The sequence below is a fragment of the Jannaschia sp. R86511 genome, assembly GCF_042466345.1.
Lineage (GTDB): Bacteria > Actinomycetota > Actinomycetes > Actinomycetales > JBBAYJ01 > Aquipuribacter.
Window position 1 is genome coordinate 4,005,931 of the sequence record NZ_JAXHCD010000001.1, and the last position, 55,874, is coordinate 4,061,804.

Genomic DNA, 55,874 nt, shown 5'->3' on the forward strand with positions numbered 1-55,874 from the left:
GGCGGCTCGTGCGAGGTGCGCCCGCTGCTGCCCCCGCGTCGGTGACCCCCGCGGTGGCGGTCCCGCCCGGCGCGGCCCCGCACGGCTCGCCCACCCACGCGGCCGTGGCGGAGGTGGTGCGCGGCTCCTACGGCCGGCTGCTGGCCTACCTGGCGTCCGGCACCGGTGACATCGCGGCCGCCGAGGACGCCCTGGCCGACGCCCTGCTGGCCGCCCTGCGCACCTGGCCCGAGCGCGGTGTCCCCGCGCGGCCGGACAGCTGGCTGGTCACGGTGGCCCGGCGCAACCTCGTCGACGTGTCCCGGCGGCGCGCGACCGCCACGCGTGCCCTGCCGCAGCTGGCCCTGCTGGCCCCGCCCGGCGGCGACCCCTCGGTGGGCAGCGGCATCCCCGACGTGCGGCTGCAGCTGATGTTCGCCTGCACGCACCCGGCCGTCGCCGAGCCGGTCCGCAGCCCGCTGATGCTGCAGACGGTCCTGGGCCTGGACGCGGCGCGGATCGCGTCGGTGTTCCTGGTGCCGACCGCGACGATGGCGCAGCGGCTGGTGCGGGCCAAGACGAAGATCCGCACCGCCGGCATCCCGTTCGCCGTGCCACCCGACGAGGTGCTGCCGGCGCGGCTCGGGGCGGTGCTGGACGCCGTCTACGCCGCCTACACCGCCGGCTGGGACCCCCCCGTCGACCCGGCCACCGACCAGACCCCCGGGCCGGACCTGGCCGGGGAGGCGGTGCGCCTCGCGGGGTTGCTGGTCGACCTGGTCCCCGACCACGCCGAGGCGCACGGCCTGCTGGCCCTGCTGCTGCACTGCGAGGCCCGCCGGCCCGCACGGCGCACGCCGGCCGGGGCGTTCGTGCCGCTGGACCAGCAGGACACGCGGCTGTGGTCGCGCGGGTCGATGGCCCGGGCGGAGGAGCACCTGGCCCGCGCGCTGCCGCTGGGCGACGTCGGGCCCTACCAGCTGATGGCCGCGGTCCAGTCGGTGCACAACCGGCGGGCCGCGACCGGCCGCACCGACCACGCGGCGGTGGAGGCGCTGTACGAGGGCCTGGTCCACGTGTCGCCCACCACGGGCGTTCGGGTGGCCCACGCCGCCGCGGTGAGCGCCGCCGGCGACCCGGCCCGGGCGCTGCACCTGCTCGACGGGCTGGCGGACCGGGGGCAGGGCTACCAGCCGTACTGGGTGGCCCGCAGCAGCGTCCTGGACCGGCTCGACCGTCGGGTCGAGGCGGCCGGGGCCCGCGCGACGGCGGTCTCGCTGACCACCGACGACGCCGTGCGCGCCCACCTGACCGGTCGGTGACCGGCGCGGGCCCGGGGGCCGTGCCCGACGGGCCCCCGGGGCCCCGGTCGGTACGGTCGGGGCATGTCGGACACCGGTGAGGTCGTGGTCAGCGAGGCACCCGAGCGCAGCCGCTACGAGGCCCACGTGGGCGGCGAGCTGGCGGGCTGGTCGGAGTACACGCTGGCCGGCGAGATGCTCGTGTTCACGCACACCGAGGTGCAGCCGGCCTTCGAGGGCCGCGGGGTCGGCGGGGCGCTGACCCGCTACGCGCTGGACGACGTCCGCTGCCGCGGCCTGCGGGCCCTGGCCGTGTGCCCGTTCGTGCTCGGCTGGATCCGGCGCCACCCCGCCTACGCCGACCTGGAGTACCGCTCGCGCACGCGGCCCGACGTGGACTGACCGGCACGGGCTGCTGATCGGGCGAAACCGCCCGCCCCGGGGTCAAGTCCCGCGATGGGCCCGTCGATCCCGTCGGTGGGTGCCGCACCGGGCACCCCCGAGCAGGAGGAGGCACCGTGCCCGACCAGGGGGAGCACGTGGACGAGGCGACCGACGCGGACGAGGCGGTGATGGGGCTGCTGCACGAGCACGTGCCGCTGACGCTGCTCGTCGACCTGGTCGACGCGCCGGCCTCCGAGCAGGTGCTCCTCGAGGAGGGCATCCCCGACGAGCCGTGGTGGGAGGGCTCGACGCCCGCCGACCGGCCGGACGCGGACGACGCCGCCGCCGGCTGAGGGCCGCTCCCGGAACGGATTTCGACCGACCGCCGAGCGCTGGTAATCTCTGTCGCGCACCGCTAGCTCAATTGGCAGAGCAGCTGACTCTTAATCAGCGGGTTGCCGGTTCAAGTCCGGCGCGGTGCACCACGGGACCGGCTCGACCGGTCGGCGAGCGCAGCAGGAGGCCGCCCCCGGTCGGGGGTGGCCTCCTGGCGTTCCCGGACCCGACCCCGGCCCGCCCCCACGCCCGGCCGGACCCGCCCACCTCACCCGTCAGGGGTGAGACGACCCCGGTGCACGGCCCCGCCCGCCCCGGCGCGCAGGTCCTCCTCGACAGCGGTCCTCAGCAGGGTGACACTTACGCCGTGGGCGCCTGGCGAACGGCCGCGGGGGAACGGCCTGCTCCGACGACCGACGTCCCGCGGGTGGACCACCGGCTGCTGCCGCATCCCCGGCAGCAGGCGCTGCTGGCCGCGCCGGACGAGGTCACGGCCGGGCACACGGTCGTCGTGGCCCCGACCGGCTACGGCAAGACCGCGCTGCTGGCGCACCACGCCCGGGCCCTGGAGGCGGCCGGCGCGCCCGTCCTCTGGCTGACCGTCCACCCGGACCTGACCGCCGACCAGCTCTGGTCGACGCTCGCCGAGGGCGTGCAGCGGGTGCTGCCGAGCGCCGACGTCCCCGCCCCGCGCCCGAGCCCGGACGGCGTCACCGAGGCCCCCGCGGCCGAGCGCTGGGCCGCCCTGGCCGCCGACCTGGAACGGCTGCCGCGGCCGCTGACCCTGGTGCTGGACGACGTCGACCGCACCGGTGGGCCGCCGGTGCTGGCCGCCCTGTCCGCGCTGACGCAGCCGGCGGCGGTCCGGGTCGTCTGGGTGGCCCGTCACGAGCCCCCCGTAGGGCTGGCCCGGCTGCGGCTGCAGGGCCTGGTGCACGACGTCGACGCCACCGACCTGGCCCTGCGGCCCGACGAGGTCGCGGCGGTGCTCGCCCGCAGCGGCGTCGACCCGGCGGACCCGCTCGAGGACCGCGTGGCCGAGGTGATGGAACGGACCGGGGGCTGGCCCGCGGCGGTGTCGCTGCTGGGTGGTGCGCACCGGCTGGAGGACTGGGTCGGCTCCGACGTGCTGGGGGCGCTCGGCGCGCCGGAGGTCGACCTGCTGCGCCGCACCAGCATCGTCGACGACCTGCCCGTGGACCTGGCCGTCGAGCTGTCCGGCCGGCAGGACGCGGGGGCCGTCCTGCACGGTCTGCACCGCCGCACCGGCCTGCTCGAGCGCCTGCCCGGTCGCATCGGCACCGTCTACCGGGTGCACCCCCTGCTGCGGGGGGTGCTCCGGGAGCAGCTGCGGGACGAGGGCGCCGGACGCTGCGCCCAGGACCACGCCGTCGCCGTGGCCTGGTTCGAGGCGGCGGGCGACCCGTGGCACGCGGTGGAGCACGCGTCCGCCGCGGCCGACGGCAAGCTGTGGCAGCGCACGCTGCTGGCCCACGGCCTGGGCACCGTCCTGGCCGGCGGCGCCGCGCCGCTGCGCCGGCTGCTGGAGCGGCGCGGCGCGGGCGGACGGACCGCCGTCGAGGTGGTCCACCACGCGCTGGCGGCGCTGGCGATGGGTGACGTGGGGGCCGCGGACGCGCTGCTGGTGCACGCGCGCTCGCTGCGTCACGGCGGCGCCTGGGCCGGTCGGCTGGAGGACCTGTACCGCAGCCTGCTGCTGCAGCGGGGCCGCAGCGTGGCCGGACCGCTGCCCGGCGAGGTGGCCGACGTCGTGGCCGAGCTGGCCGACCCCGCGCGCCGCGAGCTGCTCGACCTCGACGTCGCGCTGCACGTCATGGTGTCCCTGGCCGGCTACGCCTCCCGGGAGGGCGACCACGAGGCGGCCTACGCCCACCTGGTGCAGGCCAGGTCGTTGGCCGAGCTGTACGGGTACGGCCAGCTGGCGCTGCAGTGCCGGGTCGGCCTGGCCGGTGTGCAGCTCGCCCGGGAGGGCCTGCAGTCCGCCCGCGCCCACGCCGAGCCCGCGGTGCGGGCCGCGGCCCGGACCGGGCGGACCGACGCGCCCGAGCTCGTCTTCGCGCACGTCGTCGTGGCCTGGTCGGCGCACCAGCAGATGGACGACGAGCAGGCGAGGGCGTCGGCCGCCCGGGCCCTGGCCGCCCTCGACGGCTCGGTGGACGAGACGACGGCGACGTCCGTGCGGGCCTGCGAGGCCATGATCGCGTTCGCGGGGGGCGAGCGGCACACCGCCCTGCTGCGCCTGCACCAGGTGGTGACCGGTTTCGCGCCCGGTCGCACCGACCGCTCCGTCGCGGCGCACACCCTGCCCCGGGCGCTGCGGATGTGCCTGGCCCAGGGCGAGTGGACCTGGGCGCAGGAGTGCCTGGAGCTGACCGACGCGATCCTGCCGGGCACGGGCGAGGCGGCCCTGGCCCACGCCCTGTGGGCCCGGGCCCGGCACCGGGGGGACCTGGCCCGCCGGACCGTCACGGACGCCGGCCGGCCGGGGACCCGATGCGAGGTGCCCGACACCCGGCTCGCCCTGCACCTGCTCCGCGCCGTGCTGCTGGCCGAGGTCGGCGACGCCGGCGGCACCCACGAGTCGCTGGTCCACGCCCTGGCGGCCTCCCGCACCGACCGGTCGCTGCGCCCGTTCGTCGAGGCCGCCCCCAGCCTGCTGCCGCACCTGGTGGCCGCCGCGGGCCGGGTCGGCGAGCTCGAGGCCTGGCGGGCCCAGGTCACCGAGGTCGTCCGGTCCCGGTCGGGGCCCGGCGCCGCCTCCCCCGAGACGCTCGGCCTGACCCCGCGCGAGATGGCCGTGCTCGTCGACCTGCCCTCGCTGCTGCCGCTGTCGGCCATCGCCGAGTCCCACCACGTGAGCCCGAACACCCTCAAGACCCAGGTCAAGGCCATCTACCGCAAGCTCGGCGCGTCCAGCCGCCACGAGGCCGTCACCTCGGCCCGGCTGCTCGGCCTGCTGCCCTCCTGAACCGGTGGGGCCGACCGGGACGGTCCGGCCACCGCCCGGCACCGCCGTGATCCCCTAGCGTTCCCCTCATGTCGTCGGAGCATCTCGACCGCGCGCGCAGCACGGGGGTGGCCGCCTGGGTGTGGCTGGCGGTCGGCGGGGCGGTGACCCTGACCCTGGGCCTGGTCTCGCTGCTGGCGCCCGGTGCCACCCTGACCGTGCTCGCCGTGGTCCTCAGCCTGTGGCTGATGGCCACCGGCCTGGGCCGGGTGGGCCTGGCCGTGGCCGTGCGGACCTGGCCGGGCGGGCGCCGGGTGGTGCAGGGCGTGCTGGGCGTCGCGCTGGCCCTGGGCGGCCTGACGGGCCTGCTCGGGCTGTGGAACTCGCTGACCCTGGTCACGCTGGTCGTGGCGGTCGGCTTCCTGGTCGCGGGCCTGGCCGACCTGGGCATGGCGCTGACCGGCCCGCGCGGGGTGGGCCGGGCGGCCACGGGCGCCCTCGGGACGCTGCACCTGGTCGTGGGGCTGGTGTTCCTGCTGCTGCCCGACGTCGGCCTGACGGTGCTGGCCCTGCTGGTCGGGGTGGTCCTGGTCGGCCTCGGCCTGGTCCAGCTGGCCGCCTCGGCCCTGGTCCGGGCGCTGGTGCGGCAGAGCGAGGCGCTGGCCCGGCGCGTGGACGGGCTCGGACGGCCGCGCGGCGGGCCCGACGGGGACGGCAGGGGGGACGACGGGGACGACCCCCGCGTCATCCGGGGCGAGGTGCTCTGATGGGGCTGCTGCGCCGCCGCGCCCGCCGGCCCGCCCCCGCCCAGGGCACCGCGCCCGCCGTCCCGCGCCCGGCCGGCGTCATGCTGCCCGCCCCCGTCGTCACCCTACTCGGCCTCGCCGCGGCCGTGGTGGTCCTCGGCGGGATGCGGACCGCACAGGGCGTCGTGGGCCCGATCCTGCTCGCGTTCGTGCTGGCCATCGCCGTGCACCCGGTGCAGGCCTGGCTGCGGACCCGGCTGCCGGGCTGGCTCGCGCTGACCATCACCGTCCTGGTCACCTACGCGGCGCTGACCGCGTTCGCCGCGGCCCTGCTGGTCTCCGTGCTTCGCTTCGCCGAGCAGGTGCCGCAGTACCAGAGCGAGCTCAACGCGCTGCTGGACGAGGGCGAGGCCCTGCTGCTGCAGGTGGGGGTCGACCAGTCGCAGGTCAACGAGTTCGTCCGGCAGTTCGACCTCAACCAGGTCTTCTCGCTGGCGCTCGACGTCATCCAGGGCGTGGCCAGCGTGCTGACCAACCTGGCGTTCATCCTGGCCCTGCTGTTCTTCGTCCTCATCGACGCCGGGTCCGTGCACACCAAGCTGTCCGCCATCGAGGCGATCCGGCCGCGGGTGGCCCGGTCGCTGCGGGAGTTCACCACCGGCGTGCGCCAGTACCTGGTGGTGACGGCCGTGTTCGGTGCGGTCGTCGCCGCCCTGGACGTCGTCCTGCTCATGGCGCTGGGCGTGCCGCTGCCGCTGCTGTGGGGGCTGCTGGCCTTCCTGGCCAGCTTCGTGCCGACCATCGGGCTGGTGGTCGGCCTGGTCCCGCCGGCCGTCATCGGCCTGCTGGACGGAGGACCGCTGACCGGCCTGTGGGTGGTCGTGGGCTACCTGCTCATCAACAACACCATCGACAACTTCGTCAAGCCCAAGTTCGTCGGCGACGCGGTCGGGCTCAGCATCACCATGGCGTTCCTGTCGCTGGTGGTGTGGGGCTTCGTGCTGGGCCCGCTGGGGGCGCTGCTCGCCATCCCGGCGTCGCTGCTGGTCCGGGCCCTGCTCACCGACGACGACCCCCGGCACGCCTGGGCGAACCTGCTGGTCAGCGACCGGGCCCCGGAGGGTGAGGAGCTGGAGCGGATCGCCCGCGAGGCCAGGGCCGCCGACGGCCGGGACTGACTGGGCTGCCGGGGCTGACCGGACTGACGGGGCCGCTGGTCCTTCTCAGGGGTAGGGCCACCCGTTGGGGGCGCAGCCCTGCAGGCCCAGGGTCTGCTGCAGCATGACCGGCGCGGCCTCGCCCTCGGCCGGGCACGGCACGTGGCCGCGGCCCAGGTAGTGGCCGAGCTCGTGGTTGACGAGGTACTCCCGGTAGCCGGCCACGTCGTCGCCCCAGGCGTTCGCCCCCTGGGTCCAGCGCAGCGCGTTCAGCACGACGTCGTCGCCGTTGCGGCACGACACCTGGCCGCGGGTGCGCAGCGGGGCGCACAGCCGGTCGGTGGTGTCCGGGGTGGTCACCCGGATGTGCACGTCCGGGTCGGCGTCGGTGCGCTGCAGCGACCACTCGCCCTCCGCCGTCCACGACCGCGGGTCGGCCAGCACCCCGTCGACGACCCCCGCGACCTCGACGGCGTCCAGGGGCAGGCCGTCCTCCACCTCCACGGTGTATCGCACCAGGGTCCCCTGCGAGCCGACGCGCTCGGTACCCCCGGGCGCCACGGCGAAGGTCCCTGCCCCGGCCTGCGGCACCTCGACCGGCTCGGGGGCGGCGGGGGCCGAGGCCTCCGGCGACGCGGCGGGCGGGGCTGACCCGGGCGCGGACGGCGCCGGCTCGCCGTCCGCCCGGGTCGCTTCGGCGGACGGGGCGGCGGACGGGGGTGCCGGGGCAGCCGCGTCGTCGCCGAACAGCTGCGCCTCGATACCGCCGGGCTCGGCCGGCTCGGCCGCCCCGTCCTCGCCGACCGTCCCGGGCCCGGCCTGCTGGGCGTCGGCCGCCGGGCTGCCGTCCACGGCGTCGTCCTCGCCGGGCGAGGGCACGAGCAGCCAGGCGAACCACAGCAGCAGCACCAGGCCGGCCGCGACCAGCGGCCGCCGCCGCACGGCCGGTGAGGGCGTGAGGGCGTGCCGGGCGCGACCGCCCGTGCCGTCCGGCCCGGACCGCCCGTGACCGACCTGCTGCTCCGTCACCGACATCACCACGACCCTACGACGTGGCGGGCCCGTCGCGTCGTGGGCGCGCGGTCAGGTGCATCCCGCCGCGCGGGCGCAGCGTCACCGAGGGCACGACCCCCGGGCGGGGGCCGGCCGGGGCGACGGTCCGGTCCCGCAGCAGCTCGGCCAGGACCATGACCGACTCCACCACGGCGAAGTCCCGCCCGATGCACAGCCGCGGCCCGGCCCCGAACGGGATGTACCCCTCGCGGCGGGACCCGGCGTCGGGGCCCAGCCAGCGGTCCACGTCGAAGCGCAGCGGGTCCGGCCACAGGTCGGCCCGGCGGTGGTGCAGCCACGGCGAGGTGATGACCAGCGTGCCCTCGGGGATCGCGACGCCGTCCACCACGTCGTCGGCCAGCGCCCGGCGGGTGATGACCCAGGCCGGCGGGTACAGCCGCAGCCCCTCGTCGACGACGGCCCGGGTGACCGGCAGGGCCGCCAGGTCCTCCCAGCGGACCTCGCGGGTGCCGCCGTCCCCGCTGCTCAGCGCGGTGTCCAGCTCGGCGTGGACCCGGGCCACGACCGCCGGCTTCTCGGCCAGCAGCCGCAGCGTCCAGGTCAGGCTGGCGGCCACCGTCTCGTGCCCGGCGATGACCAGGGTGACCAGCTCGTCGCGGACCTCGGTGTCGGTCATCCCCGAGGCCAGCAGCAGCCCGAGCACGTCGGCCCCGCCGGAGCCCGCGGCCCGGCGGGCGCCCACCATGGCCCGGCACGCCTCGTCCAGGGTGACCCGCGAGCGCGCCAGGCGGCGCGCGGTCGGGGTCGGGACGCCCGGCGGCGCCGTCCACGGCTGGGTGGCCCGGCGCATCACGACGGCCAGGGCCTCGTGGACCGCCGCCACCAGCCGGCGCCCCTCGGCGGCCCCGCCGTCGACCAGGTCGGCGCCGAACAGGGTCCGGCCCACCACGTGCAGCGTCGCGCGCATCAGCACGTCGTCGACGTCCACCACCCGGCCCGGGGCGGCGTCCCACTCGCTGCGCACGAACCGCGCCGCCCGCACCGACTCCGCGGCGACGTGGGACAGCGTGTCCCGGTGGAAGGCGGGCTGCACCACCCGGCGGTGGGCCCGCCACACCTCGCCGTCGCTGGTCAGCAGCCCGGCCCCGGTGACCAGCGCCAGGGAGGTGTACTGGATGGTGGCCTTGCCGTAGCCGCGGTGGTTGTCCTGCAGCACCCTGCGGACCCCGGCCGGGCCGTTGACCAGCACGGCGGGGCGGCCGTTCACCGGGAACGGCACCACGTCGCCGTACCGGGCGGCGGTCCGCTCCAGGAACGGCAGGGCGTTGCGCATGATGGCGGGCACCGCACGCACCATGTCCCACGGCAGCGGGCCGTCCGCCTCGACCGGCGTGAACCGCGCGTTGCGGCGGGCGGCCGACCCGGCGCCGGCGACGGGCGGGGCGTCCCGGCTCACAGGTACAGGCCGGTGCCGCCGTCCGGCACCCGCGGCGCCGCGACGGCGTGCAGGTCGCGCTCGCGCAGCACGACGTAGCTGGCCGCGTGCAGCTCGACCTCGGCCTTGTCCTCGGGGTCGAACAGGACGCGGTCTCCCACCTCGACCTGGCGCACGTGCTGGCCGACGGCCACCACCTCGGCCCAGCCGAGCCGACGGCCCATGGTGGCCGTGGCGGGGATGACGATGCCGGAACCCGAGCGCCGCTCGGAGTCGGCCTCGGCCCGGACCAGGATCCGGTCGTGCAGCATCCGCACGGGCAGGCGGCCGTCGGTGCCCGAACCGGGCACGGTGCCCGGGTCGGTCCCGGGTGGGGGGCTGGCGACGCTGCTCACCAGCCCATGCTCCCAGGTGCCCCCTTGAACGGACCCACCACGTCGTCGGTGACCCAGCCGCCGTAGAAGGTGCCCGGCTGCGCCCGGACCACCTCGCCGGCGACCGTCACCTCGTCCACCGCCCCGGGGTACAGCGCGACGTGGTCGGCCAGCGCGGCGAACGCGGCCGTGGGGGTGGGGTAGGTCCAGGCGGCCCGGGACGCCACCCGGCCGTCGGGGGACACGAGGTCCAGGTAGGACGCCTGCCCCTTCCACTCGCACAGCGAACGACCCTCGGCCGGGACGAGGACCCCGGCGGCGAAGGCGTCCCGCGGCAGGTACCAGGTCGGCGGGTGCGAGGTCTCGCAGACCCGGTAGGCCCGGTCGGTGCGGGCGACCTCTCCCCCGAAGGCCACCACGACGGTGCGGCGGTCGGCCAGCAGCGCGGGCGGACGCGGGTAGTCCCAGACGGACTCCTGGCCGGGGCCCGGGACCTCGGGGACGACGCCGGGCGGGAGCCGACGGCCGGACCGGTCGCCGGCCGCGGTCACCGCCGGGACCGGCGGCGCAGGACGACCACGGCGACCACCAGGGCCACGGCCGCGGCGCCGATGGCGACGATCCGCTCGTACAGCAGGTTGCCGTCCTCGTCGCTGACGGCGTCCCGGGCGCGGCTGACCGCCTCGTCCTTGGCGTCGTGGGCCAGGTTGGCGGGCTTGACCCGCTCGACCAGCTCGTCGAGGGTGCCGGCCAGGTGGGCCCGCCGGGCCAGGATCGCCGCCTCGATGGCCTCGGGGCTGGAGGGGGTGGTGCCGTCGGGGCCGGAGTCGTCGCTCATGCCCTCACGGTATCGACGCGGCGGGGTGCGCGCGCCCCCGCGGCACGACGGCGGCCGGGTCGAAGCCCACGGGCAGCTCCAGCCGGTGCCGGGCCAGCAGCTCCGGGTCCTGCAGGACCGACAGCGTGCCGGCGTCGTGCACGATGCGGCCGGCGTCCAGGACGACGCTGCGCTCGCACAGCTCGAGCGCGAACGGCAGGTCGTGCGTGACGACGACGACCGTGACGGCCAGCCCGGCGAGGACGTCCAGCAGCTCGCGCCGGCTGGCCGGGTCCAGGTTCGACGACGGCTCGTCCAGCACGAGCACCTCGCAGCGCATGGCCAGCACCGTGGCCACGGCGACCCGCCGGCGCTGGCCGAAGGACAGGTGGTGCGGCGGCCGGTCGGCCAGCTCCCGCATGCCCACGGCGTCCAGCGCCTCGTCGACGCGGGTCTGCAGCTCGGGCCCGCGCAGCCCCAGGTTGGTGGGGCCGAAGGCGACGTCGTCGCGCACGGTCGGCATGAACAGCTGGTCGTCGGGGTCCTGGAAGACCAGACCGACCCGACGGCGCACCTCGCCCAGCGTGGCCTTGGACACCTCCGTCCCGCCGACCCGGACCGAGCCGACGGCGTTGGAGCCGGCTGCGCGGCCCAGGATGCCGTTCAGGTGCAGCAGCAGGGTGGTCTTGCCCGCCCCGTTCGGGCCCAGCACCGCCACCCGCTCGCCGCGGCGGACGGCCAGGTCGACACCGAACAGGGCCTGGTGGCCGTCCGGGTAGGCGAAGGCGACCCCGGCCAGCTCGAGCGCGACGTCGTCCACGCCGCTCACCCTGCCACCACGAGCCACGCCGTCCGCTCACCGGCGGCCAGCGCGGTGACGGCGACCCCCGCCGCGAGCAGCCACACCGCGGCGACCGCCGCCCACTGCCCCGCGGTGGGCCGGGGGGCGGCCAGCTGCGGCATCGTCCCGGTGAACCCGCGCGACACCATCGCCAGGTGCACCCGCTCGCCGCGTTCGTAGGACCGGATGAACAACGCTCCGGCGGCCTTGGCCACCACGGGGACGTGGCCGAGGTGCCGGGCCTGGAAGCCCCGGGAGGCGCGCGCCAGCGCCATGCGTCGCATGTCGTCCACCACGACGTCCAGGTAGCGGACCATGAACGACAGGATCGTGACGAACAGCCCCGGCACCCGCAGCCGCTGCAGGCCGACGACAAGGTCACGCGGGGTGGTGGTCGCCGACAGCAGCACGGCCGCCACCACGCCGAGGGTGCCCTTGGCCAGGATGTTGAACCCGCCCAGCAGCCCGTCCGCCGACAGCTGCAGGCCGAGCACGTCCACCCGCTCGCCCAGCGCGACGAACGGCAGCAGGACCGCGAAGACCACGAAGGGCACCTCGATGACCATCCGCCGCAGCACCAGGCCCGGTCGCAGCCGGGTCAGCGCCAGCAGGACGAGCAGCAGCACGGCGTAGGCGCCGAACGCCCAGGCCTGCTCGCGCGGCGTGGCCACCACGGTGATCACGAACGCGAGCAGGCCGACCAGCTTGACCTCGGCGGGCAGCCGGTGCAGCGGGGTGTGCCCGTGCACGTAGAGCCCGTCGGAGACGCTCCGGGAGGCCCCGTGCGCGTGGCCTGCGCCCAACTCAGACCTTCTCGGTGTCGCGGGCGGTCTCGCCCGTGGCCCGCGGCCGGACCGCCCGGGCGATCAGGACGCCCACCGCGAGCGCGATCGCCACCCCGAGCACACCGGCGAGGCCGGTCGCGAGCACCGGGTTGTCGATGCCGGCGACGGCGTAGTCGCCGAACGGGCTGCCGGCCACCACGGAGTCACGGGCGGTCTCGAGGAACCCCACCTCGCCCGCGACGTACTCCAGGCCGTCCGGGTTGGCGGAGGCGAAGCTGGAGACCAGGCCGGCCAGGACCAGGCAGACGCCGAGCGCGGCCGCGACCCAGCCGGTCCCGATCCGCCGGACGCCGTCGGCCACCGGGGCGGCCGCGACCTCGCGGCTGGTGCCGTCGGCGTCGGTCAGCACCAGGGCGGTGCGGTAGCCGCGGGTCAGCCGGACCAGGTCGGGCCGCGTGGCCACCACCGCACCGACCGTCAGGCCGGTGATGACGGCCTCGCCGATGCCGATCAGGACGTGCCAGGTGAGCATGAAGCCGGTCAGCTGACCGAGGTCGAGCTCCGCCGCACCGCCCACGGCGTACAGGCCGACGAAGACCAGGGCGGTGGCTGGCACGGAGACCAGCGCGCCGACCGCGGCGGCGGGCACGGCGGAGGCCGGCCGCTTGGGCAGCACGGCCATCAGGCCGCGGGCGACGGCGTAGCCGACCACGACGGTGACGATGCCGATCAGGAACACGTTGGAGCCCAACGCCGACACCCCGCCGTCGGCGAACAGCAGCGCCTGCAGGGTGACGACCACGGCCAGGCAGATGATCGCCGTCCAGGGTCCGACGAGCACCGCGGCCAGCGCCCCGCCCATCAGGTGCCCGGAGGTGCCGACCCCTACGGGGAAGTTGAGCATCTGGACCGCGAAGACGAAGGCGGCCACCAGGCCGGCCATCGGCGCCGCTGCGGTGGACTCGGCCAGCTCGTCGCGGGCGCGGCGCAGCGACACCGCGACCACCCCGGCGGCCACGACGCCGGTCGCGATGGAGGTGGGGACGTCCAGGAAACCGTCGGGAACGTGCACGGGGGCTCCTCGGGTGCGTGGTGCGGGCGGGCGGCGCCGGACGGCACACCCGTGATCGTCGTCTGGCCCGGCCCTCGGCGCAATGCGAAACTGCAACGGTGTCGCAGCTGACGCCCGGAGACCGGGCCCCCGACCTCACCCTCCCCGCGCACGACGGGACGACGGTGACACTGAGCGACCTGCGCGGGGGGCCGGTGGTCGTGTACTTCTACCCCGCCGCCATGACTCCCGGATGCACCACGCAGGCGTGCGACTTCCGCGACAGCCTCGCGTCGCTGCAGCAGGCCGGCTACCGGGTGCTCGGGGTGTCGCCCGACCCGGTCGAGAAGCTCGCCCGGTTCGCGGCGCAGGAGGGGCTGACCTACCCCCTGCTCAGCGACCCCGACCGCGGCACGCTGACGGCGTGGGGGGCCTACGGCGAGAAGAAGCTGTACGGCAAGGTGGTGACCGGGGTCATCCGCTCCACCGTCGTCGTGGACGGCGACGGCGTGGTCACCCTGGCCCGGTACAACGTCAAGGCGACCGGCCACGTGGCCATGCTGCGCAAGCAGCTCGGCCTGGACGCCGCCTGACCGACCGCACGACCTGGGGGAAGCAGATGACGGACGAGCCCCGCCCCTCGCAGGCGGACGTCCGGGCCGACCGGCCGGCCACGGTCGTCCGCCTGGTGCAGCTGATGTGGGCCGGTGCCGTCCTGGCCGTGCTGACCGGGGTCTACGGGCTGCTGTCGATCGACCGCGCCGTCGCCCAGGTCATGCCCCAGCTCGAGGCCGACCTGGCCGCGGCCGGGGTGGACCCCGCGGCGGCGGTGGACGGCACGGGGTGGCTGGTGGCCGTGGGCCTGGTCGTCTCGACCGTCGTCGCGGCAGGGCTGTGGGCCCTGTTCGCGTGGCTCCTCGGCCGGGGCCAGGGACGGGTGGTGGGCACGGTGCTGGGGGCCGTCAACGGGGTGGGCTCGGTGTGGGGGCTGTTCCAGGCGCTCGACCTGCTCGAGCTGGTGCTGGGCCTGGCCACGCTCGCCGTCGTCGCGGCGGGCCTGGTCCTGCTGTGGCGGCCGACGACGTCGGCCTGGTTCCTGGCGGTCAAGGCCGCGGACCGCAGCATCCCCTGGACCTGACGCGCACCTGCCCCCGGCACCGCTCCTGGGTCCGGCACCGCTCCTAGGTCCGGCACCGCTCGCAGGTGCCGGACAGCGCGACGTGGGCGGCGTCCAGGACGAAGCCCTGGTCGCGCAGCAGCCGGCGCCGGACCGGGCCGAGCAGGGCGACCGGCGCGTCCAGGACGACGCCGCAGCCGTCGCACTGCAGGTGCAGGTGCTCGCCGGCGTCGTCGGTGAGGTGGTACGCCGTCGCGCCGTGGCCCAGGTGGACGTGCTGGACGATCCCGGCGTCGGTCAGCGCCTCGAGGCTGCGGTAGACGCTGGCGCGGTGCACGCCGGGGGCCATCAGCGCCACCTGGGCCACCACGTGCTCGGCCGACAGGTGCCCGCCCTGCTCGGCCAGGACCGCCAGCACGGCGCGCCGGGGTTCGGTCAGGTGCAGCCCGCAGGCCCGCAGCCGACGCCGGACGTCGGGGTCACCGGGCCGCGGCGTGGGGGCCGGAGCCGCTTCGCCCGGGGCCGTCACCACCCCAGGCTAGGGCAGCCGGCGTCCTAGGCTGGGGCGGACGCGGGAGTGGTGGAACTGGCAGACACGCAGGATTTAGGTTCCTGTGCCTCACGGCGTGCGGGTTCGAGTCCCGCCTTCCGCACCGCACGGCCGCGCGCGGGGTCGCACCGGGGTTGCACCCTTGCTCGCACGGAGGTCCCGCGCGGGCCGACGGTGGTGCCGGTGCGTCCGGCTCGTGTCCGGCCCGGCTGTGTCCGGTGCACCCCCTAGCGTGGCCGCATGTTCGTCCTGACCGCCGACCAGCGCGGCAGCCGGCAGGGCTCCGACCGCGTCGGGGCGGCCCTGCAGCTGCTCGCCCGGGTCGTGCCGCGGCCGCTGCGCGCGTTCGAGCGCACGGCGGGTGACGAGCTGCAGGGGGTGCTGACCGGTGGGGACGAGGTCGTCGCCGCGGTGCAGGCCCTGGTCGGCACGGGCCACTGGTCCGTCGGGGTGGGCGTCGGTCCCGTCGAGCAGCCGCTGCCCGGCTCCACGCGCGCCGGTCGGGGCCCCGCGTTCGCCGCGGCGCGCGAGGCCGTCGAGACGGCCAAGACGCGGCCGCACCGGGCGGCGCTCGTGCCGGCCGACCTGCCCGCGCCGGGGGCCGCCGTGGTGGCCGACGCCGACGCCGTCCTGGCCCTGGCCCTGGCCGTGCAGCTGCGCTGGAGCGACGAGGCCCGGGAGGCCGTCGCCCTCGTGGCCCACGGGGCCACCCAGACCGACGCCGCGCAGACGCTCGGCGTGACCCGGCAGGCCGTCGGCCAGCGGCTGGCGGCGGCGCTGTGGCGGCCGCAGGCGGCCGCCCTGGACGTGGTGGCCCGGCTGCTCGAGCAGGCGGACGCGGCCGCCCGGCCGGACGACGACGGCGGTCCCCCCGCCCCGGCGGGGGGCTGAGGCGGTGGGCGTCGTCGAGGTCGGGCTCGGCCTGGTCCTGCTGCTGCTGGCGGTCGGCTGCGTCGTGCTGCTGCCGTTCTCGCTGCGACCCGGGATCGTCACCGGCCCGCCGTGGCTGGGCGCCGTGGTGGTCGCCGGGCTGCTGGTGCCGTTGGTCGGGGGCGGGCTGCTGGCGCTGGCCGCCCCGGCCGCCGGCGGGGCGGGCCGGGTCCTCGCGGTCGGGGCGCTGCTGGTCGCGGCCGCCGCGGGCGGTTCCCCCATGGCCACCGGGGTGCTGCGGCTGGCCGACCCGGCCGCGGCCCGGGCGGCCGAGGGCGTCGACCTGCACCGCGGCACGTCGCCCCTCGACCCGGCCGCCGTCCGGACGCGCCCGGTGGCGGCCACCCTGTCCGCCCCGGGGCTGCTGCGCGGCGGGTCCACGCTGGGCGTGCTGGAGCGGCTGGCCACGTTCGGCACCCTGGCCATCGGCAGCCCCGAGGGCATCGCCGTGGTGCTGGCGGTCAAGGGCCTGGGCCGCTTCGGCGAGCTCAAGATCCCCGCGGCTCCCGAACGGTTCATGATCGGGACGTTCGCCAGCGTGCTGTGGGCCTGCGCCTGCTGGGCGGTCGCCCTGGCCGTCGTGACCTGAGCCGGTCGTCGGGGTCGCGCGCCCGGGCGCCGGGACGCGGCCGTCAGCCCTGGACCGTGACCGTGACGACGTCGTAGCCCTGCGCCCCGTCGGGGGCAGGCGCCGCGGGCTCCTCGGGCTGGACGGTGCCGTCGACGTCGACGGCGCGGACCTCGAGGTCGTGCGTGCCGGGCTCGGCGTCCCACTCCCAGCGCCACTGCCGCCAGGTGCTGCTGGTGCCCGCCTCGGCCAGCTCCGCGCTCGCCCAGTCGCCGCCGTCGACCCGCACCTGGACCTCACCGACGCCGACGTCCATGGCCCAGGCCACCCCGGCCACGGTCGTGGTCCCGGCCGGGACGGTGCCACCCGGCCGGTCGATCCGGGAGGCGATCTTGATCGGGCCCAGCGCCGACCAGCCGCGCGGGGTCCAGTAGCCCTGGTCGGCGTCGAACCGCGTCAGCCGGAGCTCGACGACCCACTTGGTGGCCGACACGTAGCCGTACAGCCCGGGCACGACCAGCCGGGCGGGGAAGCCGTGCTGGGTGGGCAGCGGCTCGCCGTTCATGCCGATCGCGAGCAGGGCCTCCCGGTCGTCGGTGAGGGCCTCCACCGGCGACCCGGCCGTGAACCCGTCGCTGCTGCGTGAGAGCAGCATGTCCGCCTCGGGCAGCGGCCGAGCCAGGGCCAGCAGGTCCCGGGTCAGCACCCCCGACCACAGCGCGTTGCCGATCAGGTCCCCCCCGACGGTGTTGGAGACGCACGACAGGGTCGCCCACTTCTCGACCTGGGTCATGGCCAGCACGGCGTCCCAGTCGAGCTCGACCTCCTCCTCGACCAGGCCGTTGATGCGCAGGGTCCAGTCGGCCGTGGTCAGCGACGGCACCACCAGCGCGGTGTCGATGCGGTAGAAGCTCGTGTTGGCGGTGCGGAACGGCTCGATGCCCTCGATGTCGTCGAAGGTGGCCGCCGCCGGCACCGTGGGGGCCACGCGGGCGGGCTCGGGCAGGACGACGGCCTGCCGGGACTCGACCGTGCCGGTCCCCGACGCCCCCAGGGCCCGGGCCCCCAGCCCCACCCCGAGGGCGGCGGCGCCCGTGCCGCCGAGCAGGACGGCGCGGCGTCCCGGCGCGGCGGTCGCGGGCGCCGGCCCCGAGCCCGCGACCCGGGGCACCAGCAGACGCAGCAGCAGGACCCCGACCACACCGGCCGTGAACGCCGGCAGCACGCCGAACAGCCCCAGGTCCGGCCGGGTCAGGGCCGCCGCCCCGCAGGCCACGGCCAGCAGCGCCGTCACGGGCGAGCCCCAGCCGGGGCGACGGGCCTCCAGCAGGCCCGCGGCCGCGGCGACCGCGACGGCGACCAGGGCGACGACCGTGAACAGGAACAGCTTGTCGTTGGTGCCGAACGCCGCGATGGCGGCGTCCTTGGCCCATGGCGGGGTCAGGTCGACCACCAGGTCGGAGACGGCCAGAACGGGCGTGGAGCCCGGGCCGGTGAGCACCCCCACGACCTCGGCCGCCGCGATGCCGGCGCCCGCCGAAACCACGCCGGCGGCCGCGGCCCAGGGCCGGGACGGTCGCGCGGTCGCAGGAGCCGGGGCGGAGGGCGTCGCAGTGGTGGTCACCCCACGAGCATGCGGCACGTCGGTCCGCTCGACCTCCTCGGCGGGGCGGGCGTCACCGGTTCGTCACCTGGGCGTCGCGTTCCGGCGGCCGACGTGGCCCCGGAACCGGCGCCTCAGCGGGCGAGCGCCGCTACCAGCCGGGGCCGCAGGGCGCGCATGGCCTGGCCCCGGTGGCTGATGGCGTCCTTCTCGGCCGGGCTGAGCTCGGCGCTGGTGCGGGTCCCGCCGTCCGGCACCAGCACGGGGTCGTAGCCGAAGCCGTTCCGCCCCCGGGGCTCGGTGGTCAGCGTGCCGGTCAGCCGTCCGACCGTGACGACCTCGCGCTCGGCGTCGGGGACGCCGGGACGGGGGTCCACGAACGCCGCGGCGCACTCGAACCAGGCGGCGCGGTGCGGTGCCGCCACGTCGGCCAGCTGGGCCAGCAGCAGCTGCAGGTTGGCCTCGTCGTCGCCGTGGCGACCGGCCCACCGGGCCGAGAACACGCCCGGCGCCCCACCCAGCACGGCCACGCACAGCCCGGAGTCGTCGGCCACCGCCGGCAGCCCGGTGGCCCCGGCCACGGCCCGGGCCTTGAGCAGCGCGTTCTCGGTGAAGGTCACCCCGGTCTCGGCCACCTCCCCGGGGTCGGGCAGACCGCGGCCGGCCAGGTGGGAGGCCGCGACCACGTCCTCGTCGCCCAGGTCGGGCACCGCGGGGCGCAGCAGCCGCACCAGCTCGGTCACCTTGTGCTCGTTGCGGGTGGCCAGCACCAGCCGGGGCGCGCTCACGAGGCCAGCGACTGCGCCTGCAGCTCGGTGAGCCGGGCGCAGCCGGCCACGGCCAGGTCCAGCAGCCCGTCGAGCTCGGCCCGGTCGAACGGGGCGCCCTCGGCGGTCCCCTGGACCTCGACGAAGCGGCCGTCGCCGGTGCAGACGACGTTCATGTCGGTCCCGGCGCTGACGTCCTCCGGGTAGTCCAGGTCCAGCACGGCCCGGCCGTCGACGACGCCCACGCTGATCGCGGCCACCGACCCGGTCAGGGCCGCGGCGCCGCGCTTGACGTGCCCCTGGCCCTTGGCCCAGGTGACGGCGTCGGCCAGCGCGACGTAGGCGCCGGTGATGGCGGCGGTGCGGGTGCCGCCGTCGGCCTGCAGCACGTCGCAGTCCAGCTGGATGGTGTTCTCGCCCAGCGCCGAGGTGTCCACCACCGCGCGCAGCGCCCGCCCGACCAGCCGGGAGATCTCGTGGGTGCGCCCACCGACCCGGCCCTTGACGGACTCGCGGTCGCTGCGGGTGTTGGTCGAGCGGGGCAGCATCGCGTACTCCGCGGTCACCCAGCCCTGGCCGGAGCCCTTGCGCCAGCGCGGCACCCCGGGGGTGAAGCTGGCCGTGCACAGCACCCGGGTCCGGCCGAACTCCACGAGGACGCTGCCCTCGGGGTGCTCGCTCCAGGCCCGGGTCAGCCGGACCTCGCGCAGCTGGTCGGGGGCCCGGCCGTCGTGGCGGGCGGGGCTGGTCTGGCTGGTGTCGGTCACCCCCCCATCCAAGCAGCCGCGACCGTGGCCTCAGACGTGGTGGACCTGGCCCGGGGCCGCGGTGACGGTCGGACCGCCGAACACCTCGCCGGCCTCGACCGCGGCGGCACCGGGGTCGTTCCAGGCCGGCACGTGGGTCAGCAGCAGGCGTGCGACCCCGGCCCGGGCGGCGACCTCGCCGGCGCGCCGCCCGGTCAGGTGGATGCCGCGGACCTCGTCCCGGCCATCGACGAACGCGGCCTCGCACAGCAGCAGGTCGGCTCCGGTCGCCGCGGCGTCGAGCCCGTCGCAGGTGTCGGTGTCGCCGGAGTAGACCAGCACGTGGTCGCCGCCGGCCGGGTCGGTCCACACCACCCGCACCGCGTAGGCCTCGACCGGGTGCCGGACGGCGAAGGGCGTCACCCGCAGCGCCCCGACGTCGACCGTCCGACCCGGTTGCCACTCGCGCACGTCGAGCTCGGCGGACATGGCGTCGGGCTCGGTCAGGTCGTAGCCGCGCGCCAGCCGGGCGGCCGTGCCCGTGGGCCCCCAGACCGGCACCCGGCGCCCGCTGGGCCCGTCCGGGTGGTGCCGCTGCAGCACGTACAGCCCCATCAGGTCCAGGCAGTGGTCCGCGTGCAGGTGCGACAGCAGCACCGCGTCCAGCGCGCGCGGGTCGACGTGGCGCTGCAGCGGGCCGATCGCGCCGCTACCCAGGTCGAGCACGACCCGCGTGGTGCCGCCGTGGCCGTCCGGGGCCTCGAGCAGGTAGCAGGAGGCGGCCGAGTCGGGTCCGGGGTAGGAGCCGGAGCAGCCGACCACCGTCAGCCGCAGCCCCGTCGGCCCGTCGGGGGCGCTCACCCGGCCTCCGCCCCGGCGCCCGGCAGTTCCACCGCCCCCACGACCGGGCCGAGGAACCGGCCGGCCAGGGCCCGGAACGCGCCCGCGTCGCCCGTGGCCTGGAACCGGTGCGTGGGCGGCGGCGCGTCGTCGGGCCGGTGCAGGTCGTGGCCGGCCAGCACCCGGTAGACGTCCTTGGCCGTCTCCTCGGCGCTGGAGACCAGGGTGACGTCCTCGCCCATCACGTAGCCGATGACGCCGGTCAGCAGCGGGTAGTGGGTGCAGCCCAGGACCAGCGTGTCGACGCCGGCCTCCCGCACCGGGGCGAGGTACTGCTCGGCGACGGCCAGCAGCTCCGGCCCGGACGTCACGCCGTCCTCGACGAACTCCACGAAGCGCGGGCAGGCGCGGGTGGTCAGGTCGAGGTGGACGGCGGCGGCGAAGGCGTCCTCGTAGGCGCGCGAGCTGATGGTCGCCCGCGTGCCGATCACCCCGACCCGGCCGCTGCGGGTGGCGGCGACCGCCCGGCGGACCGCGGGGGCGATCACCTCGACCACGGGCACGTCGTAGCGCTCGCGGGCGTCGCGCAGCATGGCCGCGCTGGCGGAGTTGCAGGCGATCACGAGCATCTTGACGCCGGAGTCGACCAGGGTGTCCAGGCAGTCCAGCGCGTAGCGGCGCACCTCGGCGATGGGCCGCGGGCCGTAGGGCGTGCGGGCGGTGTCGCCCAGGTAGCGGATCGGCTCGTGCGGCAGCTGGTCCAGCACCGCCCGGGCCACGGTCAGACCACCGACCCCGGAGTCGAAGATCCCGATGGGGGCGTCGAGCTCGTCCAGCACGGGCCCGAGGTTACCGGCGGGGCCGGACACGACGGTGCCGGCTCACGCCCAGAGCTGGCCGTCCAGGGCGTCCTCCGCGTCGTCCAGGTCGCCGTCGAAGGCCCCGGTGGACAGGTACTTCCAACCGCCGTCGCAGACGATGAACGCGATGTCGGCGCGCTCGCCGGCCTGCTCGGCCTGACGGGCCAGCCCCAGGGCCGCGTGGAGGATGGCCCCGCTGGACACGCCGGCCCAGATCCCCTCCACGTCGAGCAGCTCCCGCGTGCGCCGCACGGCGTCACGGGGGCCGACCGAGAACCGGCGGTTCAGGACCGACTCGTCGTACAGCTCGGGGACGAACCCCTCCCCCAGGTTCCGCAGGCCGTAGACCAGCTCGCCGTAGCGGGGCTCGGCCGCCACGACCTGCACGTCCGGCACCTTCTCGCGCAGGAACCGGCCCGCACCCATCAGCGTGCCGGTCGTGCCCAGCCCGGCCACGAAGTGCGTGATCTCCGGCAGGTCGGCGAGGATCTCCGGACCGGTGGACTCGTAGTGCGCCCGGGCGTTGGCCTCGTTGGAGTACTGGTCGAGCATGACCCAGTCGGGGTGCTCGGCCGCCAGGGCCCGCGCGACCCGGACGGCCTCGTTCGACCCGCCCGCGGCCGGCGAGAAGCGCACGTCGGCGCCGTACAGCCGGAGCAGGCGCACCCGCTCCTCCGACACGTTCTCCGGCACGACGACGACCAGGTGGTACCCGCCGCGCCGCGCGGCCATGGCCAGCGAGATGCCCGTGTTGCCACTGGTCGGCTCCAGCAGGGTCGCGCCCGGGCGCAGCCGGCCGTCGCCCTCGGCGGCCCGCACCATCCAGGTGGCGGCGCGGTCCTTGACCGAGCCGGTCGGGTTGCGGTCCTCGAGCTTGGCCCAGACGCGGACCCGGTCACCGGGGACGAGGCGGCCCAGCCGCACCAGCGGGGTGTCCCCGACGGTGTCCAGCACCGAGTCGACGCGCACGGTGGCTCAGCGGTCGCGGGCGCCGCCGGCGACCGCGGGCAGGATCGTGACCTGGTCCCCGTCGGCGACGGCGGTGTCCAGGCCGCCGGTGAACCGGACGTCCTCGTCGTTGACGTACACGTTGACGAACCGGCGCAGGGCGCCGTCGTCGACCACGCGGTCCTGCAGGCCCTGGTGGCGGGACTCCAGGTCGGCCAGCAGCTCGCGCAGGGTCGCGCCCTGCCCCTCGACGCGCTTCTCGCCCCCGGTCAGGGGACGCAGGATCGTGGGGATCCGGACCGTGATGGCCTGGGCGCTCATGCGGGGTTCTCCTCGGGTGCTCTCGGCTGGTCACCGGCGGGAACCGGCGGGCGCCGCGGTCGTATTCCCGCGACCGGGCCGACCAGGACGTTCGTCCTCTGGACACGGGCCCGCCGGGCGAGCAGCCTGGGTGGGTGGGGCAGCCGAGGATCGAGACGTTGGACCGGCGGCAGTGCGTGGGGCTGCTGCGCGGGGCGCAGGTGGGACGGGTGGCGTTCGTGGACCCGGACCTGCCGGTGGGGGCGACCGCGCCGCACGTGGTGCCGGTCGCGTTCGTGGTCGACGGCGGTGACGAGCACGAGGCCGTCGGTGGCGGCGGTGGTGGTGACGTCGTGGTGCGGACCACCCAGGGCTCGCGGCTGGGCGAGCTCGCCCCCGGCTGCCTCGTCACCTTCGAGGCCGACGAGGTGCGCCCCGGGGTGCGCGAGGGCTGGAGCGTCCTGGTGACCGGTCGGGCCACCCGGGAGACCGACGAGGTGCGCACGGCCCGGCTCGCCGGCCGGCTGCAGGCCTGGGCGCCCGGCTTCAAGACGTTGTGGCTGCGCATCCCGCTGGAGAACGTCTCGGGGCGCCGGCTGGTGTCCACCGACCGCGTCGTCGAGCTGCCGGACACCCCCGCGCCGCGCTGGCGCGAGCCCACCGGCTGGGCGCCCGCCACCCGCACCGCCGCGGAGTACACGACCGACTTCGACGGCCGCTGACCCGACGAGCCGACCGGGGCCCGGTCCGGCCCGTTCCGGCTGAGGTCTAGGCCTCGACGACCTCCACGGGCTCCTCGGTGGCCTCGCCGGCCACGATCCGGAAGCTGCGCACCTCGTCGTGCTCGGCCCGGGTCGACACCAGCAGGTAGTGCGCCCCGGGCTCGGAGGCCAGCGCGACGTCGGTGCGCGACGGCGCCGCCTCGGTGGCGGTGTGGGAGTGGTAGACCACCACGGGCTCCTCGTCGCGGTCGTCCAGGTCCCGGTACAGGGCCAGCAGCTCCGCGGAGTCGAACTCGTAGAACGTGGGCGACCGGGCCGCGTTCACCATCGGCACCAGGCGCTGCGGGTCGTCGCTGCCCGCGGGGCCGGCGATGACGCCGCAGGCCTCGTCGGGGTGGTCGCGGCGGGCGTGCGCGAGGACGGCGTCGAGCAGGTCACGGCGGATGCGGAGCACGGTCGGAGCCTACGCAGGACCGCCGGACCGTCACGCGTACCCCGTTCTCGACCGAACCAAACCGATTCATAGGTTGGTCAACTTGCGCGCGCTCGTTCCTGGGCGTCTCCTGGGAGTGCACTGCGGGCCACGAGGACGTGGACCACCCGCATCCGGTGTGTGCACCCGACAACCCCTGGAGGGACGACGCATGGTTGAAGAACTCAGCCAGGCTCAGTTCGACACGGTCTACAACTTCCTGTCGCTCGTCATCGCCGCCCAGCTGTTCACGGCGCTGTTCCTGCTGCTGAACCTGCGCAAGGTGCTGCCCAAGTACCGGATGGCGTTGATCATCTCCGCCACGGTCTGCGGCATCGCCGCCTACCACTACTTCCGGATCTTCGACTCCTTCGGCGACGCCTACGTCACCGACGCGATCGGCGGCATGGGCACGTACGTGCTGGCCGAGGGCACCTCGTTCAACGTGGCCTACCGCTACGTCGACTGGCTGCTCACGGTGCCGCTGCTGCTGCTGGAGGCCATCGCCGTCCTGGCCCTGGCCCGCAAGACGCAGACGTCGCTGCTGCTCAAGCTCATCCCGGCCTCGGCGCTCATGATCGCGCTCGGCTACCCGGGCGAGATCAGCACGGACATCGCGACCAAGATGATCTGGGGGGCGCTGTCCACGATCCCGTTCCTCTACATCCTGTACGTGCTCTTCGTCGAGCTCGGCCGGGTGCTCGAGGGGGCCCCGAAGGAGGTGTCGGTGACCGTGCGCAACCTGCGGCTGCTGCTCATCGCCACCTGGGGCGTCTACCCGATCGCGTACCTGTTCCCCGTCCTCGGCATCGACGGTGCCGACGCGTTCGTGGCCCGCGAGATCGGCTACTCCGTGGCCGACATCCTGGCCAAGGCGTTGTTCGCGATCGTCATCTTCCGGATCGCCCGGCTCAAGAGCGCCTACGACGACCCGGACTACGCCGAGGTGCACGACCCCGGCACCCTCATGCTCATCGAGGAGGTCGACGGCGTGCGCCCGACCGGGGTCGCCGACCCCCGGACCGCCCGGACCGGCGAGGCCGAGCGCGCCGCCGGCGCCAGGAGCTGAACCACCGGCACCAGACGCACGACCCGAGCCACCCGCACCGCCCGCACCGCCCGCACCAGGCGCGACCCCTGCGCGCAGCGACCCCGTCCGCGGCCCCGGCCGCGGGCGGGGTCCGCCGGGACCGGACCACGGTCCCAGGGCCCGACCGCCGGTCAGCGGTCGAGGACCCGGACCACCATGTCCAGCAGCGCCGACAGGAAGTCGTAGACGGCGATGCGGTAGGCGCGCAGGGCCTGATCGGCCGGCTCGTCGCCCTGCAGCCCGCCCTCGGCCAGCTGCTGCTCGTAGGCGTCGAGCTCGGAGTGCAGGTCGTCGTCCTCCCCCACCGCCAGCAGCGTCCCCAGCGCGAGCCGGGCGTCGTTCAGCGCGGTCAGCCAGGCCGCGGCCCGCTCCGGCGACACGGTCAGGGCACCGTCGGTGTCGCGCAGCAGCGCGAGGTCGGTCAGGACGGAGTCGATGGCCGACACCTTGGTCGTCCGGACCACGTCCCCGGACAGCCGCCGGAACTCCGCCGAGCCCGCCGCGTCGTCGAGGTAGACGTCGGGCAGCAGCCGGCGCACCACCGGGTCGTCCCGGCCGGCCTCGGCCGCGGCGCTGCGCCGGGCGGACTCCTCGTCGGCGACGTCGCCCAGCCCGGCGACGATGGCGTCGAACTCGTCCGGCACCGCCCTGCCGCCGTCGGACGCCGGGCCCGGCCCGGACGCGGTCTCGGCCCCGGCCCCGGCCCCCGCGCCGGTCGACCGGTCGCCCAGCAGGCCGTCGTCGTCCTGCGCCGGCGCGACGTCGTCCAGCAGCACGGCCCGGGTCTGCTCCAGCGCCTCGGCGACCACGCCCGCGTGCACGACGTCCAGGTCGAACACCACCCGGCCGTCGCGCCGCCGCCTCACCAGTGCCCGGAACCCGCTCACGCTCATCCCTCCCGCTGGACCGTGGCCCAGAGCCCGTAGGTGTGCATCGCGGTGACGTCGGTCTCCATCTTCTCGCGGCTGCCGCTGCTGACCACGGAGCGCCCGTCGGTGTGCACCTGCATCATGAGCTCCTCCGCCTTGGCGTGGCTGTAGCCGAAGTAGGAGCGGAACACGTACGACACGTACGACATCAGGTTGACCGGGTCGTTCCACACGACCGTCTGCCAGGCCCCCGGGACCTGCTCCACGGGCCGGTCGGCCAGCGCCGTGCCGGTGCCGGGGTCGGCGGCGGGCGCGGCCGGCTCCTGCGGGGGTGTCTGCGTCAGACGGGGGTCGGGCACGCCCCCCAGGGTAGGCACGTGGCGGCCGGCGCGCGGCCACCGCGACCACCGCGACGACGGCGACCGGTGGCACCCCACCGTCTAGCGTGGCGCGCGTGAGTGGCCTGAGCACCGACCGGTACGAGCTGACCATGCTGCGCGCGGCGCTGGCCGACGGCACGGCGCGGCGGGACTGCGTGTTCGAGGTGTTCGCCCGCCGGCTGCCGGAGGGGCGCCGCTTCGGCATGGTCGCCGGGCAGTCGCGGGTGGTGGCGGCGCTGGCCGGGTTCGGCTTCGACGACGACGACCTGTCGTTCCTGGACCGGAACGACGTGGTCGACCGGGACACCCTGACCTGGTTGGCCGGCTACCGGTTCGACGGCGACGTGGACGGCTACGCCGACGGCGAGGTGCACGTCCCCGGCTCGCCCCTGCTCAGCGTCCGCGCCCCGTTCGGCGTCGCGGTGCTGCTGGAGACCCTGGTGCTCAGCGTGCTCAACCACGACTGCGCCGTCGCGGGTGCGGCCGCGCGCATGGTGCTGGCGGCCGAGGGCCGGCCGCTGATCGAGATGGGTTCGCGCCGCACCCACGAGGCGGCCGCGGTCGACGCGGCCCGGGCCGCCCACGTGGCCGGCTTCGCCTCGACCAGCAACCTGGCCGCGGGCGCCCGCTACGGCGTCCCGACCGCCGGCACCAGCGCGCACGCGTTCACGCTGCTGCACGACGACGAGCGCAGCGCCTTCGCCGCCCAGGTGGCGGCCCTGGGTCCGGGGACGACGCTGCTGGTGGACACCTACGACATCGGCCAGGGCATCCGCACCGCCGTGGAGGTGGCCGGGCGGGACCTGGGCGCGGTCAGGATCGACTCCGGCGACCTGGCCGTGCACGCCCGGTTCGCCCGCCGGCTGCTGGACGACCTGGGGGCGGACCGGACCCGGGTCGTCGTGTCCGGCGACCTGGACGAGCACGGCATCGCGCGGCTGTCCGGCGCCCCCGTGGACGCCCTCGGGGTGGGGACGTCGGTCGTCACGGGCTCCGGGGCGCCCACGGCCGGGCTGGTCTACAAGCTGGTGCAGGTCGACGGCCGGGCGGTGGCCAAGCGCTCCTCCGGCAAGGCCACGCCGGGCGGGGCGCACCGCGTGGTGCGCCGGCACCGGGCCTCCGGGGTGGCGACCGAGGAGGTGCTGTGGACCACCGGAGCGGTCGAGGAGCAGGAGGGCGACACGTCCCCCTCGGTGCCCCTGCTGCGCTCCGGGGAGCCGACGCCGCAGTGCGCCGACGCCGTCGACCTGGCCGCGTCCCGGCGGCGCTCCGCCGACCGGCTGGGCCGGCTGCCCTGGGAGGGCCTGTCCCTGGCCCCGGGTGACCCGGCGTTCGGCACGACCTACCGTGGACCGGCATGAGCGAGCCCGCGACCGACCCGACCGGCACCGCGCCGCACCCGCCGCTGCCCTACGACGCCACCACGGCCCTGGTCGTGGTGGACCTGCAGAACGACTTCGCCGACCCGGCCGGCGGCCTGCACGTCGCCGGGGGTGAACGGCTCGCGGAGCTGCTGGCCCCCGAGGTCCGGGCCGCCCGCGACGCGGGCGCCGTGGTCGCGTTCACGCAGGACTGGCACCCGCCGCGCACCCCGCACTTCGTCACCGACGGCGGGCCGTGGCCGGTGCACTGCGTGGCCGGCACCTGGGGCGCGGAGCTCGTGCCCGGTCTCGACGTGCGCGACGGCGACCCCCTGGTGCGCAAGGGCACGGACGGCGAGGACGGCTACTCGGGGTTCTCGGTGCGCGACCCGGTCACCGATGACGTGGCCCGTACCCGGCTGCAGCGCGAGCTGGACGAGCGCGGGGTGGTCCGGGTGGTGGTCACCGGCCTGGCCGGCGACGTCTGCGTGGCCGCCACCGCGCTGGACGCCGTCCGGCTCGGCTACGCCACCGTGGTGCCCGCGGCGCTGACCCGGTTCGTCGAGGCCGAGCCCGGTGACGGCGACCGGGCGCTGCTGCTCCTGCGCGAGGCCGGGGTCGACGTCCTCACCTGAGGCCCGGCCCGGAGCGGGCTCAGCCGGTCCGGCCGGTCAGCAGCCAGCGGCGCACGGTGTCCACCCGCTGGCGCACCTGGCCCAGGTCCGCCTCGGGCACGGCCGGGCCGCCGCAGGAGCTGCGCAGCTTGGCGTGCACGACCGCGTGCGGGCTGCCGGTGCGCCGGGCGTAGGAGCCCACCAGCGACGACAGCTCCTTGCGCGCCGCGGCCAGGGCCCGGTGGTCGGTCACCGCGACCGCCGCGGCGGCCTCGTGCTGGCGCGGGGCGCTGGCCCGCGGGGCCGGCCGACGGCGCAGCCGCTCGCCGTACTCGTCGGCCTCGCTGAGACCGGGCAGGGCCAGCAGCGCCTGCTCGCCGTCGGCGCCCTCCTCGTCGGCCCACGAGGTGTGGTTGGAGAACTCGTCGCCGTCGTAGACCGCGCGGTCGAACGCCGCGTCGGACTCGATCGCCTCGAACGGCAGCTCGTCGGCGTCGGGGGTGGAGCGGGTGGCGTTGGCTGCGGCCAGCTCGGCGTCCTCCGGACCCCACAGGTCGTCGGCGTCGCCGTTGCGGGGCTTGTCGAGCACGTGGTCGCGCTCCAGCTCCAGGTCGGCGGCGAAGCGGAGCAGCAGCGGGACGCTGGGCAGGAAGATCGACGCGGTCTCGCCGCGGCGGCGGGCCCGGACGAACCGGCCGACGGCCTGGGCGAAGAACAGCGGCGTGGCCGTGGTCGTCGCCCACACCCCGACCGACAGCCGGGGGACGTCGACGCCCTCGCTGACCATGCGCACCGCGACCATCCAGCGCGGCCCCGCGGCCCCGGCGGCGGAGAACTCCTCGATCCGGCGTGAGGCGGCCGGGTCGTCGGAGACCACGACGACGGGCTGCTCGCCGGTCATCTCGGTCAGGGTCCCCGCGTAGGCCCGGGCCGACTTCTGGTCGGTCGCGATGACCAGCCCGCCGGCGTCCGGCACGGTGCGGCGCACCTCGCGCAGCCGCTGGTCGGCGGCCTTGAGCACGGCCGGGATCCACTGCCCCGTGGGGGCGAGCGCCGTGCGCAGCGCCTGGGCCGTGAGGTCCTTGGTCAGCGGCTCGCCCAGCCGCGCGGCCACCTCGTCGCCGGCGCGCGTCCGCCAGCGCATGTTCCCGGCGTAGGCCAGGAACAGCACGGGGCGGACCACGCCGTCGGCCAGCGCCTGCGCGTAGCCGTAGGAGTGGTCGGCCCGCGAGCGACGGGACCCGTCGGGCTCGGCCACGTAGGTGACGAACGGGATGGGGTTGGTGTCGGAGCGGAAGGGCGTCCCGGTCAGGGCGAGGCGCCGCTCGGCGTCGGCGAAGCCCGTGGCCACCCCCTCGCCCCAGCTGCGGGCGTCACCGGCGTGGTGGATCTCGTCGAGCACGACCAGGGTGCGCCGCGACGCGCAGCGGCCCGCGAACGCGCTGGGCTTGAGCCCGACCTGGGCGTAGGTCACCACCACCCCGTCGTAGCCGGCGGCGTAGGCGGCGTCGGAGTTGCGGAACGTGGGGTCCAGGCGGATGCCGACCCGGGCGGCCGCGTCGGCCCACTGGGTCTTGAGGTGGTCGGTGGGGCAGACCACGATGACGCGCTCCACGGTGCGCCGGGCCAGCAGCTCGGTGGCGATCCGCAGCGCGAACGTCGTCTTGCCCGCGCCCGGGGTGGCCGAGGTCAGGAAGTCGCGCGGACCCCGCTCCAGGTAGGTGGAGATGGCCTCGTGCTGCCACGCCCGCAGCGCACCCGCAGTGCCCCAGGCCGCGCGTTCGGGGAACGCGGGCGAGAGGTGCGCGGCAGCGGCGGTGCTGGGGTGCTCGGGTGGGTGCGTCCCCACGCTCAGCCGTCGGAGCCGGAGCCGCCGGACCCCGAGCCGCCCGAGCCGCCCGAGCCGTCGCCGGAGTCCTTGCCGGGGCGCAGGCCCTCGTAGATCTCCTTGCAGGTGGGGCAGACCGGGAAGCGCTTGGGGTCCCGGCTGGGGATCCAGACCTTGCCGCACAGGGCGGTCAGCGGCTCGCCCGTGACCGCGCTGGAGACGATCTTGTCCTTCTTGACGTAGTGCGCGAACCGCTCGTGGTCGCCCGGCTCGGCCGGCTCGACGACCCGCTCCTGCTCGATGACCGCGGTGCCCGCCGGGGAGGAGCTGGGCTGGGGGCTCGGCGCTGCGGGCGGGAGAGGCTCGGACATGGGGGCCAGTGTAGGTCGACCGCACGGGTGACCGGGAGACCGACCCGGCCCCGTCCACCATCCGGGGCGGGCCCGGCGACGAACCCCGGGCATGGCCCAGTCCCCCGGCAGCCCCGTCGACATCGACGCCCTCGTGGACCGGATCGAGGCCGACGGGGCCATCGACCTCGGCACCGTCGACTTCACCGCGCCGGACCCGCACCGGGTCCGCGTGGAGCTCGGCGCGGCGCTGGACTACTTCGCCCGGATCGAGCGCGAGGTCGAGCGGAACGTGCTCGAGCTGCAGGTGGTGCTGCCGAACGCCGACGACCGGACCCGCCGCTTCGTGCGGGTCTGGGAGGAGCAGGAGCTGCCCCACGGCTGGATCTTCGACCGGATGCAGCAGGAGGTGGGCCTGCCCCCGGCCACGCCCGAGCTGAACCACATCGGCCGGACCATGAAGGTGGCCGGCGTGCTGAGCCACGTGCCGGGCGTCCACGAGGCCCTGCTGTTCCTGTACCTGAGCATCGGGGCGATGCACGAGCGGTTGACGGCGGTCGGCTACGACAAGCTGCGCGAGCGCCTGCTGCAGCTGGGCATGCCGGGCTTCGCGGCCACGGCGGTCCGGCCCATCCGGGCGCAGGAGTCGCTGCACTACGCCTACTACCGCAGCGCCGCCGTGGAGCAGCGCGACCGCCTCAGCCGCTGGCAGCTGGAGCTGGCCCGCCTGGTGCGGCTGCGGACCTACCGGCCCGTGGGCGCGACCACGCCGCAGCGGCAGGCCGACTTCGGGGCCACGGCGGTGGCCCTGGTCGGCTCCGACGACCCCGAGGCGCTGGCGCGCCCGGTGCAGCGGGTGGCGCAGGACCTGCTGACCCTGGCCGGGGACGGGCTGCGCCTGCCGCCGTTCGTCGCGGCCGCGCTGCGCGAGACGGTCGAGCTGCACCGGCGCCGTGAGGCCGTCCTGGTCTGAGCGCGTCGCTCAGTTGACGTCGGGGTCGGGGCGGAACGTCGCGACCAGGGCCACCGTGGTGGTCTGGCGCAGCAGCACGTCCCGCCACAGGGTGTCGGTGTCGGTGCGGAACCCGTCGCCGGCCTCGCCGTCGACGACGAACCAGGCGTCGTCGTCGAGCTCCTCCTCCAGCTGGCCCGGGCCCCACCCGGAGTGCCCCGCGTAGACCCGCAGGCCGGCCGCGGCGGGGGCCACGATCTCCGGCGGGGCGTCCAGGTCGACCACGGCGAGGGAGCCCGTCAGCCGCTTCAGGCCGGGCGGCTCGCTGTCGTCCCCGGGCAGCCGGGCCAGCCCGATCGCGGAGTCCAGCCCGACGGGACCGCCCTGGAACAGGTGCGGCGGCTCGCTGACGTGGTCCTGCCAGGCGGGCAGCACGTCCCCGACGTCGCTGACCAGCGGCCGGTTGAGCACGAGCCCCAGCGACCCCTCGTCGGAGTGGTTGAGCAGCAGCACGACCGTCTCGCGGAAGTTGGGGTCCAGCAGGGACGGGTGCGCCACCAGCAGGGCGCCCGCGCGCGGCCGCGGGGTGGGTGCGGCGCTGAACGGCCCGAACGACCCGGGCCCGATCACGGTGCCGGCTCGCCCCGGGCGGCCTTCTCGACCGCGGCCGCCACCGCCGACGTCGACTCGGTGTTGAACACGCTGGGCACGATGTACGTGGCGTTGAGCTCGTCGGGGTGGACGGTCTCGGCCAGGGCCCGGGCGGCGGCCAGCAGCATGGCCTCGTCGACGCGGCTGGTGCGGGCGTCGATCAGGCCGCGGAAGACCCCGGGGAAGGCCAGCACGTTGTTGATCTGGTTGGCGAAGTCGCTGCGGCCGGTGGCCACCACCGCCGCGTGCTCGCTGGCCTCGGCCGGGTCCACCTCGGGGGTGGGGTTGGCGAGGGCGAACACGATCGCGTCGGTGCCCATGGTGGCGATGTCGGCGCCGGTGAGGATGTTGCCGGCCGACAGACCGACGAACACCTCGGCCCCGGCCAGGGCGTCGCGCAGCGTGCCCTGCTGGCCCCGGGGGTTGGTGTGCTCGGCCGTCCAGGCCAGCTCCGGCGCCAGGCCGGGCCGGTCGGGGTGGATGATCCCGTCCACGTCGACCACGACCACGTCGCGCAGGCCCGCCGCCACCAGCAGCCGGAGCACCGCGGTGCCCGCCGCCCCGGCGCCGGACATGACCAGGCGGACGTCGCCGATCTGCTTGCCGACCACCTTGAGGGCGTTGGTCAGGGCGGCCACCACGACGATGGCCGTGCCGTGCTGGTCGTCGTGGAAGACGGGGATGTCGAGCTCGTCGCGCAGCCGGCGCTCGATCTCGAAGCAGCGCGGCGCGGCGATGTCCTCGAGGTTGATGCCCGCGAACACGGGGGCGATCGCCTTGACCGCGGCGATGATCTCCTCGGTGTCCTGGGTGTCCAGGCAGATCGGGAACGCGTTGATGTCGGCGAACCGCTTGAACAGGACGGCCTTGCCCTCCATCACGGGCAGCGCGGCGAGCGGGCCCAGGTTGCCCAGGCCCAGCACGGCCGAGCCGTCGGTGACCACGGCCACCATGTTGCGCTTGATGGTGAGCCGGCGCGCGTCCTCGGGGTTGGCGGCGATGGCCTGGCTGACGCGTCCCACCCCGGGGGTGTAGGCCAGCGACAGGTCGTCACGGTTGCGCAGCGGCACCCGGGAGTGGATCTCGAGCTTGCCGCCCAGGTGGGCGAGGAACACCCGGTCGGACACCTTGCCGATCTCGACGCCGTGCAGCTGCTGCAGCGCCTCGGCCAGCTCGTCGGCGTGCTGCTCGCCCCGGGTGGCGGCGGTGACGTCGACCTGCAGCCGGTCGGCGCCCGAGGCGGTGACGTCCAGCGCGGTGACGATGGCCCCCACCTGCTCCATCACCGTGGTCAGCTCGCTCACGGCGGTGGGGCGCGCCGGCAGCTCCAGGCGGATCGTGACGGAGTGGGACACGCTCGCGGAGACCATGGCCCGATCCTGGCCTGCCCGGACGGCCCGGTCCACCGCGGCGCGCCCGGTCCGGGGCGGCACCGGGGTCCGCCCGACGTGCGCCGGTCGGGGGTCCGGCCTAGCGTTCGGGCCTCGGTGGCCGCCCGGGCCGCCCCGCCCCTGGAGGTCACATGTCCGTCCGATCGCTCCGCACCGCCGCCCGCCGCTCGCCCGCCCTGGTGGGGGCGCTGGCCCTGTCCGCGACCCTGGTCCTGGCCGGCTGCGGGGACGACGTGGTGGACGACGACGTCGAGCAGGACGTGGAGCAGGGCGTCGACGACGTCGGGGACGACGTCGAAGAGGGTGTCGACGACGCCGACGAGCGGGTGGACGAGGAGGGCGACGAGATCGAGCAGGACGTCGAGGACGAGACCGACGGCTGACCCGGCCGACCTGCCGACCTACCGACCTACCGACCCGCCGGCCCGGGTCAGTCCGCCGACCCGCCGACCCGCGAGCCCGGGTCAGTCCGCGCGCGACAGGAGCGCGTCGACCGCGACCCGGGTCGGCAGCGACGGGACGGCGCCGTGGCCCTGCACCGCCAGGGCACCCGCCGCGCACGCCCGGCGCAGCGCCAGGGGCAGGGGCTCCCCCAGCGCCGTGGCCGCCGCCAGCGTCCCGACGAAGGCGTCCCCCGCCCCCGTGGTGTCCACCGCCGTGACCGCCGTGGCGGGCACGGCGGTGACCGCGCCCGTGCGGTCCACCAGCAGGGCCCCCCGCGCCCCCAGGGTCACCACGACGGACCGGCGCCCGCCCGCGAGGGCCCGCGCGGCGGCGGCGCCGTCGACCACCCCCGCCAGGGCGGTGGCCTCGTGCTCGTTCACCACCAGCAGGTCGACCAGGTCCAGCAGCGGGGTCAGGTCGGTCCCCTCCGACGGGGCCGGCGCGGCGTTGAGCAGCACCAGCCGCCCGTGCTCCCGCGCCAGCGCGGCCGCGGCGAGGACCGCCCCCGGGTCCACCTCCAGCTGGGCCAGCAGCACCGTGCCGGCGGCCACGGCCGCCTGCGCCGCGACGGTCAGGCCGGACCAGCCGGCGTTGGCCCCGGCCACCACCACGATGGCGTTCTCGCCGTCGGGGCGCACCGTCACGTGGGCGGTGCCGCTGGGCCGGCCCGGCGTGCGCACCACCGCGTCGACGGCCACACCCGCCTCGCGCAGCGCGTGCAGCAGCAGGTCGGCGGCGGGGTCGTCGCCGACCGCCCCCACGAACCCGGTGCGGGCCCCCGCCCGGGCGCTGGCCACGGCCTGGTTCAGGCCCTTGCCGCCCGCGTGCCGGGCGGGGTCGGCCCGCGCGAGCACGGTCTCGCCCGGGGCGGGGATAGCGGGCACGAGCACGACCACGTCCAGGTTGGCGCTGCCGATGACGGTCACGTCGTGGCCCACGACCGGAGTCTCCCACCGGCCGGGGCGACGAGCGAGGTCACGGCCCCAGGCCGGGCGGGCCCGGCGGAACAGCGGGCCCGCGGACGTCGTTGCCGCCCGACGTGACCGCCTCCGGAGCCGCGACCGTGCACGCCGTCCACGAGAACCCGGACTGGTGGCCGCCGTTCGCGGCAGCGTTCGACGCCGAAGGGGTCCCCGTCCAGCAGTGGCTGCTGACCGGTGACGCCGGGCTGGACCTGGCCGAGGAGCCCCCGGCGGGCGTGTTCTGGTCCCGGATGAGCGCCTCGGCCCACACCCGGGGCCACGACCGCTCGATCGCCCACACCCGCGCGCTGCTGCGCTGGCTGGAGGGGCACGGCCGACGGGTGGTGAACGGTTCGGCCGTGCTGGAGCTCGAGGTCAGCAAGGTCGCCCAGGACGCGGCGCTGCGGGCGGCCGGTCTGGACACGCCCCGCACCGTGGTGGCGTTCTCGCCGGAGCAGGTGCTCGAGGGCGCCCGGCGGCTGCGGGCCGACGGCGTCACGTCGATGGTCACCAAGCACAACCAGGGCGGCAAGGGCCTGGGCGTGCAGCGCTTCGACGACCTGGCCGCCCTGGAGCGCCACCTCGCCTCACCCGCCTGGCTGGAGCCGGTCGACGGCGTGGCCCTGGTCCAGGAGTACGTCGCCCCCGCCGAGCCGTTCGTCACCCGCGCCGAGTTCGTCGGCGGCCGGTTCCTGTACGCGCTGGCGGCCTCGACGGCGCAGGGCTTCGAGCTGTGCCCGGCCGACGCCTGCGGGGTCGACGGCGCCCCGCTGTTCCGGCTGCGCGAGGGCCACGTGCCGCCCGCCCTGGCGGGCTACGAGGAGTTCCTGGCCCGGACCGGGGTCGAGGTCGCCGGCATCGAGTACATCGAGACGGCGGACGGGCGCGTCGTCACCTACGACGTGAACACCAACACCAACTACAACCCCGACGTCGAGGCGGTCGCGCCGGCGAGCGGCCCCCGGGAGATCGCGCGGTACCTGGGTTCGTTGTGATGGGCGGTCGTCGGTCCTAGAAGTACATCGTCGGCTCCTCCCGAGGGTCCGCCCCAGGAGCGCTCACGGGTCCCGGCGATACGCGCCCCGACGGACGGAAGGCCCGGTCCCCCGCGTGGGGGACCGGGCCTTCCCGGGTTCAGGAGCGGTTCAGCCGCTCAGGCGCGGACCTCAGAAGGAGGGCTGCGTCTGGGGGTTGAAGTCCTCCGCGTACTTGCCGGCCTTGGCGCTGGCCACGCGGCGGTCGCGGACCTCGAACACGTCGAAGCCCTGCTGGATGTCGTTGGAGAAGATGTAGCCGTCGTAGTAGTACGCCGACCAGGAGCCGCCGAGCACCAGCGAGGCGTCGGAGACGGGACCGCGGTCGAACCAGGCGAACTCGGTCGGGTTGGCCGGGTCGGTGAAGTCGTACAGCGAGATGCCGCCCTGGTACCAGGCCTGGACCATCACGTCGGTGCCGCGGGTCGGGATGAGCGAGCCGTTGTGGGCGACGCAGTTCTCGGTCGAGGCCTGCTCACGGGGGATCTTGTAGTAGCTGGCGAAGTCCATCGTGCCGTCCTCGGCGAGCTCGAAGATCGCGTTGGCGCCCTTGTTCGGGCCGACGGTCGGGTTGCAGGTCGCGCCGCCGCCGCCGCCGAGCTCGTCGGTGAAGACGACCGAGGTGGCGTCGTTGTTGAACGTGGCCGAGTGCCAGAAGGCGAAGTTCTCGGTGTCGGCGACGCGGTCCAGGACCACGGGGTTCACCGGGTCGCTGATGTCCATGATGACGCCCTCACCCATGCACGCACCGGCCGCGAGGTCCTTCTCGGGGTAGGCGGTGATGTCGTGGCAGCCCTGGGTGCGCTCGATGAGCCCGCCCTCGGGGAAGAGGACCGGCACGGAGACGACCTCGGCGGCGGTCGGCTCGTCGACGGGCACCTCGACGATCGAGATCGCGTCGTGCGGCGGCTGGCAGCGCGCCACGTTCACCGACGGGCTGTAGGAGGAGACGTAGACGTAGATCGTCTCGCCGTCGTCGGTCGGCACCAGGGTGTGGGTGTGCGAGCCGCAGTTGGTCTCGACGGACTTCAGGTAGACCGGGGCGGCCGGGTTGCTGATGTCGAAGATCCGGATGCCCTCCCAGTAGTCGCCCGAGGCGGACTGCGCGCCGGTGGCGGCACCGCTGTTGCAGGTGTCGTCGGTGCGGCGCGAGTCCACGGACAGGAACATCAGGTCGCCCTGGACGGTGATGTCGTTCTGGGAGCCGGGGCAGACGACCTGCACGACCTCCTTGGTCCTGCGGGGGTTCTTGATGTCGTAGACCGTGAAGCCGTTGTAGTTGCCGGCGAAGGCGTAGTCGCCCTGGAAGGCCAGGTCGCTGTTGAACGCGCCGACGGGCTCGAAGGCCCCACGCTTGGGCAGGTTCTGGAGCAGCCGCATGTTGCTGCTGCTGGCGGTCTCGCCCGAGACCAGCATGTCGTCGGTCGAGCTGGCCGAGGCCGGGCCGGCGGCGGCCGCGACGCCGAGGCCCGCCACCAAGGCCGCCGCCGCGCCGATCGCGGCCGCGCGCAGCGCGCGGGTTCTGTTGGCACCTGTCATGGGCTGTCTGCCTCCTTGAGGGGTGCCGCCGGGCGGTGGAGCACGCCGGGCGGCGGTCGATCCGGGATCCAAGCAGCCTTGTCGTCACGAGTCGTGACGCCCAGTAAAACTGGATAACGGATCAATAACGATCCGAACGTTCGGGTCAAGAATGTGTCGTGGACGTTTCCCGCACCTCTGCCCCGCCTGCCGCTGACGTAGCCTCCAGGGCACCACCCACCCGGGCCGACCTGGCCCGGACGGCCGACCCGGAGGACTCCTGTGCGCCACTGGACCGCCCCGCTGCTGGGCCTCGGCGTCGCCCTCACCCTGACCGGGTGCGCCGCCGAGGCGGGTTCCGACGTCGCGCGGCCGGACCCGACCACGACGTTCACGGCCGGTGACGTCCCCGTCCTCGTGCCCGGCGCCCCCGGGGAGTCCGCCGAGGTCATCGACCCCGGTGAGAGCGGGTCGATGGCCAACCCCGGCGCCTACGGCGAGGACGAGGTCGTCTTCGTGAGCAACATGGTCCCGCACCACACCCAGGCCCTGGTGATGGCCGACCTGGCGCCGGGGCGGGCCGGGGACGAGAGGGTGCTCGGACTGGCCGAGCGCATCTCGCTGGGCCAGGGCCCCGAGATCGCCACCATGCAGGCCTGGCTGAGCGCGCAGGGGCTGCCGGAGGCGGACCCGGAGGCGGGCCACGACTCCCACGAGGACATGCGCGGCATGGCCACCCCGGAGCAGCTGTTCGAGCTGGAGTCCGCCAGCGGCGCCGAGTTCGACCGGCTGTTCCTGGAGCTGATGACCGCGCACCACGAGGGGGCCATCGACATGGCCGAGCAGGCGGCGGGCGCCCAGCACCCGATCGTCGCCGACATGGTCGACGGCACCATCGCCTCGCAGGGCGCCGAGATCGAGATCATGCAGGAGCTGCTCGCCGACCTGTGACCGCCGCCCCGTGACCGCCGCCCGGGCGCGACGAAGGCCCGTCCCCCGGCGGGGGACGGGCCTTCGTCGTACAGGGTGGAGGTGGCGGGAATCGAACCCGCGTCCGACGGTGAACGACCAGGACTTCTCCGGGTGCAGCTTGCTGCTGATTTTCTCGGCCCCAGCGATCACGCAAGCAAGTCGCTGACGGGCTCAGTCACGAAGATGTCGGACGGCCCCCCGTGACACGGGACCGACCCAGTGGCTCCTTAGTCGACGCCGGTACCCGGGGCAGGAGCATCCCCGGGCCGACGGACCTCTGCTAGTCCTCGCTCAGGCGGCGAGGGAGAAGTCGCTGCGCTTGGAATCGGCAGCTATTGGTTTCACAGGAACGTTTACGAGATGACCTGTGCTTCTCGACCCGCTTCTCCTGGCGCGACAACCGCCGTCGAAACCTGTCACCCCCTGTGGAGTTATCAACTTCGCCAGTGTAGCGACCGCGGCCAGCGGTTTGTTCCGGTGCGAGCACCTTGCGGCTCGACCACCTGTCTCACGACCCGCCCAGGGCCCGGCGGACCCGCGGCAGCCGGTCGAGCACCGCGCGGAGCCGGTGGACCACCCGGCCCAGGCCGTCGCGCAGCGTCGCCCGGGGGCGGAGCAGCGCCCGGGCGGGCAGCGGGCTGAGGGACATCGACGCCGCGACCCACTCCGTGCGGCGGGCGACCCGGACCGCGTGCTTCGAGCGGCGCACCGACGGCGCGGCGCGGGCGACCTCCGCCGCGAGCCCGGCCAGCCGGAAGGGGCCGGCCAGGTCGACGATCCGCTGCAACCGTCCCTGGCCGACCTCCCACGGGAACGAGGCCCAGGCCCGGGCCTCCCGGTCGGTGGGCCACTCCCAGAACAGCCCCATGACCGCCGTCAGGGCCGTGTGGACGTCCACGTGCAGGTAGGGGTCGTCGGCGTCCACCGGCAGGTGGTCGACGTAGGCGTCGACGGTGCGCCACACCAGCGGCAGGCCCCAGGCCTCGACCGCCTCGGCGCGGCCCTCGGTCAGGACGGGCCGGACCCCGTCGGGGGTGACCTCGTAGTCGGTCAGGGTGCCGTGGTCCCCCGAGCAGAAGATCTCGACCAGGGCGAACTGGGCGATGCCGAGGAACTGGCCCTGCGGGCCCAGGGCGGTCGGCAGATAGGCGGCCCCGGCCACGGGGACCAACGGGCTGCGCACCTCGGTGCGGGAGTCGCGGGAGTCGAAGAAGTAGGCCTCGCGGTGCCCGCCCCACGGGCTGACGCTGTCGTCCAGGCCGAAGAACAACCCCCGCGCGGTCTCGGTGCCCCGCTCCTGCTGCAGCTCCAGCAGCACGTCGTGCTGGGTGCCCCGCCACCCGACGTCGACGAACGCGTGCGGGGTGCCGTCCAGCAGCCCCTGCTCCTCGAGGTACTGCAGGACGACCGCCTTGTTGCGGGCCGCGGCCTCGGCCAGGGTCCCGTCCGCGTCGATCTGCGCCAGGGTGCGGTTGAGCACGTCGCGGTCCTGGGTGGAGGCCCAGACCTCGGCCCCCGCACCGGAGTCCGCGACCAGCCGGTCGACGACCTCCGGCGCCAGCCCGCACCGCTCGAGGATGTCGCGGTTGCCGACCCCGTCCGACGACAGGCCGATCAGGCTGTGCCAGACCTGCGGGTGCCGCGACGGGCTGGCCACCACGCGGTTCCACACCAGCCGGCTGGCGTACAGGTAGCGCAGCTCGACGTCGATGCCGAGGCGGGGCGCCAGCCGTTCGGCGATGCGCAGCAGCACCTGCCCGTCCCGGGCGACGAAGTACACCCGGCGCAGCCCCGCGGCCTGGCAGCGACGCAGGATCCAGGTGACGAAGGACGTGAGCAGCGGCGACATGACCCCGGCGGCCACGTCCACCAGCGCCTGCTCGTGCTCGCCGGTCGGCGCCACCTGCAGCCGGGCCAGCCGGGAGGCGCCCGCCATGGCGGCGGTCAGGCCGTCGGTGGAGTCGCGGTGGCGCTGCAGGGCCTGCTCGTACCGGTTGGGGTTGGCCACCGGCAGCAGCACGCCCGTGGCCCCCGCGGCCGCGGCCCCGCGCACGTCGGAGCGGTTGTCGTTGCCGTGGTGCCGGATCGCGGTCACCGGGACGCCCTCGGTGTCGGCCACCGTCCGGAACAGCGAGCCGCTGCGTTTGGTGTGCCCGTGGCTGTGCGAGACGTACAGCACGTCGCCGGGGCCCCAGAAGCCGTGGCGCCGCAGCTGCTCCTCGATGAACACCGCGGGCAGGTACATGTCGCTGACCCACACCACCCGACCGGCCCGGGCCCGCGCCTGCGCGACCAGCGGCCGGGCCGTCGGGACGGGCCGCAGCAGCTCGGCCTCCACCGCCAGCTCGAGCTCCGCCAGCCGCGCGCTCGCCCCGGCGTCGAGCAGCAGGGAGGCCGCCAGCTCGGCGTGGATGTGCTCGAGGTTGGCCCCGCCCTGGTGCCAGCGCAGCGCGCGCATCTCGGCCCACACCCGGGCCCGGGTGAAGGCCTGCGGCGAGCAGGTCAGCACGCCCTCAGACGTCGCGCGCCGACCGACGACCTGGAACACCGCCTCCGGCGGGGTCACCGCCCGGACCAGGACGGTCTCGAACACGTCGAAGGTGAGCAGCTCACCCCCGCCCGGGCCCGGTGAGCGGGGGGCGGCGCCGCGCCTCTCGGGCGTGACGTCGGCCGGCTCGGGGGTCAGGTCCACGCCCGCGAGTCTCCCCCACCCCGCCCGTGGACCGCAGCCGGTCGCGCGAGCGAACCGGTCCCTGTCCCGGGTCCCGGATTCCCGGTCTCAGGTCTCGCGGCGCCGGACGGCGCTGACCGCCCGCTCGGTCTCGCGCCGGTCCTGCCGCTCCCGCAGGGTCTGCCGCTTGTCGTAGGCCTTCTTGCCCTTGGCCACGCCGATCTCGACCTTGGCCTTGCCGTCCTTGAAGTACAGCTGCAGCGGCACGACCGTCAGCCCGGTGCCCGACAGGGCGCCCATCAGCTTCTCGATCTCCCGCCGGTGCAGCAGCAGCTTGCGCCGCCGACGCGCCGCGTGGTTGGTCCACGTGCCCTGCGTGTACTCGGGGATGTGGACCCCCTCGAGCCACACCTCGCCGTCCTCGACGGTGGCGTAGCCGTCCACCAGGGACGCCCGACCGGCCCGCAGCGACTTGACCTCGGTGCCCCACAGGACCATGCCGGCCTCGAAGGTGTCCTCGATCGCGTAGTCGTGACGGGCTTTGCGGTTGGAGGCGACGACGGTGCGCCCCAGCTCTCTGGGCATCCGACCAGTGTGCCCGACCAGGGGTCGGGTCTCGACCGGGTTGTCGTGCGTCCCGACCCGGCGGACCAACCGGCAGGACCTACAGGCAAGACCTGCAGGCAGGACCTACAGGTAGCCCATGGGGTCGACGGCCGTGCCGTTGCGGCGGGTCTCGAAGTGCAGGTGGCAGCCCGTCGAGGACCCGGTCGTGCCGATGTAGCCGATGACGTCGCCGCGGCTGACGTTGCCACCACGCACCTCGTACCGGCTCAGGTGGGCGTAGGCCGTGGCCAGGGAGTTGCCGCCGACGTTGCCGTGGGCGACGACGATCAGGTTGCCGTAGCCGCCGCCCCAGCCCGCCGAGACCACCCGGCCGTCGGCCGCGGCCCGGACCGGCGTGCCGCACGCGGCGGCGAAGTCGGTCCCGGAGTGCAGCTTGCGGTAGCCGAGGATCGGGTGGATCCGGTAGCCGAACTGCGAGGAGATGCGGGCGTTGACCGGCGCGGACAGGTAGCTGCCGCTGGACGGCGGGGCCGGCGCCGAGACCGGCGGGGGCGGGGCGGGGGCCGGCGCGGGGCCCGGGTCGCGCGGGGCGGGGCGGTTCTCGCGCTCGGCCCGCTCGCGCTCGCGCTCCAGCTCGGCCTGGCGCGCGGCCTCGGCCTCGGCCTCCGCCCGGCGCTGCCGCTCGATCTCGGCCTGGCGCTGGCGCTCCAGCTCCGCCTGCCGCTCCAGCTCCGCCTGCCGCTCGGCCTCGGCGATGGCGGCCAGCTGCTGCTCGAGCTCCTGGCTCTCCGCCTCGAGCGCGGCGATCTCGGTCTCCTCGGCGACCTTGGCCGCCTCGAACTCGGCCACGGCCTGGTCCTCGGCCGCGACCAGGGTCTCCAGCTCGGCCTGCGCGTCACGGGCGGCGGCCTCGGCGGCCTCGGTGACGAGCACCTGCTCGGCGGCCAGCGCCTTGAGGTCGTCGACGCGGACCCGCTCGGCCTCCAGCCGGGCCTCGGCGTTGCGGATGTCGGACTGCTGCACCCGCAGGCGGGACAGGGCCTGCTCCTGGCTGCGTCGGGCGATGCCGGCGAAGGACACCATGTCGGCGTACTCCCGGGCGGACTCCGCCTCGACGAGGATCGTCAGCGGGGTGAAGCCGGAGCCCTGGTACACCTCACGGGCGACGCCGGCGACGACGCGCTCCGTCGAGTCGGCCTCGGTGGTGCGCTCGTCCAGCTGCAGGCCCGCGGCGACCACGGCGGCCTCGGCCGCGGCCAGCTCGTCGGCCAGCTCGGCGTCCCGGGCCCGGGCGGCCACGGCCTCGTCCTCGGCACTCGCGACGGCCTGGCGGGCAGCGGGCAGCTGGCCCTGCAGGTCGGCCAGGCGCTGCGAGGCGGCCACCAGCTCGCCGGTGACGTGCTCGAGGTCCGCCTGGCTCTCGTCCAGGCCGTCCTGGACCTCCTCCTGGCGCTCCTCCACGTCCTCCCGGTCCGGGCTGGCCGAGGCCGGGAGCCCGGTGGGGACCAGGACGGCCAGCCCGAGCAGCACGGCACTGCCGGCAGCGACCATGGTGCGCAGCACTGAGGACCTCCTGGTTGTACGGACGGGTGACCCGGCCGCACGAGTTGTCGGCACGGACACGCCTGTTCTACACCCTGAGGTACCGCTCGAGGGTTATGAGGGAGGACACGCCCGCCAGGAGGATGCCGACCAGGAGCAGGATCGGCACCACGAGCAGGGCGTCGCCGGTGCCCACCAGGCCCCCGATGTTGAACTGCCCGCCGACGTAGTCCTGCACGAAGACCCGGGTGAACCCGACGAGGAACCCGCTGGCCAGCACCGCCCCGATCGTCGCGGCGAAGATCCCCTCCAGCATGAACGGCAGCTGGATGAAGAACTTGCTGGCGCCGACCAGCCGCATGATGCCGATCTCGCGTCTGCGGTTGAACGCGGCCAGCCGGATGGTGGTGGCCACGAGCAGCGTGGCCGCGACCAGCATGATCCCGGCGAAGAACCAGGCGAACGCGGTGGCCCCGTTCAGGAAGCGGAACAGGCCCTGGAACAGCTCCCGCTGGTCGTCGACGGACTCCACCCCCAGCTGCCCCTCGAACCTCGAGGCGACGACGTCGGACTGCTCGGGGTCGACGAGCTGGATCCGGAAGGACTCCGGCAGCTGGTCGGCGGTGATGTTCTCGGTGATGGGCGAGTCCTCGAACTGCTCGAGGAAGCGCTCGTACGCCTCCTCCTTGGACTCGTACGTGTACTCCTGCACCAGCGGCGCGACCTCGCCGTCGGTGAGCTCGGCCACGATGGCGTCGCGCTGCTCCTGGGTCACCTCGCCGTCGGCGCAGGACACGGCGGTGCTCTCCGCACCGCAGAGGAAGACCGACACCTGGACCTCGTTGTAGAGCAGGGTGCGCAGCTCGTTGACCTGCCGCTGGAACAGCAGCCCGCTGCCCAGGAAGAACAGCGACACGGCGGTCACGATGATCACCGAGATGGTGATGGACAGGTTGCGCCACAGCCCGACGCCGATCTCGGTCAGGACGAACTGCGCCCTCATGAGGCGCTCCCGTAGACGCCGCGCGCCTGGTCGCGGATGATCACGCCCTCCTCGAGCTGGATGACGCGCTTGCGCATCTGGTCGACCATCTCGTCGTCGTGGGTGGCCATGACCACGGTCGTCCCGGTCTTGTTGATCCGGTCGAGCAGCTTCATGATCCCGACGCTGGTGGTGGGGTCGAGGTTCCCGGTGGGCTCGTCGGCCAGCAGGATCGCCGGCCGGTTGACGAACGCCCGGGCGATGGCGACCCGCTGCTGCTCCCCGCCGGACAGCTCGTCGGGACGGCGGTCGGCCTTGCCGTCGAGGCCGACCAGCTGCAGCACCTCGGGCACGGTGCGGTCGATGACGTGCTTGGGCTTGCCGATCACCTGCAGCGCGAAGGCGATGTTCTCCCCGGCGGACTTGTTGGGCAGCAGCCGGAAGTCCTGGAACACGACGCCCATCTGCCGACGGAAGCGCGGCACCTTCCAGGACGCGAGCCGGGCCAGGTCACGGCCGGCCACGTGGACGGTGCCGGAGTTGGCCTTCTCCTCCTTCAGGCACAGCCGGAGGAAGCTGGACTTGCCGGAGCCGGAGGCCCCGACGAGGAAGACGAACTCGCCGCGGTCGATGTTGACCGACACGTTGTCCAGCGCAGCGCGCTGCTTGGCCTTGTAGACCTTGGTGACGTTGTCGAACCGGATCACGGCACACCCAGGGGTCGGGGACAGGACGGTGGTCGGTTGGCGCGGAGGCCTCCGGACCGACTGTCGATGGTAAGCCCGTCGCCTGCGAGGAGGGGACCACCGAACCGGTGCGCCGACGACGGGAGCCCGTCACCGCGGTGGCGGTGACGGGCTCCCGGTGGTGCGTGTCAGTGCTGGTCAGACCGGGTCAGGCCTGACGGCGACCCCGCGGCGCGTTGCTGCCGAGGGCCACCAGGGCGCCGCCGGCGGCGAGGAACAGCGCCGCGACCAGGGCGATGGTCCAGGTCTCCGCACCGGTGCGGGCGAGGACCCGCGGCTGGGTGCCCGGGGTGGTCGGGCCACCGGCCGCCGGGGTGGTGGCGGTGGCGGTCGGGTCCGTGTCGTCGTTGGCGTCTGTGCAGTCGCCACTGTCGAAGGACTCGTCGACGAGCACCTCGCCTCCGACCGACACCTGCACGGTGAGCACCTCGTCCAGACCGACCTCGTACTCACTCACCTCCTCGGTACCCCCGGGGACGACGACCACCTCGTCCTCACCGTCCACGACGACTGCGAACGGCACGTCGGCGTCGCTGTCGTTGACGAGAGCGAGACCGACCAGGAGCGACTCGTCGTCGCACGTGGCCAGGGCTGCGGCGAAGACCAGGTCGTCACCGGCCGCGGGCTCGGTCGGCTCGGTCGTGCCGGGCTCGGAGGGCTCCGTCGTGCCCGGGTCCGTAGGCGTCTCGCTCGGCCCCTCGGAAGGCTCCTCGCTCGGCCCCTCGGAAGGCTCCTCGCTCGGCCCCTCGGAAGGCTCCTCGCTCGGCTCCTCGGTGCCGGGGTCGGTGGGCTCGCAGCCCGTGCCACCCATCCAGTTGGCGATCATGTTGCCGTCGATGTTGATGGGCGCGTAGCCGGGACCACGCGGCGTCTCGTCACCGTCGTAGACCTTGTCGGTCTTGTACAGGTCGGACTGGCCGAAGCACTCGGCCGGCTCGACGTCCAGCGTGATGGAGGTGTCGTCGGCCGTCACGGTGTCGGTGTCGTGGTCGATGAAGACCTGCTGGCCGGAGGTCGAGAACGTCGAACCCTGGGCCTCGTAGGAAGCCAGGGAGAAGTCGTACGAGCAGTCGCCCCGGGTGATGTCGACGCCGTCCTTCAGCGTGACGACCGCACGGACCATCATCGAGCTGATGGGGGCCGGGACGGGCCGGTTCAGCCACTCGACGCTCAGCTGGCGGTTCCAGTCGTCGGTGGACCCGAGCAGGACGTCCCCGGCGGCGTAGTACTCGTAGTCGAACAGCGTCCTGTAGTCGACGTCGTCATCGATGCCGGGGCAGAAGGCCGCGGGCTCGGTGCCGGGGTCGGTGGGCTCCGTGGACGGCTCGGTCGGCTCCGTCGACGGCTCGGTCGGCTCCGTCGACGGCTCGGTCGGCTCCGTCGACGGCTCGGTCGGCTCCGTCGACGGCTCGGTCGGCTCCGTCGACGGCTCGGTCGGCTCCGTCGACGGCTCGGTCGGCTCCGTCGACGGCTCGGTCGGCTCCGTCGACGGCTCGGTCGGCTCCGTCGACGGCTCGGTCGGCTCCGTCGACGGTTCGGTCGGGTCCGTCGACGGTTCGGTCGGGTCCGTGCTGGGCTCCTCCGACGGCTCCTCGCTGGCCGGGTCGGTGTAGACGGCGTCCCGGTACCCGAAGTGCTTGACGCGCGATGACACCTCCAGCGCACCGTCACCGGTAGCCATGGCCCGGACCGGCTCGCCCTCACCGTCGGACACGCACAGGTCGACGGTCCAGTCCGCGTCGACGTAGTACTCGAGCTTTTCCCGAGTCGCCTTGAGGCGACCGAAGTCGTAGCTCCCGGACTTCTTGTCGACCTGCGTGTACCCGAGCGAGGCACAGGTCTCGTTCGAGTCCGAGCCGTCATCGCCGCTGGCGAGAGCGCCCGGTGCACCGGCGACCACGGACAGGCCGGCGACGAGCACCGTCCCCGTCGTGACGCCGATGGCACGGCGCAGTCGCCGTCCGATGCGTAGCGTTGTGATCATTCCGTCGCTTCCGTCCGCTTGAGGTGGTTGTCAGACGGTCACGGACGGCCTGACTCGTGACCCTCCGTGTGTCCCGGAGGCGAAACTACCCCGAACGTGGTCACACAGACGGGTCCGGTCCACGGTCTGTGGGCAATATCGTCCGAACGGTTGATGACAACCGGTGACGCCGGGACTCACCGCGACGCGATCTGACGGTGCGTGACGAGATTCCGCCCAGGAGACGTCGAGAACCAGCGGGTCCCCGCACGGTGACGGGGCCGACACCGACAGGCGCCACAGCCACCGACGGCCCGCTCCCCGGGCGGGGAGCGGACCGTGGTCGGGGCCGGTCGCGGACGACCGGTGTGGCGCCCGGGCTCAGGCGGGGGCGGTGTCCTGCTGCCGGCGCCAGCGGATGCCTGCGTCGAGGAAGCCCTCGATGTCGCCGTCGAACACGGCGTCGGGGTTGTTGACCTCGTGCTCCGTCCGCAGGTCCTTGACCATCTGGTAGGGGTGCAGGACGTAGGAGCGCATCTGGTTGCCCCAGCTGGTGCCGGCGTCGGACTTGAGGGAGTCCAGCTCGGCCTGGCGGCGACGCCGCTCGAGCTCCAGCAGCTTGGCCTGCATGACGCGCATGGCCGACTCCTTGTTCTGCAGCTGCGACTTCTCGTTCTGGCAGGTGACGACCGTGCCCGACGGGATGTGGGTGAGCCGCACCGCGGAGTCGGTGGTGTTGACGCTCTGCCCACCGGGCCCCGACGAGCGGTAGACGTCGACGCGCAGGTCCTTCTCGGGGATCTCGATGTGGTCGGTCTCGGCCACGACGGGCAGCACCTCGACCTCGGCGAAGGAGGTCTGCCGGCGGCCCTGGTTGTCGAACGGGCTGATCCGGACCAGGCGGTGGGTGCCCTGCTCGATCGACAGGGTGCCGTAGCCGTACGGGGCGGTGATCTTGAAGGTGCCGGACTTGATGCCGGCCTCCTCGGAGTACGACGTGTCGTAGACCGACGTCGGGTAGCCGCGGCGCTCGGCCCAGCGCAGGTACATCCGCATGAGCATCTCGGCGAAGTCAGCGGCGTCGATGCCGCCGGCGCCGGCGCGGATGGTGACGACGGCGTCGCGGGGGTCGTACTCGCCCGTGAGCAGGGTGCGGACCTCGAGCTCGTTGAGCTGGCGGCGCAGGGCCACGAGGTCCTTCTCGGCCTCGGCCCAGCTGTCGGCGTCGTCCTCGCCGCCGGCCAGCTCGACCAGCACCTCGAGGTCGTCGATGCGCGACTCCATCTTCTCCATGCGGTCCAGCTCGGACTGCGCGGCCGACAGCGCGCTGGTGACCTGGGCGGCGGCGTCCGGGTCGTCCCACAGGTCCGGCGCGGAGGCCTGCTCGCTCAGCTCCTCGATCCGGGAGCGCAGCGCAGACATGTCGACCACGGCCAGCACGCCCTCCAGGGTGTTGCGGAGGTCGGCGATCTCGGCGGAGAAGTCTGTTGCAGCCACGTCGGTGCAGGGTACGCGTGTTCGGCCCGGGCCTCCCCCGGGCCGGGCCCGGGCCCAGGTCAGCCGGCGGTGAACGCGCTGGTCGGCAGGTCCCGCTCGCGGTCGGTGATCGCCCGCACGATGCGGGCGGCGACGTCGTCGGCCGACAGCCCCTCGGGCAGGCGCGGCGCGGAGCCGGCCACGGGGCGGGTGGCCAGGCCGGTCTCGGTGTGGGGCGGGCGGGCGTCCAGCACGCGCACCTTGGCCCGGCGCAGCTCGCCCGCGGCCGCGGCGGCCAGCGCCCACGAGGCGGCCTTGCTGGCGGAGTAAGCGGCCATGTGCGCGGTCGGCTTCTCGGCCACGACGCCGCTGATGGTGACCGCGAAGGCGTCGCCGTGCTCGCGCGAGGCCTCGACCAACGGCCCGTGCGCGGCCCGCAGCAGGCGCAGCGGGGCCAGCGCGTTGATCAGGAACAGCTCGTCGACGGTGTCGTCGTCGACCTCGTGGACGGCGCCGAAGGCGACCACGCCCGCGGCGTGCACCACGCCGTCCAGCCGACCCCGCGCCCCGGTCGCCGCCTGCACGGCCCGGTCCGGCCCGTCCGGCGTGGTCAGGTCGACCGCGACCACCGTGGCCCCCGGCAGGTCGAGCGCCTCCAGCCGGGCCTGGTCGCGTCCCGCCAGGGTCAGGGTGGCGCCGGCGTCGGCGAGCAGACGGCTGATCCTGGCCCCCAGGCCACCGCCTGCCCCGGTCACCAGCACCGACCGACCGCTGAGCGGCCGGTCCGGCCCGGAGGCTGTCCCCGTCGGACCCGCCGAGCGGCCGGCGGAAGGCTGGTCGTGGGACGGCTGGTCGCTGGGCGCGGGCTCGGTGGTCACAGCACACGCTCACACGGCCACCGACGGGCCGCACCCCGACCGCCCCACGAGCGCAGCCGCGACATCAGCCAGGACACCAGCCGCGGCATCGCCCGCGACCGGCCAGACCCTGCGTCGGGACCGTGGTCGTGACAGGGTCAGGGCATGGCTGAGGGGACGGACGGCACGACTGCGGGCGAGGCGGGCGGGCTGACGACGCCCTCGACCCGGCTGGAGGTGCTCGACTGGCGCCGCCGGGTCCGCGAGGCCTACGATGCCGTGCGGACGGAGACGCACGTGACGGTGGCCCACTCGATGTGGAGCCGCCGCCGCGACGAGCTGTTCGCCACGCACCCCGCGTCCCCGCTGAGCCCCGAGGCCCGTCGCGTCTTCCGCGGCCTGCCGGTGGCGCCCTACGACCCGGCGTTCCGGTTCGAGGTCGAGGTGCAGCCCACCGCACCGCACCGGATGGAGGTGCCGACCGGGACGGACGGGGTGGTGCCGTTCGACCGCATCGGCGTGGTCGACCTGCCCGGTGTGGGCACGCTGGACGTGTGGTGGCTCGCCGCCTACGGCGGCGGGGTGTTCCTGCCCGTGCGCGACGGTCTGGCCGGGCGCGACGGCGGCACGTTCGGCGGTGGCCGCTACGTGCTGGACACCGTCAAGGGAGCCGACCTGGGCGGGTCCGACGGCGGGTCGCGGCTGGTCGTGGACCTGAACTTCGCCTACAACCCGTCCTGCGCCTACGACGCCGCGTGGGCCTGCCCGCTGGCCGGCCCCGGCAACACGGTGGACGTGGAGCTGCGCGTCGGCGAGCTCATGGCCCTGCCTGGCTGACCGCGCTGGAGGTCACCCGCAGCGGTACGCCCGCGCCGTAGCGCCCCGCGACGGCGTCCGGCAGCAGCGGCAGCGACCGGGCCGTCAGCACGACGACGGCCGTGCTGCCGTCCGGGGTGCCGGTGGCGGCGACGTCGACCGACAGGTCGACGAACCGTGAGGGGGCGTCCTGACGCTGCAGGTGCGCCACGACGGCGTCACGGACGGAGGCGTCGGTGACGGGGACCGCGTCCAGGCCGCCCTCCTGCTCGGTCGCCTCGAAGTAGGCCGCCTCGTCGAGGGCGTCGGCGGCGTCCAAGGCCGCGGCGTCGGCCACCGCGAGCAGCCGCTTGCGGTCCAGGTGGACGGCCGAGGCGGCCACGACGACCAGCACCAGCAGGATCGCGACGACCCCGTAGACCAGCGCGAGCAGCAGCACCTGCCCGGAGTCGTCCGGGCGTCCGGCGCCCGACGACCCCGTCAGGTCGCTCCCCCGACGGACCGCCCAGGTCCGTCGCGCCGACGGGCGGGCTCGGGGCGGGCTCACGGGGCCACCCGGAACTCGTCGACGACCTGCGTGTGGGTGGCGCTGACCGGCACCACCAGCGGCACCACGCGGGACACGCCGGCCGGCACCGCGGGGAGCGGGACCTCGACGGCGACCGTCACCGTGACGTCGGCCCCGGGGGTCAGGCAGGGCTGGGTGCTGCAGCGGACGGTCACCGCGTCCGCCGGGTCGGCGTCCAGGCCCTGGTCGCGCAGCGCCCAGCCCACCGCGGCCAGGACCAGGCGCTCGGACTGGGCGTCGTCGGTCCCGGTGACGACGATCCGGGCCGCCTCCCGCGCCGCGCTCTCCGTGGCGAAGGCCGCCGCCTGCACCCCGGCCACCGCGACCACGAGGTAGACCACGGGGACCAGCATCAGCACGCCGATGGTGACGAACTCGACGACGGCGCTGCCCCCGTCACCTCGTGGGCGCCGCCCCGCGGCCCACGCCCGGGTGGCGTCCCAGGCCCGACCGCACCGGCGTCGCCCGGTCACGGCAGCCCCTTCTCGTCCACCGCGTGGCCGTCGACCTCCAGGGCGCGGGGGCCGACGAGCCCGATGACGGGCAGCGGCGCGCGGACCGTCACGACGACGGTGTCGACCCCGTCGAGGGTGACCGTGCCCGCCGTCACGTCCTGGGCCAGGTCGTCGGCCAGGCTGGCCCCGATCAGGTCCCGGGTGCGCTGGGCCGCGTCGGCCGGACCGCGCCCCACCAGCGCCCCGTGACGCGCGCCCTCGCCCGCGGCGTCGACCAGCGTGTTGCGCACGTGCAGGGCCAGGGCAAGCTGCAGCACCCCCACGAACAGCAGCGTCAGCAGGGCCGACACCAGGACGAAGTCGACGGCCGCGGAGCCGCGCGTCAGGGCCCGTCGACCACCGAGTCCATCGAGTCGGTGAAGATCTGCGTCAGCCGGTCGCCCGCGACGGCCCACAGGGCGATCACCAGGCCGGCGGTCATCAGCGTCACGAGGACCCAGCCGGGCACGTCGCCCCGGTCCCCCCGCATGGTCTGCAGGCGTGCCGCCGCCCAACGCACCGGTGTCGTGTTCATGTCGTCTCCCCGTTCCCCCGCCTGCGCTGCTGCACGACGGTCCGCCGATCGTCCGGCCCATCATGGCCTGAACCCGCGCCTGCGGGCAGGCCTCGTCCCCAGGTCCGGTCGGACCGTGGCGCCCCTCACAGCTGCAGGTCCAGCGAGACGAGCCCCGGGTAGACCGCGAAGAGCACCGTCACCGGCAGGACCAGGAACACCACCGGGACCATCATCGCGATCTCCTTGCGCCCACCGCTCTCCATCAGCCGTCGCCGACCGAGCTCACGGACGTCCTGCGCCTGCGAGCGCAGCACCTCCGCCAGCGGGGTGCCCCGCTCCACCGCGACAGCCACCCCGTCCACGAACCGGGCGAGCGGCGGCAGGCTGGTCCGGGCCGCCAGGCCCTCCAGCGCCTGGACCAGGCTCGCCCCGGCGCGGGCCGCGGCGAGGGTCCGTCGCAGCTCGACCGACAGCTCCCCCTGGCAGGTCCGGGCCACCCGCTCCAGGGCGCCCACCGCACCCTCGCCGGCGCCGACGCTCAGCGCGAGCAGCTCGGCCACGGTGGGGAACTCCTGCATCATCCGCTCCTCCCGGGCCGTCACCTGCTGCGACAGGTACTGGTCCCGACCGAGCACCCCGACCAGGCCGCCGATGACCACGACGGCGACCATGGGCAGCACGGCCGGACCCCGGCTCAGGCCGATGAGCACGGCCGCCGCCGCCCCTGCGGCCACACCCAGCACCCCCCAGACCACCTGCTCGGCCCGGAACTGCTCCAGGGTCGTCCCGGTGCCCGACTGCTCCAGACGCCGCCGGACCGTGCCGGGGCCGCCGGAGATCCGCTCGACCCACCGGACCAGGTCGCTCATGACCGGGGCGAGCAGGCGTTCGAGGGTGCCGAAGCGCGCCCGGCGTCCGGGCAGGTCCTGCAGCAGCCTCGACGAACGGGTGTCGCGCAGGTAGGGCTCGAGCCGGTCGACGAGGTCGACCTGCCGCCACGTCGGCACCGTCAGCAGGACCAGCAGGAGCCCGACCCCGGCCGTGCCCCCGAGCACCGCGCCCAGGACCACGTCGCTCACCGCAGGACCCGCTGCTCGACGGGAAGCCGTCCGATCCGGAGCATCAGGCGGTAGGCGAGCAAGGAGGCGGCCCCGCCGAAGGCCAGCACGAGCACGCCCTCGGCCTGGTTGTACGGCTCGACCGCCCCCTCCCGGGTGGCGAGGATCGCCAGCACCACCCACGGCGCGGCCACGGCCAACCGGGCCGCGCTCACGGTCCAGGACTGCCTCGCCTCCAGCTCACCCCGGGTGCGGGCGTCCTCGCGCAGGAACGTCGACAGGGTCCGCAGCAACCGGCCGAGGTCGGAGCCCCCGACCTCCCGGGTGATGCGCAGCGACTCGACCAACCGGTCCGCCACGGGGTCCGCGAGCCGGTCCTTGAGCCGCGACAACGAGTCGGCGAAGCGCCCGCTGGCCCGGTAGTCCTCGCCGAACTCGGCGAACGCCGGGCGCAGCTGCTCCGGGCCGCGTTCCCCCAGCTGGGCGAGCGCCTCGGGCAGGGACAGCCCCGCCCGCACCCCGGACGCGAGGTTGTCGACGACCTCCGGCCACACCTCCCGCAGGTCCTGACGTCGCCGCTCCGCGCGGTACCGCACCAGCGCGACCGGCCCCCAGGCGGCCATGAGCCCGAAGCAGAGGGCGATCCACGGCGCCGCGCTGACCAGCAGGACCACGGCGAAGACCCCCAGGCCGGCCCCGCCGCACAGCACCACCAGGGAGCGCACGCTGACCGAGCGCACGCCGGCCTGCACGAGGGCGTCCTCCAGGCCGGTGGTCCAGCGCCGGACGGCGGGCCTCGGCTCGGCGTCGGGCACCCAGCACGACCACCAGACGCAGAAGGCACCGAGCCCTGCCACGAGGCCGAGGGCAAGCCCCTCCCCGGTGCTCACCGCTCGGCCAGCAGCTCGGCGACGTCGAACCCGGCCCGCCGGAACCGGTCCTCGTGGGGCGGGTAGCCACCCGCGGCCACCAGGGCCTCGGAGGCGTCCTGCCGGAAGACGGTGGCCGTCTCCACGACGCCGTCCTCGACCCGGCCCGGGACGGCCAGCACCTCCCGGACCCGCCGGTGGCCGTCGGCGGCGAGCTCCACGTGCACCACCAGGTCGATCGAGCTGGCCACGGTCGGCACGACGAAACCGGCACTCACGTTCTCCCCGGCCAGCAGCGGCAGCGTGCACATCTTGGTCACCGCCTCGCGGGCGCTGTTGGCGTGCACGGTGCACATGCCCGGCAGGCCCGAGTTGAGCGCGATGAGCAGGTCCAGGCTCTCGGCCTGGCGGACCTCGCCGACGACGATGCGGCTGGGACGCATCCGCAACGCCTCCTTGACCAGGCGGCGCAGCGGGATCTCGCCCGTGCCCTCCAGGCTCGGCTGCCGGCACTGCAGACCCACGACGTCGCGGCCGGGCACCTTGAGCTCGAAGACCTCCTCGCACGTGATGATCCGCTCGCGCGCGGGCACGGCCGCGGCCAGGCAGTTGAGCAGGGTGGTCTTGCCCGCCTGGGTGCCGCCGGAGACCAGGACGTTGAGCCCGGCCACGACCGCCGCGTCGAGGAACCGGGCCGCCTGGGCCCCCAGCGTGCCGAGCGCCACCAGGTCGGCGAGCCGGTCGGCCCGGACCACGAACTTGCGGATGTTGATCCGTCAGCTCTAGCAGTACCTGTGACTTTAGCCTATTGCATCTGTCACCCCAAAATTCTACTGTCAGCGGGCTTGAAGAGGGCGGAACAGGCAATCACTGGGGGCGAGTGCATGTATCTGACTGCGTCTGAGACCCGAGTGATCCGCCTGCTGCTCGAAGGCTGCTCCGATCACGAGACTGCAACTTCCGTTGGACTGTCAATCCACACTGTGCGGTCTCACTACTACTCCGCGGCAAAACGAGTCGGCGCACGAAGCCGAGCCCATTTGGCCGCCATCGTCATCCGACGCAATCTGCTGGGGGGTCTTGGGCTTTCGGACGATCATTTAGTTCCTGCCGCAAGAACGTCGCAGCGACGAACGGATCCATTGAATGGGCCACCAACCGGTGAGCCTACAGCAGCAGCAGGAAAGGGCAATGATGCTCAAGAACCAGACTAGCTCCCACCGTCAGTTCTCATCCATCCCTAGGCCAGCTGGGTGGTGGAGCCTGCTGGCACTCCTTCTCGTGGGCGTCATGACGTTCTCGTTGTCTGCCCCTGCCTCTGCCGCGCCGAGGGAAGCGCAGCCCGCAGCGCCGGGCAGCTCACAAGCAAGGATCGCGCTTCAAGCCGAGGCGGTTGACCCGGAGTTGCTCCGTCAGACCGAAACGCTCATCAGGTTGACCAGCGGAAGTGGCACAGGTGCGGCCGAACTGGACGCGGACTCCGCCGCGGAAGAGGGGATTCCCGCAAGTGCTATTGAGGAATGGGAGGCGGGTCTCGCAGCGGCAAACGGAGGGAGCACGACTCAGGCGTCGCGAGAGATCTCCTCTCTTGCGGCCGCTACGTGCAGGGGCTCGAACAAGTGGGTCCAGCGTTGGTATGGATGGGACCTGTACATGAACTCCTGCACCGTGCAGCAGGTGCGAAACTACATGCTGGCTGGGGGTAGCGTTCTGGGGCTTGTTAGCTTCATCACCGGCAAAATTCCGACCCCGCCGACTGTTGCGGCGAGCATCCTTACCGGAATTGCGGCTGGCCTATACGCTATTGGTGCGGCCGCCCTGAACATCTGTGCTCAGTCGGGAAGAGGTGTTATCGTCCGGGGGTCGGCGTCCCTCCCCTTCTGGTGCCAGTCCCAGTGACTGAGAGGTCAACGTGAGTTCACTGTCTATCCTCGTTCTGGTCCTAGAGGCCGTAGGACTGATGCTTCTGGGAGCGTGTCTAGCTCTCCTGCTTGTCGGTCTTGGCGAGTTGGCCGTAGTCCCCGGGCTGCTTGGCCTAGGTGCGCTTGGCTCGGCGGGCCTGATGCGATTCAGACAGCGGAGGGGCCTGCTGCCGCCGCTCGGGGCTGAGACCGAGCAGTAGCGCACCGACCACCGGTCGGGGAGGCCAGATAACACGTCCCGCGTCGCGGGGTGCGGTGATGCAAACGGCGCTGAACGCCCATGTCACCGCACCCCGCACAGCACTGTGATCTGAGAGCCAGGGTTGTGATGGGGTTCGCGCTGTCCTTCATCCCTGTCTTGGGTGCTAGCTGGCCGCACCCACGCTCTGTGGTTCAGGTGGTGGTGATCCCGTCGCCTCGGCCGGTGATCGTCCTGCCGACCTGACGCCGGCCGTCAGGGATGGCGTAGCCACCGCGTAGCGGCCGCAGGTCCTTGACGGCCGGTGGCAGGTCGGCTGATCTTGGGACGGTCGGGGCGACGGGATCACCACCTGCCCACCTCCGCGATCCCGGAACCGAGGCCCGGGGTCCGGGGCGGAGCCCCGCGAATTCGGGAGCCACGACCTCTAGCTCTGCGGGGGTAACGACAGGGCTCGGGTCGCACCTCGACGGGGTCGGCCAGCACATGGTCGTGTCGGCGGCGGGAACCATCGTCGCCGGTCGCGTAGATCGGCACTGAGCGCCTGAGTTCGAGTGGCCGGGCGGCGGCGCGAACGGCGCTTGCGCCGCACGCGCAAGC

At 74.8% G+C, this 55,874-nt stretch carries 61 protein-coding genes, 2 tRNA genes and 1 other RNA gene (1 of these 64 running past the window's edge); 23 read left to right on the forward strand and 41 right to left on the reverse strand.

The window, feature by feature from the left end; translation table 11 throughout:
• The 8 genes from SJY06_RS18655 to SJY06_RS18690 all read left to right on the forward strand — a co-directional run.
• Nucleotides 1–45: the end of a YciI family protein gene (locus tag SJY06_RS18655; RefSeq protein ID WP_380169034.1), read on the forward strand. Its footprint begins 315 nt before the window's first position; the window shows 45 of its 360 coding nt (coding positions 316–360); its start codon lies off the left edge, out of view; the stop codon is at nt 43–45.
• Nucleotides 42–1,301: an RNA polymerase sigma factor gene (locus tag SJY06_RS18660; protein ID WP_380169035.1), complete on the forward strand. Its 1,260-nt coding sequence runs from the start codon at nt 42–44 to the stop codon at nt 1,299–1,301. The genes SJY06_RS18655 and SJY06_RS18660 overlap by 4 nt, the downstream gene beginning before the upstream one ends.
• A 63-nt stretch (nt 1,302–1,364) precedes the next feature.
• A complete protein-coding gene (locus SJY06_RS18665) occupies nt 1,365–1,682 on the forward strand; it encodes a GNAT family N-acetyltransferase (protein WP_380169036.1) in 318 nt (105 codons plus the stop codon).
• 116 nt (nt 1,683–1,798) lie between these two features.
• The gene (locus SJY06_RS18670; RefSeq protein WP_380169037.1) at nt 1,799–2,017 is read left to right on the forward strand and encodes a hypothetical protein; all 219 of its coding nucleotides are present in this window, start codon (nt 1,799–1,801) and stop codon (nt 2,015–2,017) included.
• A gap of 56 nt (nt 2,018–2,073) precedes the next feature.
• Nucleotides 2,074–2,149: transfer RNA gene (locus tag SJY06_RS18675), tRNA-Lys, on the forward strand.
• A gap of 218 nt (nt 2,150–2,367) precedes the next feature.
• Nucleotides 2,368–4,989, forward strand: a complete 2,622-nt coding sequence (locus SJY06_RS18680) for an AAA family ATPase (RefSeq protein ID WP_380169038.1) — start codon at nt 2,368–2,370, stop codon at nt 4,987–4,989.
• Between the two features lie 68 nt (nt 4,990–5,057).
• A complete protein-coding gene (locus tag SJY06_RS18685; protein ID WP_380169039.1) occupies nt 5,058–5,735 on the forward strand; it encodes a DUF308 domain-containing protein in 678 nt (225 codons plus the stop codon).
• Complete coding sequence (locus SJY06_RS18690) at nt 5,735–6,892, forward strand: AI-2E family transporter (RefSeq protein WP_380169040.1); 1,158 nt, start codon at nt 5,735–5,737, stop codon at nt 6,890–6,892. The genes SJY06_RS18685 and SJY06_RS18690 overlap by 1 nt, the downstream gene beginning before the upstream one ends.
• 45 nt (nt 6,893–6,937) lie before the next feature.
• On the opposite strand, the gene SJY06_RS18695 is transcribed toward SJY06_RS18690, so the two are convergent.
• From SJY06_RS18695 to SJY06_RS18730, 8 genes are read right to left on the reverse strand one after another with little or no spacing between them, the layout of a single operon-like run.
• The gene (locus tag SJY06_RS18695; RefSeq protein WP_380169041.1) at nt 6,938–7,906 is read right to left on the reverse strand and encodes a DUF3152 domain-containing protein; all 969 of its coding nucleotides are present in this window, start codon (nt 7,904–7,906) and stop codon (nt 6,938–6,940) included.
• Nucleotides 7,907–7,916: 10 nt separating this feature from the next.
• The gene (locus SJY06_RS18700) at nt 7,917–9,341 is read right to left on the reverse strand and encodes a cytochrome P450 (RefSeq protein WP_380169042.1); all 1,425 of its coding nucleotides are present in this window, start codon (nt 9,339–9,341) and stop codon (nt 7,917–7,919) included.
• On the reverse strand, nt 9,338–9,715 hold the full coding sequence (locus SJY06_RS18705; protein ID WP_380169043.1) for a GroES family chaperonin: 378 nt from the start codon (nt 9,713–9,715) through the stop codon (nt 9,338–9,340). Before SJY06_RS18705 ends, SJY06_RS18700 begins: the two co-directional genes overlap by 4 nt.
• Nucleotides 9,712–10,245, reverse strand: coding sequence for a DUF427 domain-containing protein (locus SJY06_RS18710; RefSeq protein WP_380169044.1), 534 nt, complete (start codon nt 10,243–10,245; stop codon nt 9,712–9,714). The genes SJY06_RS18705 and SJY06_RS18710 overlap by 4 nt, the downstream gene beginning before the upstream one ends.
• A complete protein-coding gene (locus SJY06_RS18715) occupies nt 10,242–10,532 on the reverse strand; it encodes a DUF3618 domain-containing protein (RefSeq protein WP_380169045.1) in 291 nt (96 codons plus the stop codon). Before SJY06_RS18715 ends, SJY06_RS18710 begins: the two co-directional genes overlap by 4 nt.
• A gap of 4 nt (nt 10,533–10,536) precedes the next feature.
• Nucleotides 10,537–11,331, reverse strand: coding sequence for an energy-coupling factor ABC transporter ATP-binding protein (locus SJY06_RS18720; protein ID WP_380169046.1), 795 nt, complete (start codon nt 11,329–11,331; stop codon nt 10,537–10,539).
• Nucleotides 11,332–11,336: 5 nt separating this feature from the next.
• Nucleotides 11,337–12,155 carry a cobalt ECF transporter T component CbiQ gene (gene cbiQ, locus SJY06_RS18725; RefSeq protein ID WP_380169047.1) on the reverse strand — a complete coding sequence of 273 codons (819 nt, stop codon included), beginning with the start codon at nt 12,153–12,155 and terminating at the stop codon, nt 11,337–11,339.
• 1 nt (nt 12,156) lies between these two features.
• Nucleotides 12,157–13,209: an energy-coupling factor ABC transporter permease gene (locus SJY06_RS18730; RefSeq protein WP_380169048.1), complete on the reverse strand. Its 1,053-nt coding sequence runs from the start codon at nt 13,207–13,209 to the stop codon at nt 12,157–12,159.
• 98 nt (nt 13,210–13,307) lie between these two features.
• Here SJY06_RS18730 and bcp point away from each other — a divergent pair, with 98 nt between their 5' ends.
• Entirely contained in the window at nt 13,308–13,781 is a 474-nt protein-coding gene (gene bcp, locus SJY06_RS18735; protein ID WP_380169049.1) for a thioredoxin-dependent thiol peroxidase, read from the forward strand.
• 26 nt (nt 13,782–13,807) lie between these two features.
• Complete coding sequence (locus SJY06_RS18740; protein WP_380169050.1) at nt 13,808–14,326, forward strand: hypothetical protein; 519 nt, start codon at nt 13,808–13,810, stop codon at nt 14,324–14,326.
• Nucleotides 14,327–14,369: 43 nt separating this feature from the next.
• Here SJY06_RS18740 and SJY06_RS18745 read toward each other — a convergent pair whose 3' ends face one another.
• Nucleotides 14,370–14,834 (reverse strand): Fur family transcriptional regulator, encoded by a 465-nt coding sequence (locus tag SJY06_RS18745; RefSeq protein ID WP_380169051.1) that lies wholly within the window; start codon nt 14,832–14,834, stop codon nt 14,370–14,372.
• 42 nt (nt 14,835–14,876) lie between these two features.
• On the opposite strand from SJY06_RS18745, the gene SJY06_RS18750 reads away from it, so the two are divergent.
• From SJY06_RS18750 to SJY06_RS18760, 3 genes are all read left to right on the forward strand, one after another.
• A tRNA-Leu gene (locus SJY06_RS18750) sits at nt 14,877–14,958 on the forward strand.
• 137 nt (nt 14,959–15,095) lie between these two features.
• On the forward strand, nt 15,096–15,746 hold the full coding sequence (locus SJY06_RS18755) for a hypothetical protein (protein WP_380169052.1): 651 nt from the start codon (nt 15,096–15,098) through the stop codon (nt 15,744–15,746).
• Nucleotides 15,747–15,750: 4 nt separating this feature from the next.
• Nucleotides 15,751–16,374, forward strand: a complete 624-nt coding sequence (locus SJY06_RS18760; protein WP_380169053.1) for a hypothetical protein — start codon at nt 15,751–15,753, stop codon at nt 16,372–16,374.
• Nucleotides 16,375–16,417: 43 nt separating this feature from the next.
• On the opposite strand, the gene SJY06_RS18765 is transcribed toward SJY06_RS18760, so the two are convergent.
• From SJY06_RS18765 to SJY06_RS18795, 7 genes are all read right to left on the reverse strand, one after another.
• Nucleotides 16,418–17,977: a molybdopterin-dependent oxidoreductase gene (locus SJY06_RS18765; protein ID WP_380169054.1), complete on the reverse strand. Its 1,560-nt coding sequence runs from the start codon at nt 17,975–17,977 to the stop codon at nt 16,418–16,420.
• A 113-nt stretch (nt 17,978–18,090) separates the two neighbouring features.
• Complete coding sequence (gene rdgB, locus SJY06_RS18770) at nt 18,091–18,744, reverse strand: RdgB/HAM1 family non-canonical purine NTP pyrophosphatase (RefSeq protein WP_380169055.1); 654 nt, start codon at nt 18,742–18,744, stop codon at nt 18,091–18,093.
• Nucleotides 18,741–19,490 (reverse strand): ribonuclease PH, encoded by a 750-nt coding sequence (rph, locus tag SJY06_RS18775; RefSeq protein WP_380169056.1) that lies wholly within the window; start codon nt 19,488–19,490, stop codon nt 18,741–18,743. Before rph ends, rdgB begins: the two co-directional genes overlap by 4 nt.
• Before the next feature lie 30 nt (nt 19,491–19,520).
• Nucleotides 19,521–20,330 (reverse strand): MBL fold metallo-hydrolase, encoded by an 810-nt coding sequence (locus tag SJY06_RS18780; RefSeq protein WP_380169057.1) that lies wholly within the window; start codon nt 20,328–20,330, stop codon nt 19,521–19,523.
• Nucleotides 20,327–21,148, reverse strand: a complete 822-nt coding sequence (murI, locus tag SJY06_RS18785; protein WP_380169058.1) for a glutamate racemase — start codon at nt 21,146–21,148, stop codon at nt 20,327–20,329. Before murI ends, SJY06_RS18780 begins: the two co-directional genes overlap by 4 nt.
• Nucleotides 21,149–21,190: 42 nt before the next feature.
• Complete coding sequence (locus SJY06_RS18790; protein WP_380169059.1) at nt 21,191–22,138, reverse strand: PLP-dependent cysteine synthase family protein; 948 nt, start codon at nt 22,136–22,138, stop codon at nt 21,191–21,193.
• Nucleotides 22,139–22,144: 6 nt separating this feature from the next.
• Entirely contained in the window at nt 22,145–22,438 is a 294-nt protein-coding gene (locus SJY06_RS18795) for a ubiquitin-like small modifier protein 1 (RefSeq protein ID WP_380169060.1), read from the reverse strand.
• Between the two features lie 134 nt (nt 22,439–22,572).
• Between SJY06_RS18795 and SJY06_RS18800 the strand changes: the two genes are divergently transcribed.
• A complete protein-coding gene (locus SJY06_RS18800) occupies nt 22,573–23,139 on the forward strand; it encodes a pyridoxamine 5'-phosphate oxidase family protein (protein WP_380169061.1) in 567 nt (188 codons plus the stop codon).
• Between the two features lie 46 nt (nt 23,140–23,185).
• Here the strand turns inward: SJY06_RS18800 and SJY06_RS18805 are convergent, their stop codons facing one another.
• A complete protein-coding gene (locus SJY06_RS18805; protein ID WP_380169062.1) occupies nt 23,186–23,593 on the reverse strand; it encodes a Mov34/MPN/PAD-1 family protein in 408 nt (135 codons plus the stop codon).
• A gap of 190 nt (nt 23,594–23,783) precedes the next feature.
• Here SJY06_RS18805 and SJY06_RS18810 point away from each other — a divergent pair, with 190 nt between their 5' ends.
• Complete coding sequence (locus SJY06_RS18810) at nt 23,784–24,680, forward strand: bacteriorhodopsin-like (protein WP_380169063.1); 897 nt, start codon at nt 23,784–23,786, stop codon at nt 24,678–24,680.
• Between the two features lie 152 nt (nt 24,681–24,832).
• Here SJY06_RS18810 and SJY06_RS18815 read toward each other — a convergent pair whose 3' ends face one another.
• Together SJY06_RS18815 and clpS are read right to left on the reverse strand one after the other, a co-directional pair.
• Complete coding sequence (locus SJY06_RS18815) at nt 24,833–25,588, reverse strand: DUF2017 family protein (protein ID WP_380169064.1); 756 nt, start codon at nt 25,586–25,588, stop codon at nt 24,833–24,835.
• A gap of 2 nt (nt 25,589–25,590) precedes the next feature.
• Nucleotides 25,591–25,929, reverse strand: coding sequence for an ATP-dependent Clp protease adapter ClpS (gene clpS, locus SJY06_RS18820; RefSeq protein WP_380169065.1), 339 nt, complete (start codon nt 25,927–25,929; stop codon nt 25,591–25,593).
• A gap of 95 nt (nt 25,930–26,024) precedes the next feature.
• Here clpS and SJY06_RS18825 point away from each other — a divergent pair, with 95 nt between their 5' ends.
• Entirely contained in the window at nt 26,025–27,311 is a 1,287-nt protein-coding gene (locus SJY06_RS18825; protein WP_380169066.1) for a nicotinate phosphoribosyltransferase, read from the forward strand.
• Nucleotides 27,308–27,946: an isochorismatase family protein gene (locus tag SJY06_RS18830; RefSeq protein ID WP_380169067.1), complete on the forward strand. Its 639-nt coding sequence runs from the start codon at nt 27,308–27,310 to the stop codon at nt 27,944–27,946. Before SJY06_RS18825 ends, SJY06_RS18830 begins: the two co-directional genes overlap by 4 nt.
• A gap of 19 nt (nt 27,947–27,965) precedes the next feature.
• On the opposite strand, the gene SJY06_RS18835 is transcribed toward SJY06_RS18830, so the two are convergent.
• The gene (locus SJY06_RS18835) at nt 27,966–29,774 is read right to left on the reverse strand and encodes a DEAD/DEAH box helicase (protein WP_380169068.1); all 1,809 of its coding nucleotides are present in this window, start codon (nt 29,772–29,774) and stop codon (nt 27,966–27,968) included.
• A gap of 2 nt (nt 29,775–29,776) precedes the next feature.
• Nucleotides 29,777–30,124: a DUF3039 domain-containing protein gene (locus SJY06_RS18840; protein ID WP_380169069.1), complete on the reverse strand. Its 348-nt coding sequence runs from the start codon at nt 30,122–30,124 to the stop codon at nt 29,777–29,779.
• 91 nt (nt 30,125–30,215) lie between these two features.
• Here SJY06_RS18840 and SJY06_RS18845 point away from each other — a divergent pair, with 91 nt between their 5' ends.
• Nucleotides 30,216–31,076: a hypothetical protein gene (locus SJY06_RS18845; protein WP_380169070.1), complete on the forward strand. Its 861-nt coding sequence runs from the start codon at nt 30,216–30,218 to the stop codon at nt 31,074–31,076.
• Between the two features lie 9 nt (nt 31,077–31,085).
• Here SJY06_RS18845 and SJY06_RS18850 read toward each other — a convergent pair whose 3' ends face one another.
• Both SJY06_RS18850 and SJY06_RS18855 read right to left on the reverse strand, forming a co-directional pair.
• Nucleotides 31,086–31,685, reverse strand: a complete 600-nt coding sequence (locus SJY06_RS18850) for a YqgE/AlgH family protein (RefSeq protein WP_380169071.1) — start codon at nt 31,683–31,685, stop codon at nt 31,086–31,088.
• Nucleotides 31,682–33,076: an NAD-dependent malic enzyme gene (locus SJY06_RS18855; RefSeq protein WP_380169072.1), complete on the reverse strand. Its 1,395-nt coding sequence runs from the start codon at nt 33,074–33,076 to the stop codon at nt 31,682–31,684. Before SJY06_RS18855 ends, SJY06_RS18850 begins: the two co-directional genes overlap by 4 nt.
• A 152-nt stretch (nt 33,077–33,228) precedes the next feature.
• Here SJY06_RS18855 and SJY06_RS18860 point away from each other — a divergent pair, with 152 nt between their 5' ends.
• A complete protein-coding gene (locus SJY06_RS18860) occupies nt 33,229–33,480 on the forward strand; it encodes a hypothetical protein (protein WP_380169073.1) in 252 nt (83 codons plus the stop codon).
• 81 nt (nt 33,481–33,561) lie between these two features.
• On the opposite strand, the gene SJY06_RS18865 is transcribed toward SJY06_RS18860, so the two are convergent.
• Nucleotides 33,562–34,479, reverse strand: a complete 918-nt coding sequence (locus tag SJY06_RS18865; protein WP_380169074.1) for a ribokinase — start codon at nt 34,477–34,479, stop codon at nt 33,562–33,564.
• Between the two features lie 101 nt (nt 34,480–34,580).
• On the opposite strand from SJY06_RS18865, the gene SJY06_RS18870 reads away from it, so the two are divergent.
• The gene (locus SJY06_RS18870; RefSeq protein ID WP_380169075.1) at nt 34,581–35,498 is read left to right on the forward strand and encodes a RimK family alpha-L-glutamate ligase; all 918 of its coding nucleotides are present in this window, start codon (nt 34,581–34,583) and stop codon (nt 35,496–35,498) included.
• A gap of 171 nt (nt 35,499–35,669) precedes the next feature.
• Here SJY06_RS18870 and SJY06_RS18875 read toward each other — a convergent pair whose 3' ends face one another.
• Nucleotides 35,670–37,076: an LVIVD repeat-containing protein gene (locus SJY06_RS18875; protein ID WP_380169076.1), complete on the reverse strand. Its 1,407-nt coding sequence runs from the start codon at nt 37,074–37,076 to the stop codon at nt 35,670–35,672.
• Between the two features lie 261 nt (nt 37,077–37,337).
• Between SJY06_RS18875 and SJY06_RS18880 the strand changes: the two genes are divergently transcribed.
• Entirely contained in the window at nt 37,338–38,006 is a 669-nt protein-coding gene (locus tag SJY06_RS18880; RefSeq protein ID WP_380169077.1) for a DUF305 domain-containing protein, read from the forward strand.
• A gap of 73 nt (nt 38,007–38,079) precedes the next feature.
• Here the strand turns inward: SJY06_RS18880 and ssrA are convergent.
• The 9 genes from ssrA to SJY06_RS18925 all read right to left on the reverse strand — a co-directional run bounded on the left by ssrA (nt 38,080) and on the right by SJY06_RS18925 (nt 48,729).
• Nucleotides 38,080–38,451, reverse strand: a transfer-messenger RNA (tmRNA) gene (ssrA, locus tag SJY06_RS18885).
• A gap of 84 nt (nt 38,452–38,535) precedes the next feature.
• Nucleotides 38,536–40,719 carry a hypothetical protein gene (locus tag SJY06_RS18890; protein WP_380169078.1) on the reverse strand — a complete coding sequence of 728 codons (2,184 nt, stop codon included), beginning with the start codon at nt 40,717–40,719 and terminating at the stop codon, nt 38,536–38,538.
• Nucleotides 40,720–40,806: 87 nt separating this feature from the next.
• Complete coding sequence (gene smpB / locus SJY06_RS18895; protein WP_380169079.1) at nt 40,807–41,283, reverse strand: SsrA-binding protein SmpB; 477 nt, start codon at nt 41,281–41,283, stop codon at nt 40,807–40,809.
• A 105-nt stretch (nt 41,284–41,388) separates the two neighbouring features.
• On the reverse strand, nt 41,389–42,828 hold the full coding sequence (locus tag SJY06_RS18900) for a peptidoglycan DD-metalloendopeptidase family protein (RefSeq protein ID WP_380169080.1): 1,440 nt from the start codon (nt 42,826–42,828) through the stop codon (nt 41,389–41,391).
• 67 nt (nt 42,829–42,895) lie between these two features.
• Nucleotides 42,896–43,810, reverse strand: a complete 915-nt coding sequence (gene ftsX, locus SJY06_RS18905) for a permease-like cell division protein FtsX (protein ID WP_380169081.1) — start codon at nt 43,808–43,810, stop codon at nt 42,896–42,898.
• Entirely contained in the window at nt 43,807–44,496 is a 690-nt protein-coding gene (ftsE, locus tag SJY06_RS18910) for a cell division ATP-binding protein FtsE (protein WP_380169082.1), read from the reverse strand. Before ftsE ends, ftsX begins: the two co-directional genes overlap by 4 nt.
• A gap of 1,301 nt (nt 44,497–45,797) precedes the next feature.
• A complete protein-coding gene (locus tag SJY06_RS18915) occupies nt 45,798–46,184 on the reverse strand; it encodes a hypothetical protein (protein ID WP_380169733.1) in 387 nt (128 codons plus the stop codon).
• Between the two features lie 695 nt (nt 46,185–46,879).
• Complete coding sequence (gene prfB, locus SJY06_RS18920; RefSeq protein WP_380169083.1) at nt 46,880–47,995, reverse strand: peptide chain release factor 2; 1,116 nt, start codon at nt 47,993–47,995, stop codon at nt 46,880–46,882.
• A 59-nt stretch (nt 47,996–48,054) separates the two neighbouring features.
• The gene (locus tag SJY06_RS18925) at nt 48,055–48,729 is read right to left on the reverse strand and encodes an SDR family NAD(P)-dependent oxidoreductase (protein ID WP_380169084.1); all 675 of its coding nucleotides are present in this window, start codon (nt 48,727–48,729) and stop codon (nt 48,055–48,057) included.
• Nucleotides 48,730–48,996: 267 nt separating this feature from the next.
• On the opposite strand from SJY06_RS18925, the gene SJY06_RS18930 reads away from it, so the two are divergent.
• Entirely contained in the window at nt 48,997–49,668 is a 672-nt protein-coding gene (locus SJY06_RS18930; RefSeq protein ID WP_380169085.1) for a DUF1684 domain-containing protein, read from the forward strand.
• On the opposite strand, the gene SJY06_RS18935 is transcribed toward SJY06_RS18930, so the two are convergent.
• The 7 genes from SJY06_RS18935 to SJY06_RS18965 form a co-directional block, all read right to left on the reverse strand.
• The gene (locus tag SJY06_RS18935; protein WP_380169086.1) at nt 49,649–50,194 is read right to left on the reverse strand and encodes a pilus assembly protein TadG-related protein; all 546 of its coding nucleotides are present in this window, start codon (nt 50,192–50,194) and stop codon (nt 49,649–49,651) included. The genes SJY06_RS18930 and SJY06_RS18935 overlap by 20 nt on opposite strands.
• Complete coding sequence (locus SJY06_RS18940) at nt 50,191–50,688, reverse strand: hypothetical protein (RefSeq protein WP_380169087.1); 498 nt, start codon at nt 50,686–50,688, stop codon at nt 50,191–50,193. The genes SJY06_RS18935 and SJY06_RS18940 overlap by 4 nt, the downstream gene beginning before the upstream one ends.
• Nucleotides 50,685–51,125 carry a TadE family protein gene (locus SJY06_RS18945; RefSeq protein ID WP_380169088.1) on the reverse strand — a complete coding sequence of 147 codons (441 nt, stop codon included), beginning with the start codon at nt 51,123–51,125 and terminating at the stop codon, nt 50,685–50,687. The genes SJY06_RS18940 and SJY06_RS18945 overlap by 4 nt, the downstream gene beginning before the upstream one ends.
• A complete protein-coding gene (locus tag SJY06_RS18950) occupies nt 51,053–51,244 on the reverse strand; it encodes a hypothetical protein (RefSeq protein WP_380169089.1) in 192 nt (63 codons plus the stop codon). Before SJY06_RS18950 ends, SJY06_RS18945 begins: the two co-directional genes overlap by 73 nt.
• 125 nt (nt 51,245–51,369) lie before the next feature.
• Nucleotides 51,370–52,305 carry a type II secretion system F family protein gene (locus SJY06_RS18955; RefSeq protein ID WP_380169090.1) on the reverse strand — a complete coding sequence of 312 codons (936 nt, stop codon included), beginning with the start codon at nt 52,303–52,305 and terminating at the stop codon, nt 51,370–51,372.
• The gene (locus SJY06_RS18960) at nt 52,302–53,141 is read right to left on the reverse strand and encodes a type II secretion system F family protein (protein ID WP_380169091.1); all 840 of its coding nucleotides are present in this window, start codon (nt 53,139–53,141) and stop codon (nt 52,302–52,304) included. The genes SJY06_RS18955 and SJY06_RS18960 overlap by 4 nt, the downstream gene beginning before the upstream one ends.
• Nucleotides 53,142–53,170: 29 nt before the next feature.
• A complete protein-coding gene (locus SJY06_RS18965; protein ID WP_380169092.1) occupies nt 53,171–53,908 on the reverse strand; it encodes a CpaF family protein in 738 nt (245 codons plus the stop codon).
• Between the two features lie 129 nt (nt 53,909–54,037).
• Here SJY06_RS18965 and SJY06_RS18970 point away from each other — a divergent pair, with 129 nt between their 5' ends.
• Entirely contained in the window at nt 54,038–54,367 is a 330-nt protein-coding gene (locus SJY06_RS18970; protein ID WP_380169093.1) for a response regulator transcription factor, read from the forward strand.
• Nucleotides 54,368–55,874: the final 1,507 nt, after the last annotated feature.

Excerpts from the sequence above, each read along its gene's own strand:
- SJY06_RS18845 (WP_380169070.1), top strand. The coding sequence starts at position 30,216 with ATGGCCCAGTCCCCCGGCAGCCCCGTCGACATCGACGCCCTCGTGGAC.
- SJY06_RS18740 (WP_380169050.1), top strand. The coding sequence starts at position 13,808 with ATGACGGACGAGCCCCGCCCCTCGCAGGCGGACGTCCGGGCCGACCGG.
- SJY06_RS18830 (WP_380169067.1), top strand. The coding sequence starts at position 27,308 with ATGAGCGAGCCCGCGACCGACCCGACCGGCACCGCGCCGCACCCGCCG.
- SJY06_RS18950 (WP_380169089.1), bottom strand. The coding sequence starts at position 51,244 with ATGAACACGACACCGGTGCGTTGGGCGGCGGCACGCCTGCAGACCATG.
- smpB (WP_380169079.1), bottom strand. The coding sequence starts at position 41,283 with ATGCCCAGAGAGCTGGGGCGCACCGTCGTCGCCTCCAACCGCAAAGCC.
- SJY06_RS18930 (WP_380169085.1), top strand. The coding sequence starts at position 48,997 with ATGGCTGAGGGGACGGACGGCACGACTGCGGGCGAGGCGGGCGGGCTG.
- SJY06_RS18690 (WP_380169040.1), top strand. The coding sequence starts at position 5,735 with ATGGGGCTGCTGCGCCGCCGCGCCCGCCGGCCCGCCCCCGCCCAGGGC.
- SJY06_RS18755 (WP_380169052.1), top strand. The coding sequence starts at position 15,096 with ATGTTCGTCCTGACCGCCGACCAGCGCGGCAGCCGGCAGGGCTCCGAC.
- SJY06_RS18860 (WP_380169073.1), top strand. The coding sequence starts at position 33,229 with ATGTCCGTCCGATCGCTCCGCACCGCCGCCCGCCGCTCGCCCGCCCTG.
- SJY06_RS18715 (WP_380169045.1), bottom strand. The coding sequence starts at position 10,532 with ATGAGCGACGACTCCGGCCCCGACGGCACCACCCCCTCCAGCCCCGAG.
- SJY06_RS18810 (WP_380169063.1), top strand. The coding sequence starts at position 23,784 with ATGGTTGAAGAACTCAGCCAGGCTCAGTTCGACACGGTCTACAACTTC.
- SJY06_RS18970 (WP_380169093.1), top strand. The coding sequence starts at position 54,038 with ATGTATCTGACTGCGTCTGAGACCCGAGTGATCCGCCTGCTGCTCGAA.
- SJY06_RS18685 (WP_380169039.1), top strand. The coding sequence starts at position 5,058 with ATGTCGTCGGAGCATCTCGACCGCGCGCGCAGCACGGGGGTGGCCGCC.
- SJY06_RS18695 (WP_380169041.1), bottom strand. The coding sequence starts at position 7,906 with ATGTCGGTGACGGAGCAGCAGGTCGGTCACGGGCGGTCCGGGCCGGAC.
- SJY06_RS18795 (WP_380169060.1), bottom strand. The coding sequence starts at position 22,438 with ATGAGCGCCCAGGCCATCACGGTCCGGATCCCCACGATCCTGCGTCCC.
- ftsX (WP_380169081.1), bottom strand. The coding sequence starts at position 43,810 with ATGAGGGCGCAGTTCGTCCTGACCGAGATCGGCGTCGGGCTGTGGCGC.
- SJY06_RS18875 (WP_380169076.1), bottom strand. The coding sequence starts at position 37,076 with ATGACAGGTGCCAACAGAACCCGCGCGCTGCGCGCGGCCGCGATCGGC.
- SJY06_RS18665 (WP_380169036.1), top strand. The coding sequence starts at position 1,365 with ATGTCGGACACCGGTGAGGTCGTGGTCAGCGAGGCACCCGAGCGCAGC.
- SJY06_RS18855 (WP_380169072.1), bottom strand. The coding sequence starts at position 33,076 with ATGGTCTCCGCGAGCGTGTCCCACTCCGTCACGATCCGCCTGGAGCTG.
- SJY06_RS18840 (WP_380169069.1), bottom strand. The coding sequence starts at position 30,124 with ATGTCCGAGCCTCTCCCGCCCGCAGCGCCGAGCCCCCAGCCCAGCTCC.